We start from the raw sequence: 57,671 nt of genomic DNA, 5'->3' as shown, positions 1-57,671 counted from the left end.
CAGTGAATCCGGTGACGAAGATTGCTCAGCTCGCTCACGAAAAGGGAGCCATCATGGTGGTCGACGGGGCCCAGAGTACTCCGCATATGCCGGTTGATGTTCAGAAGATGGATACGGATTTCTTTGTTTTCTCCGGTCACAAAATGCTTGGTCCGACCGGGATCGGTGTCCTTTACGGCAAGCAGAATCTGCTGGAGGCCATGGAGCCGGTTCAGACCGGCGGTGAGATGATCGACGAAGTCGGGTTCCACAGTGCGACATGGGCTGAACTGCCCTGGAAGTTCGAGGCAGGTACACCGCATATCGCCGGAGCGATCGGACTCGGTGCGGCAATTGATTACCTCAATGGAATCGGCATGGATGAGATCCAGGCTTATGAAAAGAAGCTGACGGATGTCGCCTATGAAACCATTTCAGCGATAGACGGCGTCACGGTGTACGGACCCAAATCACGTTCCGGTCTCGTCACATTCAATATTAAGGGGATCCACCCGCACGATGTATCCACAGCGCTTGATGCAGAAGGGATCGCTGTCCGGGCCGGCCATCACTGCGCCCAGCCGCTGATGCAGGTTCTGAAATGCGAGTCCACCGTGCGCGCCAGCTTCTATTTTTACAACACAATGGATGAGATTGAAAAGCTGGCGAAAGGAATCAAGGATGCAAAGGAGTTCTTTGAACATGCCATCTAATCTGGATCAGCTCTATCGTTCCGTTATCATGGATCATTATAAACGTCCCCGCAATCACGGGACACTTGAAGGTCCGGACAGCATGACGATCAGCATGAATAATCCTTCCTGCGGGGATAAAATATTTGTCTCACTGAAACTGGACGGAGACAAGATTGTCGATATTAAGACAAGCGGCAGCGGCTGCGCGATCAGCCAGTCTTCTGCATCGATGATGACCGAAGCCGTGAAGGGGCTCAGGATCAAGGATGTCGATGAGCTTTCCTTTGACTTTTCAGAACTGGTTCAGGGCCGGGAGCATAATGACGACCTGGATCTGGGAGATGCTGAGGCACTGCAGGGCGTCTCCCAGTGGCCGGCAAGAATCAAATGTGCGACTTTGCCCTGGAAGGCTATGGAAAAATGCCTGCGCGAGGCGGTAAAATTGCAGGCTGAGCAGCAATAATTTCAACAATTCTGTGAATTCTGTTAAAATGATGAAGACAAGATCATCGGACCTAACAAGACGAAACCTTCAAGTGATCCGTTCTGACAGAAAATTTAAAGGAGGCGCAATGTCATGGCCACAGAACAGAAGATTCCGGAAATTGATGAATATAAATACGGATTCAGAGAAAAGGATGTCTCCGTGTTCCGTACCAAACGGGGATTGAGCGAGGATATCGTCCGTGAAATCTCAAAAAAGAAGAATGAACCGAAATGGATGCTGGAATACCGGCTTAAGGGTCTGCACCATTTCTTCAAGCGGCCGATGCCTCAGTGGGGCGCCGATCTCAGTGCTCTGAAATTTGACGACCTGACCTATTACGTAAAACCCGTTCAGAATCAGGGCCGTTCCTGGGATGAAGTTCCGGGAGAGATTAAGGACACGTTCGACAAGCTGGGGATTCCGGAAGCCGAACGCAAATATCTTGCCGGTGTCTCGGCACAATATGAATCAGAAGTTGTTTATCACAGCATGAAGAAGGATCTCGAGAAAGAGGGGATCATCTTTATGGATACCGACTCAGCACTGAAGAAACATGAAAACCTGTTTCGTGAATACTTTGGCAGAGTGATTTCTTATGCCGACAATAAATTTTCCGCATTAAATGCAGCTTGCTGGTCCGGCGGTTCGTTCGTCTACGTGCCGAAGGGTGTTAAGTGCAAGACCCCGCTGCAGGCTTACTTCCGGATCAATTCCGAAAGCATGGGCCAGTTTGAGCGGACGCTGATCGTTGTCGACGAAGGTGCTTCCGTCCACTACGTCGAAGGGTGCACGGCACCTGTGTACTCCAACAGCTCGCTGCACAGCGGCATTGTGGAAATTTATGTCCGTAAGAACGCCTACTGCCGGTATACGACCATTCAGAACTGGGCGAACAATGTTTACAATCTGGTTACCCAGCGTGCCATTTGTGAAGCACACGCCACGATGGAATGGGTTGACGGGAACATCGGCTCCTGTGTCACAATGAAATATCCGTCTGTCGTTCTTAAAGGTGAAGGCGCCCGGGGGAATACACTGACGATTGCCATCGGCGGCAAGGGGCAGAATCAGGATACCGGGTCAAAGATGATTCATCTGGCACCGAATACGTCATCCACGATCATTTCAAAATCGATTGCGAAAAACGGCGGCAATGTTACCTATCGCGGAAAAGTTCATTTCAGTCCGAAAGCGAAAAATTCGCGGGCACATGTTGAATGCGACACGTTAATTATGGATGCACAGTCGACTTCCGACACTGTGCCCTATAATGAGGTACTGAATAAAGATATCTCACTGGAACATGAAGCGAAAGTATCCAAAGTGTCCGAAGAGCAGCTGTTCTATCTGATGAGCCGCGGGCTTACTGAAGAAGAAGCTACAGAGATGATTGTGATGGGCTTCATTGAACCGTTTACCAAAGAACTCCCGATGGAATACGCTGTCGAAATGAACCGGCTGATTAAATACAATATGGCTGGATCCATCGGTTGATCCTACTGCAAATTTTCTTTCAACGGACGGGGGGCTTTCGATCTGGGTGTCAGATCGGAGGCCCTCCGGTTTATTCTGCCGAGGAAACAGAAAGCGTGCTTTTCTGACAGACAGGGCCGGAGAGTTGGATTAAAATGATAATCTGGGTCCGGATAAGGATCCTCGTTTGACTGAACGTGAAGCCTGGGAGGCCTATGTTTGATATCACTTCACTTTTTACACACAAATGATCTGCACAGTCACTTTGATCACTGGGGCAGTCTCGTCAGTTTTCTGAATAAGGAGCGCAGGACACTGCGCCGCCAGGGAGAACCATACCTGACACTCGATCTTGGTGATCATATGGACCGTTATCATCCGATGACGGAGGGCCTTTTGGGTCGGGGCAATGTCCGGCTGCTGAATGATGCCGGATATGATTATATTACGATCGGAAATAATGAAGGCATTACGTTTACAAAAGATATTCTGAAGGTCGCCTATGAGAAGCGGAAGTTCACGATTATTCTGGCCAATCTGTATGACGAGAACGGGAAACGGCCGGAGTGGTGCATCCCGTGGACGATTCATCAGATGGCCGGTGTTCGGGTCGGCCTGATTGGCCTGACTGCTGCATTTCCTAAGTTCTACAGTTTGCTGGGATGGGATATCCATGATCCGATGACTGAACTGAAGCCGATCGTAGCGGCCCTGAAGCCGAAGACAGATCTGATTGTTCTGCTCTCACATGTCGGTCTTCCTTTTGACGAACGGGTTGCTGAGGAACTCGATGGCATCGATGTGATCATCGGGGCCCATACCCATCATGCGCTGGAGCAGGGACTGACGGTCGGCACGACATTGATTGCCCAGGCCGGAAAATACGGGCGCTACGCGGGTCACGTCGTCGTTGAATACGATGAAAAAGCGCACAAGGTGGTTCATAAGGGAGCCGATCTCGTGACGCTGAGAGAGGCGCCTGATGCACAGACGGATCAGGAAGTACGCCGGCTGACTGCTGACGGGGTAAACAGGATGCAGGAACAAATCACGTGGCTGAAACGGCCGCTTCAAGTCAACTGGTATCAGGATACCGAGATCACGTCAATCATGGCTGACGCGCTCCGGAAGTGGTGCCACGCGCAGATCGGCATGGTCAATGCCGGCGTCATCCTTGAAGGCTTGCCGGCCGGTGCGGTTACCCGTTATGATATTCACCATATTTGTCCGCATCCGATTAATCCGTGCCGGGTGGTAGTTACTGGTCAAGAGATTGCCGAGATGATTGCGATCGGACTGAAAAAGGATTTTCAGACTTACGAACTCAAAGGCTTCGGATTTCGCGGCAAAGTCATCGGGAAACTGATTTTCAGCCATCTGACGTATGCGACCGATCCGGAGAGCGGAGAAGTCCGTGCCGCAACGATTCGTGTCGCGGGAGCGCCGCTTGATCTGAAGAAAAAATACAGTATCGGGACGATCGATGTCTTTACAATGGGGCACTTTCTGCCGCCGATTGTGCGGGCCCGGCAGGAGTTCTACCTTCCTGAGACGCTGCGGGATCTGCTGGCCTGGCGCCTGAGCGAACTGGATTAATCCCTGTTCGGACAGTCGGGTATCTGTCACCTTCTTTGCGGAGCGTTCATAGGCTGTAGCGAAGGAGGCGGCTGAAATTGATTCAGTTGAAACTGATTGAAATCGGCGGCAGGCCATTTACAGGAGTATCGGTAAAACTGCCGAAGACGACGCTGCTCAGCATATCGAATGATACGGGATATATTATGTGCGGAGCCCTTGATGTGAGGCTGCTGAATGATCAACTCTCCGACCGTCGGATCATCGCCGGAAAAGCCGTCGGCGTCAGGACGCTGGAGGAGCTTCTTGACGCGCCGCTGGCGGAGGTGACGCTCGAGGCGGAAAAACGAGGCATCGTTCCCGGAACGTCAGGGAGAGACGCTCTTCTGCTCATGTAGCTCTTCCCGAATTAATAAAAGACTTTTATCTGTCCCCTTTGCGGCATATAGATGTTGTGAAGGGGGTTTGTCATGTTTAAACCCAGCAGACGTTACCGAAGCAGGAGTATGCCGGCCAGAAGAGTGTTTTTTGTTTCGCTGATCCTTTTTGTCCTGTTCACGTCGATGGGTATCTGGCTGGTGAATGAACAGATGAAGCCGGCGCTAATGGGCATTGCCGTGACCCAGGCTGAGCAGTTGGGCAACTATGCCATCAATTATGGTACCGGAGAAAGTGTCCTGGCGAACCTGAAGTCCGGCGATGATCCGAACAAGCAGCCGGGCATTGATGCGAATAAATTGATCGTGACCCACCTGAATAACCAGAAAGAGATCAGCTATTACTACCTTGATTCGGGTGAGGCAAACCGGATAAAGACCGTGGTATCCAACCGGATCCTCTGGTTTCTCCGCGCTGCGGAAAAAGGACAAATTTCAATGACGAATGGTCCCGGATCGGATCTGGAATATTTCATAGGCGAAAGAAACAGAGGGATTATTGCCGACATCCCGCTCGGACAGATTATGAACAATGCTTTACTGAGCAATTACGGTCCGAGAGTACCGGTGAAGATGGATGTCGTCAGCAATGTTCAGACGGATCTGCGCTGGAACTATCAGAATATCGGGATTAACAATATTGTTTTTATGATTTATCTGGACGTCAAAGTAAAAGTAGACGTCATTGTTCCGTTTGCCATTCAGTCCAAAACCATTTCTCAGCATATTCCAGTTGCTTCCAGTGTCCTTCCCAAAGGTGTGCCTTATTATTACAGTTCAGGCGCGAGCGGGTTGTCACCGGCACTTCCGGTGAATCCACCGGGCAGCTCGAATAAGGGAACTTCAGCGAACAGTCAGTAGCCAGAATCCGTAGTCCTTATCTCCTTTTGAGACGTTCCTGATTCTCCCAGAGCCGCAGGGAGGGATAGGGATCAATGGAATATTCGCTGACGCCGTTATCATGATAGAGGCCGTAGTGTAAGTGCGGGGGAAACTTGCCCATCGTCCCCTTCGGACCATAACCCGAGCTGCCCACATAGCCGATAATCTGGCCCGGGCTGGTGACCGTGCCTTTCTTCAGATGCGGGGCATAACCATTCAGGTGGGCAAAATAGTGATAATTTCCCTGAAGGTCGCGAAGACCGATCCGCCATCCTCCGTATTTATTCCAGCCCTTCATTTCGATGACCCCGTAGGCCGTTGCCCGTACCGGTGTCCCATAGTCGGCGAACAGATCGGTTCCTTCATGAATGCGCAGGCCGCCCCAGCCGCGGCGCGCGCCCCATGTCGGCTCATAATCATAATTTGCGGTCAGCGGAAGTGGAAAAGCATAGCCGGTTAAATTGACTGTATTGAATTTTCGAAAAATAGCCGCATTCTCTTCAATCAGTTCGACCGCCTTTCCTCTGTGAAAATAATTCCAGATGGCAATACGGGTATTCTCTTCTCCCGGACCGAAAGCGGCAAGCTGCTCGGCAAAGGCCAGCAGCGCATCTTCCGGGTTTTTCGGGTCGGCTTTGCCGTCCCCGTTGCCATCCTTTCCTGTTCCACCGAAGAAATCAATCGAGACCGGATCCTGGTCGTGCAGACGGATATTAAAGAGCCCTGCCCAGTCCCGGTCCGTACTTGTCAGACTGATCAGCGGTCGGTGTTCCGGACGGTTTACCGAAGCGGTGATATTGCGGGCATACTGGTCGCAGGCGGCAAGCATCGCCCAGTCAACTCCGGTCAGGGCAGCTGTTTTAAGATACAGGCTCTTTCGCTGATCCGCCGGCGTCACCGGATCACTGTGCTCGGCATCAGCAAAACCGGAATAAGCAAAGAAAAAGGTCATCAGACAAAACATCATTTTCGAGACACGATTCATTATTGCGCTCATCCTTTCTGAATTCTTCATCACCGGGAGCTGCGGGAACCGCCACTTTTATCCGGGGCAGGACTTTTTTCGCTTACCGGTGCGATCTGTTATAATGGAAGCAGGATCATCTCGGCTGAATCACAGGAGCACCCGCTTCAGTCTTCACTGCCGGGCAGCGGAAAGAGGGAAAACCCACGTGTTTGAAACGACCGTATCTGTCGATCACCGCCGATACGAGGTGATCAAAGATGTACGAAATGGCTGGAATGAAGATGCATTTTTAAAAAGATACAGCGATATCCTTGAAAAGTTTGATTACATTGTCGGTGACTGGGGCTACGATCAGCTGCGTCTCCGCGGGTTTTACGAAGACAGCAATCACAAATCCACGTTTGACACGAAAATCAGCACGCTGGTGGATTATCTGGTGGAATACTGCGGCTTCGGCTGCGCCTATTTTGTTCTGAAAAAAGTTTCCAAAAAGTAAATCGGCAAGAGTAGCCCACTTCGTTTTCCGGATTATTTTGCTCAGAAAAAAGCATTTCATGAGTCTGCCGGCGGGATGGTAAAACAGAACGGCTGATTCCGCAGACAGACCGAAGGAGCGGTGTCATATTATGTACTTTGTGGACAGAGAAGCTATTTTGCATCAGCTCGACTACCTGGATCGCCTGCTTGCGCTTTTTCCGGAAGGCAGCTGGCAGACACCGATCGGAAAGCTGGCCCTTGAACGGATCGTTCAGAATACGATTGAATCGATCATTGATGTGGGCAACAAGATGATCGACGGCTTTATCATGCGGGATCCCGGCGGCTATGAAGACATTATCGATATTCTTGAAGATGAAACGGTGCTTCCCCATGAGGAGGCTGATTCGCTCAGAAAGGTGATTGACCTTCGCCGGATGCTGGTTCAGCACTATACCGAAGTTGATCATGCGCTGCTGGAAAAAGCGATGAGCGAAAATATCCGTGCGTTAAAAGCCTTCGCCGGACAGATTACGGATTACCTGGAAAAAGAGCTGGGTCCGGTATCTGCTTTCACACCGGACAAACATAAAATCTAATGAAGACCGCTGTAAAGAGCTGGAGGATGAAACTGGATGAGAAAGACGTATGATGCATTTCTGCTCGACCTGGATGGTACCGTTTATCGCGGTATGGAACAAATTCCGGAAGCAGTGGCATTTGTCAAGGAACTGAAACGCCGCGGTCTGCGGTACCTTTTTGTAACGAACAATTCGACACGGACGAAAGAAAAAGTGGCTGAGGAACTTAAGGGCTTCGGTATCCCCTGCACGGAAGATGACGTGCTGACGACGAGCATGGCCACGGCAAGCTACATAAAATCAGAAAAACCGGACGCGACGGTCTATTATATTGGCGAAGAGGGCCTGAAGCAGGCGATGAGACAGGAGGGGCTGACGTACGACGAAGAGCATCCGGATTATGTTGCTTTCGGGATGGACCGGCAGATTACCTATGAGAAATATGCAAAAGCCTGTCTGGCTGTCCGCGCCGGTGCAAAGTTTGTGTCCACTAATCCGGATGTTGCCCTCCCTAATGAGCACGGGCTCGTTCCGGGGAACGGTTCACTGACTTCAGTGATCAGTGTCTCGACGGGTGTAGCACCGCTGTTTATCGGCAAGCCGGAACCGATTATCGTCGAACTCGCATTGAAGAAGATCGGCGCGACCAAAGAACGGGCGCTGATGATCGGTGATAATTATGACACAGATATCCTTGCCGGAATTCATGCTGGTATGGATACATTGATTGTTCTGACCGGTGTGACTTCACCTCAGGCATTGAGACAGAAACCGGTTCAGCCCACTTATCAGGTGAATTCACTCAGTGAATGGCAATTCTGAAACTGAATCCATTAACCTCTCAGACCGCCCCTCTTTAAGGGACGGTTTTTTCAATTTAACAGCCGGTGTTACTGATCGCTGTTCCTGATGCATAGACTGGGCATAGCCCTGATCGCTAAGGAGGGAACGTGAATGGAAGATGGTGCAGCACGGCATGAACTGGTCAGCCGGAATTACCGGCTGGAGGCGTCCGGGAGCCAGCCGCTGCGGCTTTTCTTTCAGCCGGAACGATCCTTTTATCACCGGAATTTTGATGCCCTTTCGTCTGCTGCCGGCCATCTGGCACAGAATACGGAGATCCCCTGTTGCCGGATGGTCCGTACCATTTCCGGCAGCTTTACACTGGAGGCGAACGGCGAACGGGTGATTTTGATGATGGTTCCCGGTGAGAGACAGATACTGCCGCCGGCGGGACGGATGCTCGCCCGCTTTCATCAGGAGACGCGCATCGCCGATATCAGTTATTTTTCCGAATCACCGCTTTCCGGTAAGTCGGCCGGACTGGCCGGTCAACTGGACCGGCTGGGGGAAAAATTCAGGGAGCTCGAAGGGAAATCTGAATATACCCCTTTTGAACGGATATTCCTCGCAAATTTTGCCTATTTCGCCGGTTGCGCTGAAAATGCGCTTCAGTATCTGGTAAATCTGACGATTGATGAACCGGAACCGGATCCCCTGGTCCTCACGCACAGACGCCTGACTGGGATAAGGGCACTCTATCCCGAGAATCCCGCAAACTGGGTCGCGGAAGATCGGTCCCGTGATTTATCGGATTGGCTAAGAGCACTTGCCTGGCGGGCAAATGCCCAGGAAGCCGATGTGCTTACCAGACAGTTTCTTGACGATTACGAGGCGATCTGGCCGCTGACCCGCCGAACGGCGGCATCGGTGTTTGCCCGCCTGCTTTTTCCGCAAGCCTATATTGCATGCTGCGAGCAGTATTTTTTCAGTGAACGGGAGAGCGGTACGGCACACCTTCATGAGGCTCTGCAACGGTTTGAGGATCGGGCACCGGAAAAGGAACGGCTGCTCATGTTACTTGCGGCACGCTATCCCTGGATCCCGGTTCCGGAATGGGTCAGCAAAGCCGGGTCGTACGAACAGCAGAGATAAATCCCTGAACAGGTGCAAAAAAAGAATCGGACAGGAACCGTCCGATTCTTTGCGTCATCATTCTCCAAATTTCTCAGAAGACTTGTTCCAGTTCCCTGACGCCAGGGACATTCTCCATCAACGCCTGCTCGATGCCGGCTTTAAGCGTCAGCGTGGAACTCGGGCAGTTCTGGCAGGCGCCGAGCAGCCGGACGCGAACGATGCCGTCATGTACGCCGAGAAGCTCCACGTCTCCGCCGTCCCGGATCAGGAATGGGCGAAGTTTCTCAATGACTTCTTCAACCTGTTCATACATTAAAAACACTCCCTGATCAATAGTAAAGGTGATGCTTATTCGCGGATGCCACGACTGTAACCAATAGTGTCATTATATCGTGTTTCCCACTGAAAAGCTATTTTGACGGCCGTATTGAGCAATCAGCGGTGACTGATTCGCCAGATCGTGCTATATTTAGAACTAATCCGGAATAAGGTGAGGTGGCGAACATGGAACTGACCGTGTACGGGGCAGAAGTCATTTGTGCCAGCTGCGTACAGGCACCTTCATCAAGGGCAACCGCAGAATGGCTTGATGCGGCTCTGTCGCGTGAGTTCGGCGGTCAGGTGACGATTCGTTATGTATCGATCCTAAGTCCTGAAACCGAACAAGACCGTGTCTATTGTGAACGGATCCATGCCGATGAATTTTTCTTTCCTCTGGTGGTTTCCGGAGACACAGTTCTGGGTGAAGGCTTTATCTCACTCGGACCGATTGTAAAGTTCCTGCATGAACAGGGGATCGAATCGATAAGCGAATCATCACAAGGATGAACTGCCCAAGAACCCGACCGGGTGAAAGAAGGGACACGATTGCTGGATTTTCATCATACATGGCCCTATGAACGTGTAGCCAATGATATTTATTTTGAGGAATGCCCGTTTTGTCATGAATCGCCGGTATTGATTCCCATCAAAAAGGAAGCAGTGGAGAATGCGTTTGAAGGAATCCGGACGCATATTGTCATGCCGTGCTGTCACGAAAAAATAGTTGTCGCAAGTATGGATCAGGACTACGTCTGGGCAACCAGAGTTCTGAGATAATGAATCGGAGTGTGAATAAGGGATGGAAACTGCCTATCCATTCACCAAAATGCATGGACTGGGAAACTGTTATATTTATCTGGACGGCGTCAGCAGGAAACTGACCATACCGTCCTGCAGCAAACTGGCACAGAAGGTATCGGATCCTTATAAGGGCATCGGTTCCGACGGGCTGATTCTGATTCTGTCGTCAGACAGTGCCGATGTACGGATGCGGATCTTTAATAAAGACGGATCAGAGGCAAAAAACTGCGGGAACGGCCTGAGATGTGTGGCAAAGTATGCCTATGAACATCAGCTTGTCGGTTCAGAATCGTTCACAATCGAAACGCTGTCCGGAGTGAAAAAGGCCACGGTACATCCGGTTGGCCGGACTGTCGATCAGGTGACCATCGATATGGGCGAACCGATTCTCGAACGAGGAAGGATTCCGGTTGCCGGAGGGAAGCCGCGCAGCAGGGTCATTCATGAGCGGCTGAAAGTAGATGGAACTGAGTATCGGTTTACCGGTGTTTCTATGGGGAATCCCCACGCCCTGTTTTTTGTCGATGACGTGGCGGATGCACCGATTCACCGGCTCGGTTCTCTGCTGGCAGATACGTACCCGCTTTTTCCAGACGGCGTGAATGTCGGCTTTGTGCACATTTTAAACGATCATGAGCTGGACTACCGGGTCTGGGAACGCGGATCCGGGATTACCCAGGCCTGCGGCACAGGCGCCTGCGCATCGGTTGTTGCTTCAATCCTTGAGGACCGGGTGCGTCGGGATGTCCCGGTGACTGTTCATCTGGCCGGCGGTGATCTGACGATTGAATGGCTGGCGGCGACGAATCGTGTGCTGATGACCGGTGAAGCAAAAACGATCTGTCAGGGGACTTATTTTTTTGAAGCGGCCGGCAGCAAAGCGGCGACTCTTTAATTGTGATTAAAGTCACGGAAGGATATAATGACAGTAATAGTAAAAGGAGCTGATCCAGATGACGATTACACTGACTGAGGCGGCAAATTTCCGGGTGAAAGAAATGATCCGTGAAGAAAAAGGAGAAAATCTGTTCCTTCGCGTCGGCGTTGGTGGCGGAGGCTGCTCCGGACTGACCTACGGTATGGGGTTTGACGATCGCGTGGTTGACGGCGATCAGGTCTTTGAACAAGACGGACTGAAAGTGGTTGTCGATAAGAACAGCGCACCGCTGCTCAATGGGGTCACGATTGACTTCAAGCAGAATCTTGAAGGCGGCGGATTTACGATCGACAACCCGAATGCGATTTCCACCTGCGGCTGCGGCCATTCTTTTAAAACGGCGGCCAATGAGGGAGAACCGTCAAAACAATGCGACTGTTGAAGCACTCGCATTTCCGAAAAACGAATTGCTTCTTTCCGACGACCCGCTGAATTTCAGCGGGTTTTTTGCACATTGCGGGAAATACGTATAATAATATGTGCTTTGCACGTGCTTAATACGTGTTATAATAGAGGGTGAGGTGATCAGAATGAGTCAGGATCAGTATGTTTTTCCGGCAGTTTTCACCAGAAGTGATGAAGGTTTGATGATTTCTTTTCCCGATCTGCCAGACTGTGAAGCAACAGCTGCTTCAACTGAAGAGGGCTTTGAACATGCCAGGGAAGCACTTGCACTGCATTTGTACAAAATGGAAGAAAATAACGAGGACATTCCCCAACCGTCGGATGCCACTGAGATTCAGGCGGAGGCAAATGCATTTGTGACGGTGATTGATGCCTGGATGCCGCCGCTTCGGAAGAAGATGGAGAACCAGGCTGTGAAAAAGACACTGACGATTCCGAAGTGGCTGGATGATGCCGCAAAATCTGCCGGCCTGAACTATTCACGGATCTTGCAGGATGCTCTGAAAGAGGAACTGAATATTGATGAACAGGACAGCACTTTCTCTGTTCAGGATAAGCTGGGCAAACAGCTCAATAAGGTCAAAAGAAGCCTCAGGGATTTGTCACGGATTCGGGTTCATGTCAATATGGCGGACGCTGATGATGCGCCCAATTCGGTGATCGATGACCTGAATTCAGTCAAAACCGAAATCAAGAATGTTACCGAAAAGCTGAAGGACACCTATTCGTCTGCAGAACTGAACCGTCTGTCTGAGAAACTGGACCAGATTGCGGATAAAATAAACAGGAAATTCCACTGAACGATTTCTTCAGCGAAATGACCTTAGTTAGATTCAGGCACCCGTTACGACGGCCGTGCCGCTTTTTTTTTACAGTTTTCCTGATTCCATGGCATTATTCTTGAATTGTTAACAAAAAAGACATATTATTAAAAATGAAAGCGAAAAACTCTCCTTGAATTTTCATACGTTTTCTGTGTGAAAAAGAGAACATAAGATGAGTTTTCGGTAACAGAGCAATAATACAAATAAACAAATAATATTTTCAAGGGTGGCTGTGAAAAATGGGCAAGCCTCAGATTGTAATTCTTGGTGCCGGATACGGCGGTATGATCACAACAGTACGGCTGACAAAGGATCTAAGTGCAGAAGAAGCGGATATCACGCTCGTTAATAAGCACAATTATCACTATCAGACAACATGGCTTCATGAAGCTGCAGCAGGAACGATACATCATGACCGGACACGGATGCTGATTAAAAATGTAATCAATAACAAACGAATTAACTTCGTCCAGGATTCTGTCAGATCGGTGGACAGGGAAAATAAAAAGGTCATTTTGAAGAATGGCGAACTGGATTATGATTATCTGGTGCTGGCACTCGGTTTTGAGTCGAATACATTCGGCATTAAGGGACTTGAAGAGTATGCTTTTGCGATCCGCAGTGTGAATACGGCGCGGCGGATTCGTGAGCACATCGAGTACAAATTTGCCAGCTATAATAATGATCCGGATGCCAAAGAGAGTGATCTGACGATTGTTGTCGGCGGTGCCGGGCTGAGCGGGATTGAATTCATCGGTGAACTCGTCGATCGTGTCCCTGAACTCTGCAAGGAATATGATATTGATCCTGCAAAGGTTAAGATCATTGATGTTGAAGGACTGCCGATTGTATTGCCTCCGTTTGAACGGGATCTGGCGGAATATGCCCAGAAATATCTGGAAGACAAGGGTGTTGTGTTCAGACTGGGTACGTTTATAAAGGAAGCCACTCCGGACGGCGTTCTTGTCCAGAAGAAGGACGCCGAAGAAATGGAAGAGATCAAGGCGGGAACGGTCGTCTGGACAGGCGGTGTCAAGGCTAACCACATTGTCGCCGATTCCGGTTTCGCGACCAACCGCGGCAAGATTCAGGTGAATAAGGACCTCCGGGCACCGGATGACGACCATGTCTTTGCCGTGGGCGATGTTGCCGTGTTCTTCCCGAAAGAAGGCGAGCGCCCGTATCCGCCGACGGCTCAGATTGCGGTTCAGGAAGGGGAAACTGCAGCGAAAAACCTGACCCATCTGATCAAGGGAGAAGATACGGAACCGTTCGTCTATAAGCAGAGAGGAACGGTCGCTTCGCTTGGCGACAAAGAAGGAATCGGCGTTGTCTTTGATAAGAAACTGAAAGGGAAACCTGCAGCAACCATGAAGAAAATTATCGACGACCGCTACCTGCTTGAACTCGGCGGCGTCGGACTGATGCTGAAAAAAGGTAAGCTTAAACTGCTCTGATTGATCGTTAAAAGAACAGGAGCCTGCGGAAGAGAGACCCGGAACTGATTCGGATCTCTCTTTCTCTCTTTTAAGATAATATGTCCGTCTGTATCTGCTTCAAGGGATAAATAAATGTGTGAATCGCCTCGAAATGGGGAAAATGAAGGTTAAGGTATGTACTGACGATCAGTTCGCGTGAACCGCGCACTCTCGAACAGAGTGTGTCCATTTTCTTCAGAAGCAAAGAGGTGACCGATCATGCTGAAAGTGGATCTGAAAAAGCTGAAGCTGCTGAGAAAGAACCGCATGTCGCTGGAAGAGATGTCGACACGACTGGGCTATGATAGCCCGAACGGGTATTATTATCTTGAGTCCGGACGCAGTAAAATTCCGGCCGATGTCCTGGCCAAAGTGTCCGTCATTCTTGATGTGCCGATTCAGGAACTTTTTATTGATGATGAAAACCAGGATGAAAAATAATCTCCTTGTTTCCGGTACAGAATGCGTTTTCACAACTTTGAATTTATCCGGGTGCATGCTAAACTTAATTATTAGCATGTACCATGCAGACGGCAGATAGCGGCCGTTTTTCAGCAGCATCCGGAAGGAGACAAAATTATGTGTGGTTTTTGCGGCTACATATCCGATAAGAATGATCTAGAGCCGGGAAATAATGAACAGAATGAGATGACCGCGCGTGCGGCAATCATCAACCATCGGGGTCCAGATGATGCCGGTTATTACACAGACGATCAGGTGCAGCTCGCTTTTCGCCGGCTGAGTATTATTGATCTTGCCGGTGGCCATCAGCCGCTGCCGTTTGAAAATGAACGCTACTATATCATCTATAACGGTGAAGTTTATAACTATCTGGAAATCCGTGAAGAACTGGTGCAGAAAGGCTATGAGTTCAAGACCACTTCCGATACGGAAGTGATCGTCGCACTTTATGCGGACCAGGGCGAGGCCTGTGTCAATCGTTTCCGGGGAATGTTTGCTTTTATCATCTGGGACAAACAGGAAAAGACGCTGTTCGCAGCCCGGGACCATTTCGGCATCAAACCGTTTTATTTCATGCAGAAAGACGGCGGCATATTCTTTGCATCCGAAGAAAAAAGTCTTCTGCTGGGTGAGAAGAACGATCCGGTCTCCGAGAAAGCCCTGCAGTACTACCTGACTTTTCAATACGTACCGGATCCGCTCACGCTGAATGAGCATATCCAGAGCCTCGAGCCTGGACATTACCTGATTAAGAAAAACGAACAGCCTGCAGAAATCAAAGCTTACTGGGTACCGTCTTTTGCTCCGGTGGAACAGACGCTTGATGATGCTAAAAAGAAGATCAGAGACGTCCTGATCGATTCGGTTAAAATGCATATGCGAAGCGACGTGACCGTCGGCGCTTTTCTGTCAAGCGGGATTGATTCAACGAGCATCGTTGCGCTCGCTAAGCGTTTCAATAACGATATTGAGACGTTTACCGTCGGTTTTGCCAGCAAGGGCTACAATGAAATCGATATTGCCAGGGATTCTGCTGAAAAGCTTGGCGTCGAGAATTTCTCGGTGGAAATCTCTCCGGAAATGGTTATGGAGGAGATGCCGAAGATCGTCTGGTATATGGACGATCCTGTGGCCGATCCGGCAGCCATTCCTAATTATTTTGTTGCCCGGGAAGCCCGAAAACATGCGAAAGTCGTTCTTTCCGGTGAAGGCTCGGATGAATTATTCGGCGGCTACACCATCTATCATGAACCGATTTCCCTGAAGTGGTTCGATGCCGTACCGGATCCGGGGAAAAAGCTGCTGCACGCCCTTGCTTCAAGGCTGCCTGAAGGGGTGAAGGGACGGAGTTTTCTGCTGCGCGGGACCACGCCGCTGCCGGAACGCTATGTCGGCAATGCGTTTATCTTTGATGAAAAAGAAAAGAGTTATGTGCTGAAGACCTATTCCGAACAGTCGCGGTTTACCAACATTACGGATCCGATATATCGCGACGCTGCAGCAAACGGCAAGCTGGACCAGATGCAGCTCGTCGACATCGAGACCTGGCTGCGCGGCGACATCCTTGTCGTTGCCGACCGGATGACGATGGCCAATTCACTGGAGCTGCGTGTTCCGTTCCTGGATAAAGAGGTTTTCAATGTTGCCCGAACGCTTCCGGCAGAGCTGAAAACCGGCGGCGGCACGACGAAATATGCTTTCCGTGAAGCAATGCGCGGTATCGTTCCCGATTCGATACTTTTCAGAAGGAAACTTGGTTTTCCGGTACCGATCCGGCTCTGGCTCAAGGATGAGATGTACGACTGGGCACGCAGTATCATCCGCGACAGTGATACCGACCATTATATTAATAAGAATTACGTTGCTAAACTGCTCGACGACCATCGTGCCGGCAAAGCGGACAACAGCCGGAAAATCTGGACGGTGCTGATGTTCATGCTGTGGCATCAGATCTACATTGAGAAATCGATCGATGTCCGCCCGCAGCCGGTTTATCAGGCATGATTCGGTCCGCTTCTGACCAATAAGCGGAAAGAAAAAAGATCCCGCCCGGTTCAGTCTCCGTCCTCCCGTTTTTACGGGATTCAGCGCTGTTCCGGGATGGGATCTTTTTTACGCGTCTGCGGATCAGCGGGTCAGCGGGTCTCAGTTTCCCGTCTGCGTTCGAGTTCCTCACTCGGTTTGAACAGCAGTGTCAGCGAGTAAAGGGCACATAGGCCGACGATACCGTAAATAATCCGGGCAACTGCGGTATATGTACCGCCGAAGATGGTCGCGATAAGATCGAATTGAAAGAAACCGATCAAGCCCCAGTTGATGCCCCCGAGGATAATCAGGGTAAGGCATGTTCTCTGTAAACCGCTCATCGTTTTCCCTCCTTTTATCTGATTGTCGGCACTTCTATAGGTTGTCTCAAGGCCCGTTAATTATACATGATAAGAATAATTTTTCACCGGCACAGACGATTCATGGCATTCTGGTTACATCGGTTCGCTATGTGAAGAAATTAACGTACTTTCACTTGAATTTCACCTGCTTGTCCTGTAAAGTTATTAAGTGGAAACGGTGTCAGATACGATATCATTGGAGGCATAATCATGGGAAAGAAAGTTTCATTCGATTACAGTAATGCGCTTTCGTTTATTTCGGAACATGAGCTGGATTATTTAGCACCACAGGTTAAGGCGGCTCATCAGGCCATCCATGAAAAGACGATTCAGGGCAATGACTTTCTCGGCTGGCTGACTCTGCCGACGGATTATGATAAAGAAGAATTTGCCCGGATTCAAAAGGCAGCTGAAAAAATCAAAAGTGATTCCGATGTCCTGATTGTCATCGGCATCGGCGGGTCTTATCTCGGTGCGCGTGCCGTCATTCAGACACTGCATCATACGTTCTATAACGTGTTAAGCAAGGCAGAACGTAAAACACCGCAGGTTTTCTTCGCCGGAAACAGCATCAGTTCAACGTACCTGAGTGAACTGATTGATGTCGTCAAAGACAAGGACTTCTCTGTTGACGTGATTTCCAAGTCCGGAACGACGACGGAGCCGTCGATCGCATTCCGTATTTTCCGTGAATTGCTGGAAAAGAAATACGGCAAAGAAGAAGCAAAGTCACGTATCTTTGCGACGACGGATAAAGCAAAGGGCGCTTTGAAAACACTGGCGGATCAGGAAGGCTATGAAAGCTTCGTCATTCCCGACGACGTCGGCGGACGTTTCTCGGTACTGACGCCTGTCGGACTTTTGCCGATCGCGGCTTCAGGCATTGATATTGATGAGCTGATGTCCGGCGCACGGGCTGCCCAGAACGATTACAGTGAACCGGAACTGAGCAAGAACGAGGCTTATCAGTACGCCGCAGTCCGCAATATCCTTTATAACAAAGGAAAATCGGTTGAGATGCTGGTCAACTTCGAACCTCATCTGCACTATCTGGCAGAATGGTGGAAGCAGCTGTTCGGCGAAAGTGAAGGGAAGGATTTCAAAGGTCTGTATCCGTCTTCAGCCGATTTCAGTACGGATCTGCACTCACTTGGTCAGTTTGTTCAGGAAGGCAGTCGTGTGATGTTTGAAACCGCGGTGCTCGTTGAGAAACCGCGCAAGGATATCACGATCCAGTCGGAAGCTGCCAACCTTGATAATCTGAATTTTGTCGCCGGAAAAACAATGGATTACGTGAATAAACGGGCAGCCGAAGGGGTACGCCTTGCACATACCGACGGCGGTGTTCCGCAACTGGTCGTCACCGTACCTGAACTGACGGCCTATCATTTCGGTTATCTGCTGTACTTCTTTGAAAAAGCGGTTGCTGTCAGCGGATTCCTGCTCGGTATCAACCCGTTCAATCAGCCGGGTGTGGAAGCATACAAAAAGAATATGTTTGCGCTGCTTGGCAAACCGGGCTATGAATCAGAGAAAGCCGATCTTGAGGAACGCTTGAAACACTGATAAGCCCCCTCACCATTACAAGATCATTGTCAAAAAAGACTCTGTGCACCATGCAGAGCCTTTTTAATTTCTGTGAACGTGCTGGCAGGCTTCCCGGCAGCGGCACATTTGACGGCGTCCTGCCAATCCCTTAACATGAAAGCAGAGAATGGATGCGGTAGGTGCATCCTCATGAATTTCCGACAGACAAAAGGAGAGAGAAGATAGATGCGCGGAAAAAAGTCAGGCGTGCTGCCAAAACTGGTCAGCATTCTTGTGACGTTGATTCAGATTATTATTGTGCTGTATCTGGCACTGAAATTTTTCGGCGCAAACAGCACTCCGTTTGTCCGGTTCCTGAATAGCTTGAGCGAACCGATCCTGCAGCCGTTTAACGGCATCTTTCATCCGGTATTAATCGGCAACAATACACTTGATCTTTCAGCGGTGTTCGCTCTGATTGTCTACAGCGCAATTGGCTTCGGTCTGCAGAAGATTTTCACGCTTCTTAAACTGTAGACTCCGGTTATGTCTCGCTATTGTATGCTGCAGGAGCACTCGCACTTCCCGCTCCAAATGGCGGGCGGAAAAGGTACTTTATTTTTGAATAACCTAAACTTGAATACGAAAGATACAGAAACCGCCTCAGCTGAGACGGTTTTTTTCGAGAAATGATCATGTAACGATCCGTGGGAACTGTCCGGAAAATTGCAAGTGAACACCTGGACTGTTTACCATAAATTGTTATTTGGCCGGATTTTGCTTTGTGACGGCTGGATTTTGCACTGTATCAGTCAGATTTCTCTCTTGTCATGCACTTCACTCAGTTGCCCATGCCGGGCGCACCTAAAACAAAAAGACCAGTTTCTTTATGGAAACTGGTCTTTCACGTGAATATGAATGATGGAGCACAGGGGGATCGAACCCCTGACCTCTGCCATGCGAAGGCAACGCTCTCCCAGCTGAGCTAGTGCCCCATGAGAAAGCTCAACAGGAAATATATTAGCAGAATCGACGGGCTTCGTCAATATTTTTCACCGATAAAAATGAAATCTATAGTTTATAGGAAATGAGTCCCTTTTTCACTATTTTTGTTAGAAAATATAACATAAAATATTGAAAATCTTTATTAATTATATATAATTAACATTGTTACAAATTTTCACGCATTTTTCATTTACCAATTCCTTTTGGGAGGCGTTTGTATGAGTGGCATTTTTTCCACAAAACCGATCGACACATTAATCGGGGAGACAAAAGGGAAGCAAGGGTTGAAGAAGGCCCTCAATGCCGTCGACCTGACGATGCTTGGTATCGGTGCAGTCATCGGCACCGGCATCTTTGTCCTGACCGGCGTTGCGGCTGCACAATATTCAGGTCCGGCGTTGGTGATTTCCTTTATTTTCTCCGGCCTTGCCTGCTTCTTTGCGGCCTTGTGCTATGCCGAATTTTCATCAATGGTGCCGGTTGCCGGCAGTGCGTATACATATAGCTATGCGGCACTCGGTGAGCTGTGGGCCTGGATTATCGGCTGGGATTTGATCCTGGAATATGCCGTCGCGATCAGCGCTGTGGCCATCGGCTGGTCAGGCTATGCGGTAACGCTTCTGAAAAGTATTGGTATTTCGCTGCCGGCAGCGGTCACCCTGGCTCCCGGCGCCGGCGGTATCGTCAATCTGCCGGCGATGATCATTATCGGACTGATCTCCTGGTTGCTGATTTCAGGTGTCCGCGGTACATCCAACCTGAACAACGCAATTGTGGTCATCAAGCTTGCTGTCATTGCTTTATTCATTATTCTTGCTGTCTGGCACGTTCAGCCGGCCAACTGGCACCCATTCATGCCGTTCGGCTTCAATGGGGTTGTTTCCGGCGCAGCGGTGATTTTCTTCGCTTATCTCGGATTTGATGCTGTATCCACTGCTGCTGAGGAAACCGTTAACCCGCAGAAGAACCTGCCTAAAGGGATCATCTATTCCCTGGTTATTTGTACCTTGCTCTACATAGTAGTCGCGGCGATCCTGACCGGTGTCGTCAGATATACTGAACTGAACAATGCTGCGCCGGTTGCATACGCTTTGCAGCGGATCGGTATCAACTGGGGATCTGCGCTTGTTTCTGTCGGCGCGATTTGCGGGATCACATCGGTCCTTCTGGTCATCACATACGGCCAGACCCGCATTTTTTTCGCAATGTCACGTGATGGTCTGATTCCTTCATTGTTCGGTAAAGTCAGTGCACAGCATAAGACCCCGGTCACTTCAACAATCCTTGTCGCGATCGTGACCATGATCGCATCCGGTTTCCTGCCGATTGGCATCGTTGCCGAACTGGCAAATATCGGTACGCTGTTTGCGTTCATCATCGTGTCGATTGGTGTGTGGGTTTTGCGCCACAGACAGCCGGACAGAAAAAGAGCATTCAGAACGCCCTGGGTTCCGGTCGTTGTTCCGCTGTCTGTACTCTCATGCGGTTATCTGATCATCCACCTTCAGGAAGCAACATTGCTTCGTTTCGTTGTCTGGTTTGCGATCGGCATGGTCGTCTATTTTGCTTACAGCCGCAATCACAGTGAGCTTCAGAAGGAGCTGGCTGCTGAAGCGAATAAGCCGGCATCCTGAGCGTCCTGCAGTTATTCATAATTGGAAAAACAAGCATAAAAAACTGCTTCCTCACGTTGATGGGAAAGCAGTTTTTTATGCTGCCTGTTATTTTACCAATAATCAGAAATATCTTTAAATAAAGAAACTTTAATTATATATTATTCATACAGAAGACACAACAAGGATGTAATAAAATATAACATTAGATCTTGAAATCATTTCGCATAAAGCTATAATGGTTAATATATTAATTGTTTCACAATTCATTTACTTCAAATTTATTTGATAAAACGGAGGGGCTTTGTTCATGAGTATCTTTACAAAGAAGCCGATCAACATGCTGATCGACGAGACCAGGGGGAAGCAGGGACTGAAAAAAGCTTTGAGCGCTTTTGATCTGACCTTGCTCGGCATTGGCTGTATTATCGGCACCGGCATATTCGTACTGACCGGTGTTGCAGCAGCCAAATATTCCGGTCCTGCGCTGATTCTTTCGTTTGTATTAGCGGGTCTTGCCTGTATTTTTGCAGCCTTATGTTACGCGGAATTCTCTTCAATGATTCCGGTTGCCGGCAGTGCTTATACATATGGGTATGCGGGCCTTGGAGAAATCTGGGGCTGGATTATCGGCTGGGATCTGATCCTCGAATATGCCGTCGGTATTGCAACCGTGGCAATCGGCTGGTCAGGTTATGTCGTCAATCTGTTAAATAACATGGGCATTGTTCTGCCGAAAGCAGTTACGCTGTCGCCGTTTGACGGCGGGGTGATCAATATACCGGCAATCGTGATTATCGGCCTGATTGCCTGGCTGCTGATCAGCGGCGTCCGAAATACATCTCGTCTGAATGGGATTATCGTAATTATTAAAGTGGCGGTTGTTCTGCTCTTTATAGTTCTGGCAGTATGGTCCGTGAAACCGGGCAACTGGAGTCCGTTTATGCCGTTTGGTTTTAACGGAGTCGTTTCCGGAGCTGCTGTTGTCTTCTTCTCTTACATTGGGTTTGATGCCGTATCAACTGCCTCTGAAGAGACAAGAAATCCGCAGAGAGATATGCCGAGAGGGATCATCGCTTCTCTGCTCATCTGTACCGCTCTTTATATCATTGTTTCCGCGATCCTCACCGGAGTCGTAAAATACACTGCATTCGGTACTCCGGCCGGCATGGCTGCTCCTGTTGCCTACGCTCTGGATCAGATCGGTATTCACTGGGGATCGGCGCTCGTTTCTGTCGGTGCCATCTGCGGAATCACTTCCGTATGTCTGGTACTGATGTACGGCCAGTCCCGAATTTTCTTCGCAATGGCTCGTGACGGACTGATCCCTAAAGCACTGGGCAGTGTTGATCCGAAACGTAAGACACCTGCACTTTCAACGATTATTGTTGCGGCGGCCTGCGCACTGACTGCCGGCTTCTTCCCGATTGGTATCGTCTCTGAACTGGTCAGCATCGGCACACTGGTTGCCTTCATCATTGTCTGCGCAGGTGTCATTGTTCTGCGCTATACTCAGCCGGAAATGAAACGTCCGTTCAAAGCGCCGCTTTTCCCGGCTGTGCCGATTCTTGGCATTCTCGCCTGTGCTTATCTGATCACCGGACTTCAGCCGGCGACCTGGATTCGCTTTGTTGTCTGGTTCGCTATCGGCATGGTCGTCTATTTTTCCTACAGCATGAATCACAGCCAGCTGCATCTCAGCAGTCAGCACACTGCTCAGCCGACTGGTAAATAAGTTAATCTTTCGCCACCTCTTTCATGATTAATCAGAAAAGCTTTGTCCGACGTCTCATCCGGACAAAGCTTTTTTTTGGTCGATTGCCGCAACCTGTTGTCAAAAATTTTTGTAAAAAGTTGCGGCATTGATTTTTTTTGGTAAGGTGAAGTAAGAAAAAGCAAAGACTATAATAACTATACATCACGATGATGATTAGAGGTTGGAACGGATGAACTGGGGAAGCTGGAAGGCCTGGTTTGGTGGCACAGGCCGCGAAAAGAAGAACAGACGGAACAGATTATTATTCGGCACCGCCTATTTTATCCTTGGCGCAGCCATCGTCGGTCTGTTATTTTATTTCGTCATTTTACTGATCGGCAATCACTATACTGATGACGAAAAGCTGGTCATGAGCCGTACATCTGTGGTTGTCGACACACAGGGCCATGAAATTTCCAGGCTTTACGCGGAGAACCGTGATCCTGTTTCTTTGAAAAAGGTACCGAAAAGGGTACAGGATGCCTTTGTTGCAACGGAAGACAGCCGTTTTTATAAACACTCGGGGATTGATTTGCGCGGCATTATGCGTGCTGTCCTGACCGACATTTTTGCCGGATCAAAAGTGGAAGGCGCCAGCACGATTACTCAGCAGTTGGCGAGAAATGCGTATCTGTCCAATCAGAAGACCTGGTTCCGGAAGGGGCAGGAAGCGGCAATTGCCATCAGTCTCGAGCGCAAGTACAGCAAGAAACAGATCCTTGAGATGTATCTGAATCAGCTGTATTTCGGTCATGGTATTTACGGGGTTCAGATGGCCTCCCGGTTCTTTTTCGACAAAGACGTGAATCAGCTGACGGAAGATCAGGCGGCCTTGCTCGCTGCGCTGCCGAAGGGTCCGAACGGCTATTCACCGATTCTGCATCCGAGCCGGGCTCTTGAGCGGCGGAATCTGGTGCTCGACCTGCTCCGGAAAAACGGCTATATTTCAGCTGAGGAAGCGGTCCGCAATAAGGGAAAGACACTGCAGCTAAATGTGCATAAGATTCAGACGCATCCGGAATATGATACTTACATTGATATGGTTGTTACCGAAGCGGAGCAAAAATATCATATCAGTGAAGATGACCTGATCCGCGGCGGCTATAAAATTATCGTGCCGATGAACCGCAATGCCCAGAGCGCATCGTACAATGCTTTCAAAGATAATCGGTATTTCCGGGGCACCAATCCGAACGTGTCGCCGCAGGGGGCGTTTACCCTGATGAACAAGAATGGGGCGGTACTGGCGGTTCAGGGCGGCAGAGACTATGTGCGCGGCAGTTATAACCACGTGACGGACCTGCGCCAGCCGGGTTCCGCATTTAAACCGCTTGCCGTGTACGGTCCGGCGCTTCAGTCCGGGGATTATCAACCCTATTCAATGCTCCAGGACAAAAAGGTCAGCTACGGAAAATATAAACCGACCAATTATAACGGGGTCTACAAAGGTGAAATGACGATGTATGACGCCATTACCTACTCTGTAAATGCGCCGGCGGTCTGGCTGCTCAATCAGATCGGTATCGGCAAGAGCAAAAGTTACTTGTCCCGAATGGGCATCCAGATTCCGGATAACGGCCTGGCGATTGCTCTGGGCGGACTGAAAAAAGGGGTGACGCCGCTGCAGATGGCGTCTGCTTACACAGCGTTCGATAATCAGGGGGTTCAGTCGCAGCCATACTTTATTCAGGCGATCTATGATCACCAGGGGAAAAAGATCGGCAGCGTATCACCGAAAAAAACTAAGATATTCTCACCGCAAACAGCCTGGTACATGACGCGAATGCTCCAGTCGGTCATGCGCAACGGGACGGGTGCGTCCGGTTACAGTGACGCCTCAATTGCCGGAAAGACAGGATCCACAGCCTATACAAAAGCCGGTTTGCGCGACGCCTGGTTCGTCGGGTACACACCGGATACGGTGGGCTCCGTCTGGATCGGGTATGATACGACGACGCCGAAACAATATCTGTCCGGATCAAGTGAGGACGCTGTACGGCTATTTAAGATAGTGATCAATCAAACACCGGGCCAGGCGAAACTCGCTTTCCAGAAGCCGGATGGCGTGAACGACCTGGATCAGCCGGTGCGTCTCGTGAAAATCAGCTCACTGACCGCCAACGGAACTTTGGGTAAATATGCGCTTCCTGCACTAGAACTGAAATGGTCGGGACCGACCGACCGGCGGATTATTTACCGCATTTATGCAGAGGATCAGGGAAAAACCCTTTACAAAGGAGAAATCACCGGAAAAACCCAGTACCGGATCGACTTTGTCAATCCGCTTTCCAAAGCGATTTACTACGTCATTCCGTACAATCCTCAGACTGATCGCAGCGGCCCCGCATCGCCTAAAGTGGAAGTACGGTGGCTGTCGCACTTATAAGCAGGCATTTTTCGGCTATGATCGGCTGAAAAAATAATTTTCTTGCACGAATTCAACAGGTGTGGTATTATTTTTTACGAAACAAAATGACCAAAATGTTCATTTGGTCAGAAACCGGTGATCACATGATGACTGCAGATCGAAAACAGAGTATTACCCGGGCTGCGGAAAAGACATTTGCGGCGTTCGGGTACAAAGCAACAACGATGGATTTGGTTGCCCGGGTGGCCGGCGTCGGAAAAGGTACGATCTACACTTTTTATAAGAACAAGGAGGAACTGTTCTATGAGATCATGAATCAGTTCATCCGGAAGATTAAAACAGTGGCGACGAACGCAATCCATCCGGATGACGTCTTTTTTAATAATCTCCATCGCGCGCTGTTCCAGGTACTGGAATTCCGCAAAGAACACCAGCTGTCGATCAAACTGACTCAGGAAATTAAAGAAATCGGTACGGCTCAGGCAAAGCGGGCACTGGGTAATGTGGAGGACGCGATTCTCGATTTTCTGGTGGACATTATCAAGGATGCTGAGAAGAAGGGTGACATCAAACCGTGCGATCCGACGGTCACTGCGTTTGTCATCCTGAAGCTCTACATCGCACTGGTGTTTGACTGGGAACAGCGCCATAAACCCCTGACCAGTAAGGAAATCGCTGATCTATTTGAGCTCTATCTGGTTAGAGGATTAAAGAAATGATTTTTCCAGTGAGTATTTTTATTGTCAAAAATGACCAAATGACTATTATGGTCATTTAGATCTATCTGTCAGCAAGTAACTTTCAGCGAGTGAGAAAGGGTGTACCAGCTTATGAATGTTTTTCATCTGATTGCAGCAGAACTTAAGGAGATTTTCAGCAAACCGCGGCATATTGAATTTATGCTGGCTGTGATGTGTATCCCGCTCCTTTATGCAGGTATCTTCCTGTACGGATTCTGGAATGCCTACGGGAACTCAGGAAACTTACCCGTTGCTGTGGTCAATCAGGATCAGGGGGCGAAAATTTCCGGAAAACAAATTAATGCAGGAAATGATCTGGTGAAGCAGCTGAAAAAAAACCATGATCTGAAATGGACATTTGTCAGCAATCGACAGGCGGAAAGCGGATTTAAAAATAATCACTATTTTATGACCGTGAACATTCCTGAAAATTTTTCAAAGAATGCAACGACCCTGGTGGATCAGCAGCTGAAACCAGCAACGATTCATTATCAGGTGAATAAGGATTATAACTTTGTTTCCAGCAAGATGGTCACATCCGGCCTGCAGCAGATGAAATCTCAGGTGTCAAGTGCGATCACGAAGACCTATGCGAAGACAATGTACCGTCAGCTCGATCAGCTGACGAAAGGGCTTGGTGCGGCTGCGAAGGGGTCGAACGACCTTACCAAGGGCAGCAAGTCGGAAGTCAAAGGATTAAATCAGTTAAAAAACGGCTATAAGAGCCTCATGTCAGGAACAACAAAATTGCAGAGCGGAGCCGGAAGTCTTGCGGACGGCGCATCATCGCTGAACGATGGCTTAAAACAGGCAGCAAGTGGAACGAATCAACTTTACAGTCAGACCAGTGCAAACAGCAGCAATATTGCCAAACTGGCGAATGGCGCCAATACCCTGGCTGACAAACTGGATCAGTTGAATAAAGGGGCATCACAGCTTTCTAATGGTTCCGGACAGCTGACCGGCGGCTCTCAGACACTTGTAAGTGGTGTGAACCAATATCTTGCCGGACTGAACCAATTTCAGCAGGGCGTGCAAAAGGAAAAGAATGGCCTGGACCAGTTAAATACGCAGCTATCCGCATCAAAGCCGAAGATTAACAGTCTTGGTACGCAACTGAATCAGTTCACCGTTAACTTTGACAAACTTGTCGGGGGTATCAATTCGGTAAACAGCGGAGCACAATCGCTTAATGGCAATTATCAGGCCTTTAATTCGGGCGTCAAGTCGCTTAACAGTGGGATCGGACAATTTACCGGTGGGGTAAACAATTTAAATCAGGGTCTCACTAGTTATAATTCTAAAATAAAAACATTCAATAGCAGTGTCGGCGCTTTGTCTTCCGAAGCTAACAACCTGAATTCAGGAATGACTGATTTTAATAATCAATTCTCCCAATTTAATAGCACCATTCAAAAGGCTGATGTGAACAATCTTTCCCAGCTTGGCGATGTTATTGAATCTTTAAATGGTAATATGCAAAGTTTTAATAAAAGCTTGCATCAAGCCGTTACTTCAGGAAGTGGAACTCTTTCGGACAGTCTTAAAGCTTTTATTAACTCAGATCCCACTGTGGAGAAAAATCCGCAGTTTCAGAATCTGGAGAAAACAGTAAGTGGTCTCTCTGATCAACTTAACTCACTTGCGAGTGCAAGTGACAGTTTAGCCAAAGGGTCACAGAAGTTGTATGACGCGAGTAAGAATCCGATTGCCGGAGCTTCATCACAAATGGATCAGATGAAATCAGCTTCAAAACAATTAGCCAGCGTAGCAGATTCTTTGGCTGCGAATACCGGAAATCTGGTCGATGGCATGTCCAAATTAAACACGGCATCCGGCCAACTGGCTGATGCAGCCGATCAATTAAGTTCGGGCTCAGAGACTTTAAATAAAAATGGAACTGCTCTGACTTCCGGATCAGCTGAACTTGAGAAAAATTCTGGAAAAATCGCATCAGGTACCAGCCAGCTGGCCAGCGGTTCTAAGTCTTTAACGGAAAATGCTAGCCAATTCCAGTCGATTGTCGACACCCAATTCGGGAGTGCCTCTAACGGCTTGACGGGTATGATCAACCAACTTTCTGATGGCGTTTCTAAACTTGATAACGGCATGGCTCAGCTGAATGGCGGTTCCCAGGAACTTAATTCGAATTTTGTTAAATTGAGTAACGGGGCTAAGCGGCTTAATTCCGGGATGAAAACACTACAAACGAATCTCTCGAAAGTTCCTGGAGCAACTAAAGCGTTGGGTAATGGAGCAAATCAGCTGGCTGCAGGTAATGCTCAACTGAGTCAAACCTGGCCGCAACTTGTGAATGGCATTCAATCTTTGCAGAGCGGTACAAATCAGCTCGTAACCGGAAGCAATAAATTGGCTACCAATATGAATTCCTTGAGCAGCGGCATCTCAGGCCTCGCATCTGGCCAGCAAAAGTTGGCTTCGGGGACGAATCAGGCGGCTACCGGAGCAAAGCAGATTTATTCAGGTAACACGAAGCTGGCAAACAATCTTTCCAGCGCGCATGATCAGTTGGCGAAGACGCCGACCAGTAATGCGCATGCGCAGAAGTTTTCCAGCCCGGTGAAAACAATTGACGGAACACATCAGGCGGTCGATACGTTTGGATCCGGGTTTACCCCTTATTTTATGTGCATCGGCTTATTTCTTGGCGCACTGCTGCTGACGATCGTTTATGATCTTTACAGACCGGCAGGACTGGCAACGGCGGGATGGAATATCGCCTTAAGCAAATTCTTCATCACCATATTAATGTCCGTGGCGCAATCCTTCTTAGTTGATCTGGCAATGATTAAAGGCCTCGGTCTTCATATCAGCAATCCATGGGCGTTCTTCGGGTTTACGATTTTGCTCAGTATGAGTTTTATGGCGATCATTCAGTGGCTCGCCGGTTCTTTCAATAACGAAGGGCGATTTGCGGCAATTGTACTCCTGCTCTTCCAGCTGGTTACGTGTGGCGGAGCCTATTCCATTCAGCTGATTCCGCACTGGCTTCAGGCGCTCTCCCCGCTTCTCCCTTTCACTTATGGAGTCAACGGCCTGAGAAATCTGATCGACGGCCATCAGCAGCAGATGCTGGCACAGAATTCAATGGCGCTTGTCGTTTTCATACTGATCGGAGTCGGATTATCGGTGATTACGTATACCATCAAATACAATACCGAACGGGCACACCGGAAAGCCAACCGTGATTATGGTGAAACAGTTTCTGAATAAGCAGGAATCAAAAAAGTTCTGAAGCAGTGAATCTGTGCAGGGCGGCTATCCTGATAAAACGGGCCGCTCCTCTTGAGCGATAAAGAGGAGCGGCCCGTTTTCAGCTGTTGATCAATTAAAGATCAACCGTTTTCCCGACGTAGGCAATATCAAACCGGCTGTTCTCATAAACCAGCTTTGTGACCGTTGTATTCGGAATCGCCGGCAGTTGACTGCGCTGTTTCATGAATGTGTAAACTACACAATTGATGAACATCCCGTGGCTGACGGCGAGGATGCTCGAGTTGTCCGAGGCGGCGATCCGGCTGAAGAACCGGTCGATGCGTGTGCGGACGTCTTCGTAACTCTCGCCGTATCCAGTCGTGTCAAGTTTCTTTAGTGTGGCCAGACCCTCAATCCGGATATCGTCGGAACAGTGACCGTTGAGTTCCGGGTTACCGGAGGCTTTACCGGCTGCCGACCAGACCTTGTCATCCGTATCGCCTTCGAACATGCCAAATGAGATTTCTCGGAGGTTTCTTGTCCTCATGACCGTCTGGTCCGGACTGGCAGAGTGAGCAAGCAGAAGATTAGTCGTCCGGACAGCGCGGGCCAGATCGCTGGTGTAGACGGCGTCGAAATGAATATCTTGTTGTTTGAACCGTTTGCCGAGAGCGGCGGCCCGCTGCTCTCCTTCAGGCAGAAGCGGTGTATCTGAGATGCCCTGTACCTTATTGAGCAGGTTGAACAAAGTCCTACCATGACGGACCAGATAGATTGCTTTTTTCATTAATGTATCCCTCCGATGCTTCCTGTGAATCACCGAAAGAAGGGTTCAACTGTGTCTTCCGGCAGTCACAGAACCAGCTTATCGTAAAATGTCATTTCTTGCAAAATTTTATTCCGCTGGGATCAGTTGCGGCTCGCGCGCAGACTTTTCTGGACGAAGTGATGCCAGTCGTTTTACTATTAATAAGGAGTAGTGATGACCGACAGGAGGAAAATACAATGAAATATATCAACAACCATGATATTCTTGATCAGACGCTCAACTTTGCACTTGAAGAGTACGCTTTACGGCATCTGGATATTAATGAGACCTATCTGCTGTTCTACCGCATGGCCCCGACGGTTATTGTCGGACGAAATCAGAATACGGTCGAAGAGGTCAATATGGATTATATCGATCGGCATAAGGTGACTGTCACGCGGCGGCTGTCCGGAGGCGGTGCCGTTTACAACGATCCCGGGAATCTGAGTTTCAGTTTTATCGCGAAGGACGACGGGGACAGCTTCAATAATAATCGCAAGTTCACCGAACCGGTCATCCGGGCACTGCATCAGCTCGGAGTCAATGCGAAACTGGAAGGGCGCAACGATCTGACCGTCGACGGGCGGAAAATTTCGGGAAACGCGCAGTTTGTCACACAGGGACGCATCTTCAGCCACGGCACACTGCTGTTTGATGTCAATCTGGACAACGTCTCGAAGGCACTGCATCCGGATGCGGAGAAATTTGAATCGAAAGGGATTAAGTCGGTGCGCAGCCGTGTGACCAATATTCGCGAACATTTGAATCAGGATATGACGATTCATCAGTTCAAAGCGACGCTGCTTCAGTACATTTTTAATGGTGCTGAACCGGTTCCTGAATATGACGTAACCGATGAAGACTGGACCAATATCATTGACATCGCCCGCCAGCGCTATCGCAACTGGGACTGGGTCTTTGGAAAATCGCCGGAATTTAACGTTCGTAAAGCGCACCGGTTCCCCGGCGGACAGATTGATATCCGGCTCGATGTGAAGAAAGGCGTCATTGAGCAGGCATCGATTTTTGGCGATTTCTTCGGCGTTGACGATGTTTCCGATATTGAAAAATTACTGACCGGAACAAAATATGACCGGGAGGCTGTAGCAGGGCAGCTGGAAACTGTCGATGCGCACAGATACTTTGGGAAAATAGGTACGGATGAAGTGCTTTCTGTCTTGTTCTGAATGCCCGGCCGGCATGATCGCAGGTTTCTTTCCACGGCTTGTTCTAAATAACATTGGAAAAGCTTAAATTAGGAACAATGGCATCACTTTTGAACTGGCATGCCGTGAGACGTGAAGGGGGACTGACTGTGAAGAAACTCGGCAGGCGTCTGATCATTGGCTATATCATTTATCTGGCAGCGATTGCTGCCTACTTTTTTATCGGAGCGAAGTCCGGAGTCCCGCCGGCAGCGAAGGGAACGCCGGCGGATCCGTCACTTTTTATGAATGCCCGGCAGCTGGCGGAAAGCGCGCAATATAATGCTTTGCGTCATTTTATTTCGTTTGCGTCAATCCCGCTTGAGTGGGGACTCTATCTGTTTCTGCTCGTCTCCGGTTTCTCACGGTGGCTGCGGGACCGTTCGGAGCGCCTGTCACGGTTCTTTCCGGTGCAGATGATTGTCTGTTTTGCCTTGCTGTCACTGCTGTCGGCGCTCGTTTTTCTCCCTGTCGATTTTATCTCTTACCAGCTGTCGCTGCACTACCGGATCTCTGTCCAGCCGATCGGCAGCTGGCTGAAAGATCAGGGGATCAGTCTGGCCGTGGACAGTCTGATCGGCTTCGCAGCGATGCTTGTCGTGTTCTTCTTTATCCGCCGGAATCCGCGTAACTGGTGGCTGCCGGTCTGGCTGCTGTCGATTCCGTTCATTGTCTTTATGATGTACCTTCAGCCGGTGGTGATCGATCCGCTGTACAATCACTTCCAGAGCCTGCCGAACGGGTCGCTCAAGCAGGAAATTCTGAGTCTGGCAGCCCGCTCGGGAATCCCGGCAAATAATGTATATGAAGTCGATATGTCGACGCAAACCCACGCCATGAACGCCTATGTGACCGGCATCGGCTCCCATCTGCGTATCGTGCTCTGGGACACGACCGTCAGCCAGCTGAGTAAGCCGGAGGTCCTGTTCATCATGGCGCATGAGATGGGGCATTACGTGATGCACCACATTGTCTGGGGAATTGCTGCAGCACTTGCCGGCCTGCTCATCGGGCTTTTTCTTACGGCAAAGCTGCTGCTGCGGATCGCCCGGCGCTGGGGTCCGCGCCTGAATCTGAACCATCCCGGAGACCTGGCGGCACTCCCGCTCGTGCTGCTGCTGTTCGCCATGCTCTCATTTGCCGGCGAGCCGCTGCAGAATGCCATTTCACGCCAGTTTGAGCATGCCGCCGACAGTTATGCCATTCACCTGACACAGAACCGACAGGCAGCCATCTCATCGTTTCAGAAATTATCACGGGCCAGTCTCGGGGAAATCAATCCGCCGGCTTTGGTCAAGTGGGTGCAGTATGATCATCCGACAATGCTGGAACGGATTGACTACTTTGAACATGTTCACCTGAACGGAAAAAAGTGATTCCGGTCATGACAAAATAGGCGGAAGAAACCTTTTTTCTAAAAGGGATTGTGCTAAACTAAGTAGTGGCATACGGACGAATCACTGGAATCAGCGATATCTGATGCGGATTTGGGTCTGTACGTCCTGAAATCAGGAAAGAATAGAGGAACTCACCATGTCGAATCAGAAAAAAACGGTTGCGGTCCTGTATGGCGGGAAGTCAACCGAATATGAAATTTCCCTGCTGACCGCTTTTTCCGTCATCAATGCGATGGATCTGGAGCGCTATCGCGTGTATCCCGTGCACATTCAGCAGGATGGCCGATGGATTGCCGGATCCGAAATTACGAAAAAGCTGGCAAGCAGGGATGAGCTGCTGCTGAGTGAAAATAAGCAGCTTGAAGTCAGTGCGGAACACTGGCTGGCTCCATCGACACCAGTAACGAATACTTCGCGGCCGGACATTGTCTTCCCGCTGCTGCATGGTCCGAACGGTGAAGACGGAACCGTTCAGGGTCTGTTTGAACTGCTGAATATTGCTTACGTCGGATCCGGTGTTGCCGGTTCTGCTGCGGGTATGGATAAAGTGCTGATGAAGGACATCTTTGCAGCGCATCACATTGCCGGACCAAATTATCTCTCCATCACCAGCTTCGACTGGCAGAAAGATGCGCCATCAGTCATTATTAATGTAAAAAATACGATCGGTTATCCCTGTTTTGTGAAACCGGCCAATTGCGGTTCCAGTGTCGGCATCTCCCAATGCCTGAGTGAAACGGAACTGTCGGCCAGCATTACGGAGGCTTTTCGCTTTGATACAAAAGTCATCATCGAAGAACAGGTGACCGGCCGGGAAGTTGAAATCGGCGTGATTGGCAATCACGAACTCTCCGTCTCCGTGCCTGGAGAAATTATTACCAAAGACGCCGCCTTCTATGATTATCAGTCGAAATACAAAGAAGGCAAGAGTACGCTGGTTATTCCGGCCGATCTGCCGGACAAAGTCAAGGCCGAACTGGAGGATACAGCGAAACGGGCATTCCGGGCATTGAGTCTGTCGGGGCTGGCCAGGGTGGATACATTTATCCGGGAGAAGGATCAGCATGTGATCGTTAATGAAGTCAATACAATGCCCGGATTCACCCAGTTCAGCATGTTCCCGCTGCTCTGGAAACATACCGGTCTGCCTTACCGGAAACTGATCGAGAAGCTGATTGATCTCGGACTGGAACGGCATGCTGAAAAGCAGAAGATCCAGTACCATATAGATGCATGAAGACGCAGTCATTAAAAATTAAAGCAGAAAAAGAGCAGCCCGTGAACCATTCACGGGCTGCTCTTTTTCTGCTTTTGCGACCGGTCAGGGAAGAACCTGAACGGTGAGGGTCTGTCTTCCGAAATTTAATGCTGCGGCTTTGGTCGGTAAGTGGATGTCAATCCGGTTTCCCTTAATGCTCCCACCGGTATCAGCGGCAATATAGACGCCATAGCCCGGGATATTGACACGTGAGCCTAACGGGATCACACCGGGATCGACGGCAATGACCTTGGCGCCGGGGTTGCTGCTGAAGTCGACGCCTGTTGCCGAACGGCCGCCTAACGCGTAGCTCGTTGCCACGACGGTCAGTGCCCGACCATTTGTTGACGGCGCCGCCTGCTTCGGCTTATAATCCATTTTCTTTATTACCGGGCGGACTTTTGCAGCCGGTGCCTGTTTCTTCCGGGTCACCTTTTTCGCGGTGGCCTGTGCCTTCCGGGCTGTTTTTCTCGCTTTCTCAGCCTTTGCTTTTTTTGCTTTTTTCACTTTCTCCGCTTTTGCCCTGGCCGCTTTTTGTTCAGCCGCTTTTTTCTCCTGCTGCTGAATTTCAGCGATCCGGCCCGGAAAACTTTTTGCCTCATCGGTATTTCGATAGACATCGTAGAGCGCTGTTTTTGTTGCCGCTCCGACAATTCCATCAGAGGTAATGTTCCGGTCCGTCTGGAAAGCCTGAACCGCGCCTGTTGTCAGAGCATCAAAGGTGCCTGTTGCATTGCCGTTGTAATAGCCAAGCGAACGGAGTGCATCCTGAAGCTCCGTGACAGAAGGTCCTTGGTCCCCCTGTTCCAGCAAGCTGTTGCCGAAAATTATATGATTCTTGTTGTTGTCTGCCTGCTCCGACGGATCCACTATGCTGAATCCGACAGCCTGTTTGTAAGTTCCAGGATTCTGTTGTCTCATCTGACTATCATTTGTACTGCTCGTCTTCGCCCAGGCGATGGTTGCCGGAGCGAGTGCACCGACAAACACGGTCAGACTGGTTACCGCCGTCAGCCTTTTAATGATATTCATATAGGGAAAAACCTCCTTAAGATGGCCAAAATACCAAAAACAGTTATTTTGGATCCAACGATCATTGTAAGTGTTAAATATCTCAGCCATGTTGAAGGGGCATTACAGTTATGTAACAATGAGATCTGATAAAATGAATTTGTCAAGATAAATTTGGACATTTTTTGTGTAATTTTTTCATAAATCGGCACATTTTCAGCTTTTACGAAAAAAGGTTAACTGATTATTTCGTTAGCTCCTAATCCATTATTCTCTATTGTCGTGAATGACGATATACTCTGCTGAACGGCGATATATTTTAACGAAGGTCGATATATTCCGCTGAAGGGCGATATTTTTTCACGAGCGGCGATATATTCCGCTGAACGGCGATATATTCTGTTCGGAATGGGTTAAAGGGATACTAAAAAAGTTAAATTCGGAGTGATTCTTGTTTGGCTGTATCTTCGATTTTGATTTATGATGTTAAAGGAATAGCGTCATGGATGACGTCAAATAACTGGAGTGAGAAAAGTGGAAGCGAAAAAAATCAGTGAATCCCGTTCAGTAACTTCGATACATGTTTTACCTAATGATACGAATAATCACGGAACCTTTTTCGGCGGGAAACTCATGATGTATGTCGATAATATCGGAGCGATTGCGGCCATGCGGCATGCACGCCAGAATGTGGTCACTGCATCGATCGATTCCGTTGATTTTCTGGTGCCGATCAAGGCAGGTTCCTCAGTTTGTCTGGAAGCCATGGTGACCTGGACACACCGGACTTCTATGGAAGTGTTCGTAAAGATTGTGACGGAGGATCTGCTGACGGGTGAAAGGCAGCTGTGTACCACATCTTTTCTGACATTTGTCGCGATCGGAGAAGATGGTAAAGCGCAGCCGGTACCGAAAGTGATCCCCGAAAGTGAAGAGGAGAAGGCACTGTATGAGTCGGCAGAAAAGCGCTATCTTCACAGAAAAGAACGAAAAAATAACACAAAGGATTTTGCGTCGAAGCTGACACTGGACAAGCCCTGGGAGCGTTAAATTACAGTTTTGTCATTTCGCAAGTCCGCAAATCGCCCACACCGATCTGCCTGATTTGCATAGGATGCAGTGTTGGGCGGAATAGACCGTTCAAACTACTGGTGAAGGGGCGGGTGACGATATGGGTGCAGCTTATAACCACAGCAGCAGCTTTGCGTTAATCGTTGTTCTGTTCATTTTACTGATTATTGTAGGCACTGCTTTCGTCTATTAATTCAGGCAGGCCGGACGTAATCTGGTGAAAAAGAAATCCCGCCGGAAGTTTATTGAGGCTCCGGCGGGATTTTTGATTTTTTAGAGCTTGTCAGTTCAGACAATCATGAACCGACAAGCTGTATTGATTAAGACTTTTCACTTATTCAGATGAGCTGGCGTCTGCTTTCGATGAAATTACGCAGGCGAGCAAATACCGGGATCATAAGGATCGTCAGCGCGATGCCTTTAAGAATATTAAACGGCATCACACCGTAGACGATCAGGGTCAGCAGACTGCGGATCCCGTGATTGGCGTATTGAGAAGCAGCCACCGCCTGATCGATGCTGAAACCGAGAAACATGGCGTAGCCAGGGAAGATCAGATAGTAGTTGGCAACAGACATGATTGCCGTCATGGCCACCGTTGCTACAGACATACCGACGGCCAGGGATACAAGTGTCCGTTTCCGGTGATAGAAGAGCCAGGAAACAAGGATCAGGATCGAACCGGCGACAAAGTTAGCCATTTCGCCGACCGGTACTACGGTCAATGATCCGGAAATAAGGACGTGCAATATATTTTTAATCGCTTCGATAATGATGCCGGCAGCCGGTCCGAGAATCAGTGCGCCGATCAGTGCCGGCAGATCACTGAAGTCCAGCGTGAGGAACCCCGGCAGCATCGGAACCGGGAAAGCAATCAGCATGATCAGATAGCCAAGCGCCGACAACAGTGAAATTAAAATCATTTTCTTCAATGAAGAACGAGACATGACAACCACCCCAATGATATAGTTTTGGGGATAATGCCGGGTGATTTGCGTTGTGACATGTAATGAAAGAAATGCTCCGTGTTTTCCCGAAAAGAAAAGCCCAAAAGGAATTTTTCCTTTTGGGCTGATTTGCTAAACGGAATGCTGCACACGGAAATACCATCAGTTTCCTGACGCCACACAAAAACGCTCACGTAAAAAACGCCGCAGCATTATCCTTCTTTCATCCAGACTTTACTGTCGGTTCCGGCTTCGATACCGGATCAACCTTTCGGCTCGCGGACTCTGGCTTGCGCCAATACCGCCGGTCGGGAATTACACCCTGCCCTGAAGGAAATAAGTTATTTAATTCACAGCTTTATTATAGACGGTCGAATTCATTTGTTCAATAGAAATTCACTGGAAACAGAAAAAATACACTCTCTAACGAAGAGAGTGTACCTGCCTGATGCGACTGACGATTAAATGAAATAATCAAGTACAAAACCGATCGACAGGAGCAGCCCGAACAGCGTCTGCATCTGGGCAGTGGCCTTCATCGCCGGCATGAGCTGGACAGACAGTGTTTTTCCACGAAACAGCCGCGTTGCCTGCAAGGCTTTAGGCATACTGGCAAAAACGATCAGAAGCCAGACGGAATCCACATGGAAAAGCATCAGTCCGAGAATCCAGAGATAGGAGAAGAAGAAAAGGAAAGCAAGCAGATTAATGGCTCCTTGTCTGCCGAGCAGGATCGGCAGTGTTTTCCGGCCCTTTGCCTTATCGCCGTCCAGATCACGGATGTTGTTTGCCAGGTTGATGCCGCCGACGAGGATGCCGATCGGCACGGATATCAGAACGGCATTGACCGTCAGTGTATCCGTCTGAATAAAGAAGGAGATCCAGATGATGAATACGCCCATAAAAAGACCGGACATCAATTCACCGAACGGAGTGTATGAAATCGGATAAGGTCCGCCCGAGTACAGGTAGCCTGCAGCGATACATATCGATCCTGCCAGTGCGATCCACCAGTTGCTCATCGAACAGATATAAACACCGATCAATGCAGCGATGATGCACAGTGTCCAGGCGAGATTCAGGATTGTTTTCGGGTGGAATCCGTCCCGGACGATGCTGCCGCCGATGCCTACCGATTCCCTGGTGTCAAGCCCTCTCTTAAAATCATAATATTCGTTGAACAGATTCGTGGCGATCTGAATCAGCATGGACGCGACCAGCATTGCAGCAAACAGGAGAAAATTCAATTGCTTGATTGGCAGAACCAGCGCCGTCCCGAGTGCCACGGGAACAAAAGAAGCGGTCAGTGTATGCGGACGAAGCATGGTCCACCATTTTTTGAAACCTGTATTTTTTTTAATTACCAAATCAGCCATTTTGATGCCTCTTTCCGAATTGACAGATATCTAGATTAGAAGACTACGGTCGAAGAAATCAGTACGCTGTGTCACGAATTCGACAAAAAGTCATTCTTAGTGTAAGAAAATCAAGGGATACTGTCAATACGGGAAGTTCTGGGTTGATGTTGATGAAGTAGAAAGACGCAGATGGTGAAGTACTGAGTCATGCGAACGGAGCGCTGCGGGATACCTTAAATGAACATTTAAATCCAGAAATAAGTGATGGAGAATCAGTTTCCGGATGGTGAAACGGAAGAAGCTGCGGATGGCGTCGACTGGGGAAAACGGGTGTTCAGGAGTGTTCGCAGCGATTCACATTCCACGCCGGAAAGGGTGATGCCGCGTCTCATTTTCTTCTTGTCCGGAGCCCAGCTGCGAATATCGTATTTCGCATCGCGTCCGTTCCAGCTGACCAGATTCAATTCCTTTGTCCAGCCCCCCTGATCCCGGGCGATGACGCCAAAATGCCGGACGATGCTGAAACGCAATTCAGTTTTTTCCTGTGCCATGAAAAATCACCTCGTTGAGTTATTGAACATATGTTCCTGAATCAATATTATCAGGCAAACAAACGTTCCGTCAACAGATTTTTTTCAGTCTTCGGAAAATTGTTTCTTCAATCTCAGTTATCCGTCACAATTTTGTTATAATGGAACTGTGTTTTCGTGAAGAGGACGTATAAGAAAGACCGGAACAGGAGGAGTCTGCTGATGCTTCGCTATACGCTGGCGCTGATTCGCAAGAACGACAAATTTCTGATGATTAACCGCGAGAAAAGTCCATGGCAGGGGGCATGGAACGGCATCGGCGGAAAGCTTGAACCCGGCGAGACGGCCACAGCCTGCGTCATCAGAGAAATTCGTGAAGAAACGGGACTGCAGGCAGTGAATCCTGTCTTCCGGGGAATTGTGACCTGGCATGCGGATGGTGAAGCACGGCAAGGGATGTACCTGTTTATCGTCAATGCAGGAGATATCCGGGCGCTTGCAACACCGAAAAGAACCCGGGAAGGCGTTCTCGAGTGGAAGACTGAAGCGTGGCTGCTGTCAGAAAAAAATTTCGGAACAGTGCCCACACTTCGCTGCTTTATGAGAGAAGTGCTTCAAAGGGACAATGCTCCGAAAGAGTATCATTGCTATTTCGATGGAGATACGGTTATTAAACGACAAATCAGTCCGCTGACCGTCAAAATCGAGTAAATCGTCAGCCTTCTTCTTCAGACATCAGTGGACCGGGCTTGAGATGCTCCATCCTGATCCGGGAGTTCTGAAGTGCAATGCGGACATCGTTTGGCTTTCAGCGGTATTGCGGTGAAACAAAAAGGGCACTCTTTTGTCGCCGGCGCCGGTGCGGGCTGCTGGTGCAGGGTGGTTTTATTTAACAGTTTTACCGCGAAGAAGATCACCAGTGAAATAACCAGAAAATTGATGACGGTATTAATAAACATTCCGTAATTGATCGTCGCGGCCCCGGCCTTCTGAGCGGCAGAAAGGCTGCTATATGATTTTCCGGAGAGATTGATATAGAGACTGCTGAAATCTACTTTTCCAAGAAGCAGTCCGATCGGCGGCATCACAATATCTTTGACAAGCGAATTGACGATCTGGCCGAAAGCAGCACCGATAATGACGGCAATCGCCAGGTCCATGACATTTCCGCGGGCAATAAACTTTTTAAATTCCTGCAATGTTTTCATCAATGAAGTGTCTTCCTTCCTTAACCTCACGGTGGAGTGTTTTTTCATTTCTCCGGATCCCGCAAAAATGATTAAAAATGAGTAAAAATCCGTTCAGCGTGCAAGCTAGTAGGCAGGAGAGTGATTCCTGTGCATCTGAGAAAATTGATTTACCCTTTGTGCCTCTTGCTGGCGCTGACGGTGGTTTTCTATGAGCATCACACGGTAACGGCGGTAAATGCCAAAGAAAGCAGTCAGTCACCGAGGCTTATTGTTCCGCTGATCAACGCGAATAATGAAGAGATGGGCGAAGCAGTACTGACCGAAACCCCGCGCGGCGTCCGGATTGCGCTCCGGGCGGAAGGCCTGAAACCAGGGATTCATGCGATCCATTTTCATGAAAGCGGCGTATGTACTCCGCCTGATTTTATGACATCGGGCGCACACTTCAATCCGGAACAGAAAAAGCATGGATTGAACAGTCCATATGGCCCGCATGCCGGGGATATGGCCAATATCTTTGTCGACCGGCATGGGAACGTCGATACTGTGCTCTTTAACCCGCGCGTGACGTTGGTTAAGGGGCAGGTCAATTCCCTCAGGGATGCGGACGGATCAGCGCTGATCATTCATGAATACGGAGATGATCAGCACACGGATCCGGCAGGAAATTCCGGGAAAAGAATATTGTGCGGCGTGATCCGCTGAAAAAAGAGCTGTTTTGATGCCTGGTTTAACAAGCTGCAGGAACAGCTTTTTTTACAGACTGACCCGTGGCCTATTCAGCCAGAAGGGAGAGTCCTCCGTCGACAGTGATCGTCTGGCCGCGGATCATGAATGCCGCCGGTGTACAGAGAAAATAGACCGCTTCGGCGATATCTTCCGGACGGACGATCCGGCCTGCCGGATTGTGCCTGGCGGCCTGCTCAAGTAATTCCTCCCGGTTCGGGAAGTGCTTCAGCGCGTCCGTATCGACGGCACCGCCGGAAACGGTATTGACCGTAACATGCATCGGTGCAAGCGCGACAGCCAGGTAACGGGTGATCGCCTCAACCGCGGCTTTGGAAACACCGACAACGACGTAATTTGGAAGTGCCCGGACGGCGCCGAGACTGGATAGGGCGACGATATGGCCTCCGCCGTTTTTCTCCATTCGCCGGGCCGCTTCCTGAGCGGCAAACAAATAAGCACGGGCATTAATATCCATTGTCCAGTCCCAGTGTTTCTGCTGAATCTCCATTAATGGACGTTGCACACCGGATGCGGCATTATTGACCAGCACATCCAGCCGTCCGTATGTTTCATCAACCGTCTGGAAAAGCCGGCTGATCTGTTCCGGTTCGCCGACGTTTGCCTTGACGGTGGTCACCGCAACGTGATATTTTTCTTCGATAGCCTGTTTAGCCGCTTCGGCGTTGGTCGCTTTGCGTGCATAATTTAAAATAAGATCATAACCGTTTGCGGCGAATTTATCGGCGATCGCCCGGCCGATGCCGCGGGTGCCCCCTGTAATCAGGGCTACTTTATGATCCATGGTCACATCTCCCTCTTAAGTAAACAGCAAAAGCCGGCCGGATCGCACGACCTCAGACCAGATCGATCTGCTTATCCTTTTTCAAACCGATTGTTGCTTTTGCCTGCTTTCATTTTTATCGTGTACAGCTAGTATAGCAAATAATGGCTCCGGCTCCTACTCAGTGGGACATGGCCCGTCCCTTTCACGGTGCGCCAATTTAAAGCAGCGGAGATAGGAACTTTTTTTGATTTGGGGTATGATAAATGAAGTATTGACTTTGGCATGATCACGAAGGGAAGGTCAAGCGAATGATTCTTGTCTACCTGAGCCTGGCGCTTATCGTTGCTGCCCTGATCGGCTTTTCGGTGTCGTTTCTGCGTACTGCGAAACGAATGAGCGGAACACTTGAGCGAATCTCAGTCACGGGTGAAAAAATCCGCCGGCAGTCTGAAAGAATTAATGATGAAAAAAATTTACTGACACAGAATTTTTCATCGCTGCAGATGGATTTTTTTCATAAAAAGGAAAAAGTTCAGAATGCCGCAAAATCGGCTCAGCAAGTGGTCCATACGGTACAGGGCAACATCCATAAATCGATCACCGTCATCAGGGCAGAGAAATCGTGAGGGAACTTCAATCCCTCACGATTTCTCCGGTTAGGGGCGGCTTTCCTTAAAGACTGGGGTTACCTGGATGGCCACATTACCATAAACAGCCTTGGCGATCATGCAGTCTTTTTCCGCCTGTCTGACGGCATCGTTCAACTGCTGACGGAGCTGTTGTGTCAGCGGTCCGGACACGGTGATTACCGGATAATGGTTCACCTGATTGAAATGAAGGCCGTTCCGATTGGTGACTGTCCCTTCGGAATGGATGGACATCGTGCTGTAAGCGATCTTTTCCTTGTCCAGCCGAATGCCGAGGGTCATCATAAAGCAGGAGGACAGCGCACTGAGCAGGAGTTCATCAGGATTTGCCCCGGTTCCCGAACCGTTCATCGCCCGGTCGACGGAAATCACTGAGTCGACATGTTCCGTCCGGATCCAGCCTTCCCCACCCCACGATCCGTGCCATTGCCCGTCCGCTTTGAATAAATAGTCTGTCATTCACGGCACCTCCGCCTTGCTTCTTTTGATTCAATTATACGGAAGGCGTCGCCGGACAACAATCGTGACGTCCTGCACCCGCTGATTCACCGATGGCCGGCCATGTACTCCTCTCCCGGCCTGAATCTTTTAATCGTCTGATTACCGGTGAACGGGCATACACTCTATAGGGACAGACTTTTCGTAATGACTTCCTTCCTGTCTGATCAGGTACTGTGTAAAATAATGTCAGCTTATCGGAGCCGTTGAGATGATCGAGAGGGTGGACAGATCATGAACGAGAACAAAAGACGTTTTCTATCCATATGGCTATGGGTCGCACTTACCGGTCTGCTGCTTTTTATCATTCTCGTGCTGGCGATCAGGCTGCCGCAGGTGTTATCACTGGACCGCGGGCTGATTCGTCTGCTTGATCCGCTGCGATCCGCGCCGCTCACTGCCTGGTTCGTGTGGCTGACCGATTTTGGGGCAACAAAGGCACTAACATGGCTCCTTACCGCGTCGGTGCTGTTCCTGCTGATTCGGAAGCGGCTGATTGCCCCGATCGTGCTTCTTGCGGCATTTTTTTCTGAACGACAGCTTAACGAACTGCTCAAAATGTGGGTGCAGCGGGACCGGCCGGACTTTCCCCATCTGGTGTATGCCGGCGGGTACAGTTTTCCAAGCGGGCATGCCATGAATGCCATGACGGTTTACGGACTTCTGATTGTGCTGATTGCCCCGCTGATTCCGGTTAAATGGCTGAAAATCATCTGGATTGCTGCCTGTCTGATGATGATCGCACTCATCGGATTCAGCCGTCCTTTTCTCCGGGTCCATTATTTTACAGACATTCTCGCCGGGTACAGTATGGGCGGTGTTGTTGTCGCACTGTCCGCGATGATGATCATACTTATTGATCAACGGCACCGGAGCCGCTAAGATAAAGACAGAGAAGTTATCCGTCATGCCTGTGAACGCTCGGTACGGATGATGCTCAGATCCGGAGGTGGCGCATATGCCAAAATGCAATGTCGGTTTGCAAATCCTGCCTTTTTCCAGGGACAAGGATACTTATGGCCTGGTGGACAAGGCAATTGAGGAGATTCAGAAATCCGGTGTGACCTATGAGGTCGATGCCCTGGAAACAGTCCTTGAAGGAGAACTTGACGAACTGCTTGACGTCGTGAAGAAGACGGTCTATGCGACGGTCAGTGCCGGTGCGGATGAAGTTGCCGCGGAAGTGAAGATTCATTTTCGTCCTCAGGGGACATCGATTCAGGAAAAAGTCGGAAAATACCGTCAATCGTAAACAAAGTCGCTACATAATGCTGATGATGAAGGAGAAATGGACGCTTCTTACCATTCCTTCTTTTTTAGCTTGCAAAAGAACATATGTTCCTGTACTTTATTAGTTCGGGACACAGACAAGATGATTTTTCAACCGCAAATTTACGGTATAATTAAGAAAAGATTTTGAAAGATGTCATTTCAGGGGGCTTCGTGAGATGTCGGTACGATTTATTCTTGGACGACCGGGTACGGGTAAGACCACCCTGTGTATGAAAGAAATCAGAAAACAATTGTCTGATAATCCGTCCGGGACACCCTTGGTTTATCTTGTTCCGGAGCATATGACGTTCAGCATGGAATATGCTTTTGCGGCTGCGCCGGGGTTCAGCGGCATGACGCGGCTGAACGTGTACAGCATTCCGCGTCTGGCCCTGCGCGTGCTGCAGCGCACAGGCGGAGCCACGCGGATTCATCTGAACAATGTCGGGCTGTCGATGATGCTTCAGAGAATCATTTCCGGAAACAGTGAAAAGCTGCATTTGTTTCGCAAAGCCTCGGCGCAGACCGGATTTTATGACTTGCTTGGGCAGACGCTTGCCGAAATGAAAAGTTACTGTCTCACGCCCGGGCAGCTTGCTGATCAGTCGGAGGCTCTGGAGAAGGAACAGTCACCGGAAAGGATGCTCTTAAGGGATAAGCTTCATGATCTGGCGATCGTTTATGAAGCTCTGGAGAAGGAATTGGAAGGAAAGTATGTCGACAATACGGATTATCTGATCCTGATGGCCCGGAAGATACCGGAAACAAATTTTCTGAAGCAGGCGGAACTGTGGATTGACGGCTTTCAGACCATGACCCCTGAAGAGCAGGTCGTCGTGGGTCAGCTGATGGCCGTGTGCCGGCGTACAACCATCGTGCTGGGAACGGATCAGGCGTACGACCGGCCGCCGGATGAATTCTCCGTATTCCGTCACCCCGCTTTGCTCTATATGAAATTTCGTGAAATGGCTGCCGCACAGCAGCTGGCTATGGAACCGCCGGTGATTCTGCGAGACGTCGTCCGGGCGAAAACGCCGGCTCTGAAAAGACTGAATCTGCTCTCCGGGAATTTTACCAGGCCAGTCGCTGAAAAAGCCGACGGGCTGATTCTGACTGAAGCCGTCAACCGGCGTGAAGAAGTCGAGCAGGCGGCACGGAATCTGATCGCACTCGTCAGAGACCGGCATCTCCGTTTTCGGGAGATCACCGTGCTGGTTCGTGATCTTGACGATTATCATGACCTGATTGAAACGGTTTTCGCGGATTATGGGATTCCGATATTTATCGACCGGAAGCGGCCGATGAAGCAGCATCCTTTGATTGAGCTGATCCGTTCAGCTCTGGAGACGGTACAGAAAAACTGGCAGTATGACTCGGTTTTCCGCTGCATCAAAACGGATCTTCTGATTCCGGAAGGCGCGGTTCTGCAAGACGCGCGCGAATCGCTGAGCCAGCTGGAGAACTATGTGATGGCCTATGGCATCTTCGGCGAGAAGAAATGGACCGATCCGGAACCGTGGACGTACCGCGTCTATCGAGGACTTCAGGAATCAGAAAAAGAAGTGACCCACGAAGAGCTGAAGGCGCAGCAGGAGATTAATCACTGGCGCGCGATCGTAGCGCGTCCGATCAGCCGAATGGAAAAACAGATCCGTGCAGCAGCGGATGTCCAAGGCAAATGTAAAGCGGTCTATGACTTTCTGGTTGCCTGCGCCGTGCCGGAAAAACTTGAGCAGATGGCGGCAATGTCGGCCCGCGCCGACCGGCTTTCGGAAGCGAAAGAGCACAGTCAGGTCTGGAAAGCAGTGCTTGATCTGCTCGACCAGTGTGTCGAAGGTGCGGGAGATGAACCGATCAGCGACCGTCTGTTTACCGAGATTATGGATACAGGGCTTGATCAGCTGGAATTTGCCCTTGTACCTCCGGCGCTGGACCAGGTTCTGATCGGCAGTATGGACCGTATGCGTTCAACCAATCCGAAGGCCGTCTTTCTTCTTGGGGTGAACGAAGGCGTCATCCCGGCCAAACCATCGGATCACGGGCTGCTGACCGGTGAGGATCGTGAACAGCTCGAACGTCAGGGCCTGCAGTCGGGTGATGATGAGCACAGCCAGATGGCTCTGGAAAAAGAACTGGCCTACCGGGCACTGACACTGCCTGAAGAATGGCTGTATCTTTCCTATCCGCTTGCTTCCGAAGGCGGAGAAAATCTGAAGCCGTCCCCGCTGATCGGGAGAATGCGGCGGACATTCTCCGATCTTCATGTCCGGCTCGCTCTGACTGAACCCCGCTCATTAGCAGAACCGGAGCAGCTTGGTTTTGTCAATGCCCCCCGGAAGACACTCGGTTATCTGACGTCCCAGATCCGTGACTGGCGCAGGGGCTATAAGATTGCCGATCTCTGGTGGGATATATACAACTGGTTTACCGCACATGCGGAATGGAAGCCATTTGCCCGGCGTACGCTTTCCGGACTGTTTGCAACAAATGAGGAATATCTGAGTACAGAGACGGCGCATCAGCTCTACGGGGATACCCTGCTTGCCAGTGTTTCCCGTATGGAACTGTACAGTGCCTGTCCGTTCTCACAGTTTGCCTCGTATGGACTGAAGCTGCAGGAGCGGGACATCTTCCAGCTGGCCGCCCCGGATATCGGACAGCTCTTTCATCTGGCGATAAAGAAGATGACCGAATCGCTGATGAAGCATCACCGGCGCTGGCGGGATCTGTCACCGGAAGCCTGCGACGAACTGGCTGAGAAAACCGTGGATACGCTGGCGCCGCACCTTCAGCGCCGGATCCTGTCCAGTTCAGGCCGGTACCGATATCTGCAGCACAAACTGGAGCAGGTCGTTGCCCGCGTGGCACGGGTCATGCAGCGCCAGGACGAGACGAGCGGTTTTACACCGGTCAGTCTGGAATTGCCCTTTGGACCGGGACAGCCGCTCCCTCCGCTGAACTTTACGCTTAAGAACGGCTGCAAAATGGAAATTGTCGGACGGATTGACCGGGTCGACCGGGCTGAGGATCCGGACCGGAGGGTTTTCCTGCGGGTTATCGACTACAAATCCGGACTTAAGGACTTAAATCTGAACGATGTCTATTACGGACTTGCCCTGCAGATGCTGACCTATCTGGATGTCGTGCTGACGCACTCGAATCGCTGGCTTGGCGTGCAGGCACATCCGGCAGGCGTCCTGTATTTTCATGTTCATAATCCTTCGCTTGCCTTAAACGGCAAAGTCCCCACGGATGAAGCTGAAAATGACCTTTACAAAAGTTTTAAAATGAAGGGCCTTCTTCTGGAGGATCAGCAGGCACTGGCGCTGACCGACGAGCTGGCGCCGGGGACGCGTTCACAGGTTGCGCCTTTCGGCATTAAGAAAGACGGCAGCTTTACGAAGAGTTCCTCACTGGCTACCCCTGAGCAGTTTCAGGCGCTTCAGGTGCATACGAAAAAGGTTATTGCCGACATCGGTGAGAAAATCACCGAGGGCGACGTACGCATTGCTCCCTTTAAGTTCAGAGACCGCATTCCCTGCGCGTTCTGCCCATACCGGTCGTTCTGCCAGTTTGACCGGTCTCAGCCCGGTAATGATTTCCGGGAGCTGAAGAAAATTTCCGACGATCAAATATTGCAGAAACTGACTGAAAAGGAGGAGGACAAGCATGGCCATGAAGAAACCTGAGGGCAGTCAATGGACGGATGAACAGTGGCAGGCGATCACCGAAGAAGGGCATGATCTGCTTGTTGCCGCCGCCGCCGGATCCGGGAAAACAGCCGTGCTGGTTGAACGGATTATCCGGAAGATCCTCAGTCCGGACCACCGTACCGGTATTGACGATCTGCTTGTGGTGACTTTTACGAACGCTGCCGCAGCCGAGATGAGAGAGCGGATCGGCCGCGCGCTCGATCAGCAGATAATCGCTCACCCGGACGACCCGTACCTGCGAACGCAGCAGACGCTGCTCAGTAAAGCAGCGATCATGACGCTGCATGCATTCTGCCTGTCGGTAATCAAGAAAAATTATTACACGCTTGACATCGATCCGGGTTTCCGTCTTTTGGATGAAACTGAAGCAGGGCTTTTGCGTGAAGAAGTTCTGGACGACGTGCTCGAAAACCATTATTCTGCAGGCGATGCCGATTTTTATAAGCTGGTTGATCAATATTCCGGGGATCGCAGTGATGAACTGATCCGGAGTCTGGTACTCAGAATCTATACTTTTTCAATGAGCGATCCCTGGCCGAATCAATGGCTCGGCAGTCTTCCCGCGGCCTATCAGCAGGATGAAGGGAAGTCGATCGACGACTTTTCATGGACCCGCGAATTGAAAAAAGCCTTCTTTATAAATCTTACCGGGACTGCTGAAGCGCTGCGGGGTGCGCTTGCCTTATGCAAGGCACCCGGGGGTCCGGAAGTTTACGCAGAGACGCTGAGCGGGGATCTTGACCGGATCACTCATCTGCTCACTCTGAAGAAAGCCGGCTGGGAGAATCTTCGCGCGGCAGTTTCGGCGGTTACTTTTCCAAAACTCCGCGCGGCCTCAGGGAAAAATATCGATAGAACCATTCGGGATCAAGTCAGAAAGACGAGAGATCAGGTGAAGAAGGTCATTTCCGGGTATCAGCAGGACTGGTTTGCCCGGAATTCAGACGAACTTCTTCAGGATGTGCGTGATATGGCGCCTTCGGTCAGCCTGCTGGTTCAGCTGGTCAGGGAATTTACCCGGCAATTCAGTACAGAAAAACGGAGCAGAGGGGTACTCGACTTCTCCGATCTGGAACACGAATGCCTGAGCGTCCTTCGCGCTGAAGATGCCGCGCCGGATCATGAAAAGCCGTCAGCTGTTGCCCTGCAGTACCAGAAACGCTTTGCGGAAGTGCTGGTTGACGAATATCAGGATACAAACCGGGTTCAGGAGGCCATTCTGAAACTGGTCAAAAAAGGCGGTACAGAAGGCAACCTGTTCATGGTCGGCGATGTCAAACAGAGCATCTACGGTTTCCGGCTCGCCGAACCGGGGCTGTTCCGGGTAAAATACAAAGCTTTTTCTGCGACAGGGAGCAGCGGTGCGAAGATTGACCTGTCCAGCAATTTCCGAAGCCGCCGGGAGATCATTGACGGAACCAATTTTCTCTTCCGCCAGACGATGGATGAATCGTCAGGCGGCGTGAACTACGATCAGGCGGCCGAGCTTAAGTTCGGCGCGTCTTATCCTGACGGCGACCGGCCTGTTGATCTCGAACTGATCGACCGGTCTCAGGAAGGCCGGGATCAGGACGCCGGGGAAGACAGCGACAGTGGCGACAATAATGCGACGGAACTTGAGGCGGCCGCGGTCAGTGACCGAATCAAGGCGATGATCGGCGACGGCAAGCACCCTGCCTTTCAGGTTTGTGATCGCAAGAGCCACCAGATGCGGCCGCTGCAATACCGGGATATTGCGATCCTGATGCGCTCGGCGACGACCTCCGCTGCAGTGATGAAGGACGTTCTGAGCAGCCATGGGATCCCTGCCTATGCAGAGCTGACGAAAGGCTATTTTGACACGGTGGAAGTGTCGGTCATGCTGTCCGTTCTGCAGATCATCGACAATTCGTTTCAGGATATTCCGCTGGCCTCGGTACTGCGTTCGCCAATTGTCGGATTGAACGGGGACGAGCTTGCCCGGATCCGGATTTCCCGTGAACAGGTCCCCTATTTTGCGGCATTGAAAGCTTACGCAGCAACAAATAAGGATGAGCTTAGCGGAAAACTTTCAAGGTTTCTGACCCGGCTGGAGGCATGGCAGGACTTTTCCAAAACACATTCCGTATCCGCACTGGTCTGGCAGATCTACCGGGACACCGGTTATTACGATTACGCCGGCGGACTTTTCGGCGGCACGCAGCGGCAGGCGAATCTGAAGGCTTTCTATGACCGGGCCCGGTTATATGAAAAGACTTCGTTCCGCGGACTTTTCCGATTTCTCAGGTTTATCAGCAGAATGCGGGAAACAGGCGGCGATCTGGGTGAAGCCCGGGCACTGAGTGAACAGGAAGACGTCGTGCGCATCATGACGATTCATAAAAGTAAAGGTCTTGAATTTCCGGTTGTCTTCCTGACCGGTATCGACCGAAAGTTCAACCGGAAAGACCTTTCCGGACCGGTACTGCTGCATAAGACACTCGGATTCGGAACGCGCTGGATCGATCCGGATGAGCGCATCAGTGTGCCGACACTCCCGTATTTGGCGATCCAGGAGCAGCTTTCAGCGGATGCTGTTGCGGAGGAAATGCGTATTCTCTATGTCGCTGTGACGCGGGCACGCGAGAAGCTGATTCTTGTCGGCGCAGTCAAAGACCCTGAGAAGAAGGCAAGGCGATGGGCATCTGCGCTTGATGACCGTGCCTGGCTGCTTCCCGATGATCTGCGGCGTACGGCAGCCACTTTTCTGGACTGGATCGGTCCGTGTCTTGTGCGTCATCGCCAGTCGGCGGTGCTTCAGGACTTATGCGGCCGATCGCCGGACCGGACAGCGATTTCCCGCGACCCGTCTGAATGGAATGTGACGCTGATCCCGGCAACAGATCTGGAGATCCGCCCGGCCGTACATCTGGAAGCAGAGAACGACCGGCTGAACCGGATGAAGCAATGGCGGGCGGTAGTCTCCCATTCAGGCATGCAGGACGAGATCCGCAGAAGGCTGGAATGGAAGGATCCGCACCGAAGAGCTGCTCAATATATGGCAAAACAGACGGTCACGGAGATTAAATCCCAGCAGGACTATTTCAGCGAAGGGCTGGACGACCGGCTGATGACCGATCGGCTGCCGGCAATCGGCGGAGACCGGCCGCGCTTTTTACAGGAAGGCACGTTGTCGCCGACGGAGCGCGGGACAGCTCTGCATATCCTGATGCAGCATCTTGATCTGATTCACGCGCAGACCGCGGAGAATGTGCGCAGGCAAGGCAAGGACCTGGTCGCTAAAGAAATTCTGACGGCGGAACAGGAAGCCAGTCTGGACTATCAGGCGGTTCTTGACTTTTTATCCACGGATGTCGGCAGGAAAATGAAAGAAGCGGCACGCGTCCTTCGCGAATGTCCGTTCAGCCTCACACTTCCTGCTGGAGAAGTGTACCCGGACTGGGGGAAGAACAGTCCGGATGCCGAGGAAAAAGTTTTGATTCAAGGGGTCATCGACTGCATTATTGAAGATGGGGACGGACTGATACTGCTTGATTATAAAACAGACAGGGTCACCGGAAGATTTCCGGAACCGGGAGCTGCCGAGTCAGAATTAAAAAAACGCTATCAGCTGCAGCTGGGCCTTTACCGGCTGGCTGTGGAAAAGATCTGGAAGCGGCCGGTTACCCTGCTTGGACTTTACGCTTTCGACGGCGGCTTTTTTGTCGATCTTACCGCCTATAAAGGCGTGTTCAGCTGATCCGGACCGTGACGGTACCATGATGCACCGCAGTGAGTGAGCATCTGCAGCGGAAACAGCCCTCAGGAAAAATAACCTGATTGTTCATTTTCTGTTCATTTAAACTGGTTATGATCAATTAAGAAGCTGAAAATAAGACCTGCGACTTAGCGAGATTAATTCTGAGGCTTGATCAACCAGGGTCATCGGTGAGGTACTATAGATTGTGCCCGCAGAGTGCGGCCGGTCTTTTCACATAGGACGAAAAAAATAACTTGGAGTGGATCCATTGCGAAAAATCATCTCTTTTTCCATGAAGAATAAGCTTGCCGTCTGGCTACTCACCCTTGTCGTCATTGTCGGCGGTATTTACGCGGGCACACACATGAAAATGGAGACCATGCCGAATTTCTCCATCCCGGTTGTCAGCGTCTCGACGCTGTATCCCGGGGCAACCCCGGATGAGGTCGACAGCAGTATTACACAACCGGTTGAGCAAAAGCTGCGGACGATGCCGGGTGTGCAGAATGTCAGTTCCACATCGTCCAGCGGCACTTCTTCAGTTGTTGTTGAGTACGGATACAATCAGGATATGAATCAGGCAGTTAATGACATCAAACAGGCTGTTGACCAGCTGACTCTGCCTGATCAGGCCGAAAAGCCGAATGTGATGCGCATCAGTATGGACGCCATGCCGGTTTATGCGGTCAGTGTGACTGCCGGGAATGAATCTCCGGAAACGCTCAGTGACCGTGTGAAGAATAACCTGCTTCCGGCGATTCAGGGCGTCGGCGGTGTGTCTTCTGTCACCCTCTCGGGTCAGCAGGTGCAAAGCATTCAGATTGCCTTCAAGGACGCATCGTTAAAGAAATATGGCCTTGATTCGAACACCGTCGTAAATCTGATAAAAGGGTATAATGTTTCGACACCACTGGGACTTTATACGATTGATAAAAGCCAGAAATCGGTGGTTGTCAACGGCAATATCCGGTCGGTGAATGATTTGAAGAATCTGCGAATCCCGTATACACCGACTTCCGGTGCCGCCCTGCAGAACGGCACCGGACAAACGGCGGCATCCGGAAGCTCCAGTGCGGCCCAGTCTTCGGGGATGTCCGGCCTGCAGCAGTCGGCAGCCGGTCAGGGAATGAGTCAGAGTTCAGGCACAACGGCACAGACTGCCGGACAGAGCCGGAACCAGGCATCTCAGGCTCAGTCGCAGCAGTTGCCGACCGTGAAACTGTCTGAACTTGCCAGGGTAACATTGCAGAAGCAGGCTGAGTCGATCTCACGCACCAATGGCAAGCCGTCGATCGGCCTGTCGGTGGTCAAGGGACAGGACGCAAATACGGTCGATGTCGTTAACGGCGTGAAACAGAAAGTCAGTCAGTTTAAAAAAGACTATCCGGGAATTGAAGCCGTATCGATGTACGATCAGGGTCAGCCAATCACTCAGTCTGTCGCCACAATGGTTGAAAAAGCGATCTTCGGTGCCCTGTTTGCGATGCTCGTGATCCTGCTGTTCCTGAGAAACATCCGGACGACGCTGATTTCGGTCATCTCGATTCCTCTCTCACTGCTCATCGCGCTTCTCGTACTGAAACAGCTGAACGTCACACTCAACATCATGACGCTCGGCGCCATGACCATTGCAATCGGCCGTGTTGTCGATGATTCAATCGTTGTTATTGAAAACATTTACCGGCGCATGTCCCTGTCTGATGAAAAACTGAAGGGGATGGAACTGATTCGTGAGGCGACTCATGAGATGTTTATCCCGATTATGTCTTCAACGATCGTCACGATTGCTGTATTCCTGCCGATGGCGATGGTCACCGGTGTTGTCGGACAGATCTTCCTGCCGTTCGCACTGACGATTGTCTTTTCTCTGCTTGCTTCGCTCCTGGTGGCCATCACGCTCGTTCCGATGCTGGCCGACAGTCTGTTCAAAAGGGGCCTGAAGAAGAAGACACGCAGCGAAGCCAATCCGGGCGGTCTGGCTGTCTTTTACAGAAAAGTACTGAACGGCGCACTGAATCATAAATTGATCGTCTTCAGCTCGGCAGTCATCATTCTGATTGCCAGTCTGTTTCTGGTTCCTCAGATTGGGGCCAGTTTCCTCCCGGAGGATCAGCAGAAGGAACTGATTCTCACCTATAATCCGGATCCGGGACAGACTGTCGGCGATACGAAAAAAGTTGCACTGAAGGCGGAAAAGTATCTTGAATCCGATAAAAATATGGCGAAGATGGAATACTCGATCGGGGGTGCGGATACTTCGGCAATGTTCCAGTCGGCAGACAATCAGGCCTTGTTCTTTGTTTCCTATAAGGACGATACGCCGAATTTCAGCCAGGTGCAGCAGGACAAATTAAAAGGTCTTAATAAGCTGACCAGTCAGGGAAAATGGAAAATTCAGGATTTTGGTTCCGGGAGCGGCAGCACGAACACACTCACTTTGTATGTTTACGGCGATTCAATGAAACAGCTTCATAAAGCTGCCGGCAATGTCCTGAATCTGGTGCAGCAGGACAAGAACTATTCCGAAGCGGATTCGAGCCTGTCGAAAGCCTACGATCAATACACCATTACTGCCGACCAGAAGAAACTGGGCCAGAATGGGATCACTGCCGGTCAGATTGCCCAGACGCTGATGGCGTCCAGCAATATGTCAAATACCCGGGCGCTGACGACGATCAGGCGAAGCGGCGGCGACCTGAATGTCTATCTGAAAGCGCCCAGTGATTCAAGTATTTCGAAAATCGGTGACCTAACCGGCAAGACGATCACTTCGCCGACTGGAAGACAGGTAAGGATCAGCGACCTGGCGACAGTGAACAAGGGACAGTCCCCGCAGTCGGTGACAAAGCGCAACGGCAAACTTTATGCCCAGATTACGGCAAAAGTCATGGCCAAGAATGTTTCCGGAGCTACCGCGGATCTGCAGAAACGGATCGATAAGCTGAATTTACCTGCCGGGACGAGTGTCTCCTTCTCCGGGGTCACGCAGCAGATGAATGATTCCTTCAGTCAGCTCGGATTTGCCATGCTGGCGGCCGTGATTATCGTGTACTTCGTGCTTGTGGTCACCTTCGGAGGCGGTCTGGCACCGTTTGCGATTTTCTTCTCACTCCCGTTTGCGATCATCGGCAGCCTGATTGCCCTTCTGATCAGCGGGGATACGATCAGTGTATCATCGATGATCGGTGCCCTGATGCTGATTGGTATCGTGATCACGAATGCGGTCGTTCTGATTGACCGAGTCATTCATAAGGAAAAAGCGGGGCTGGACACACGTGAGGCACTGCTCGAAGCCGCAGGTACCCGAATCCGGCCGATACTGATGACCGCCATCGCTACCATCTGCGCGCTGATTCCGCTGGCAATTGGTATGGAAGGAAGCGGCGGTCTGATTTCAAAGGGCCTTGCAGTGACGGTTATTGGCGGGATCACCAGTTCAACACTACTGACGCTGGTCATCGTACCGATCGTTTATGAGACTTTGATGAAACTGAAGCGAAAACTAACCCGCCGAAAAGCGAATACGGAAGTATAAATAGCAATAGACGGGTTTCAGAGACATACCGTTTTCAGAGATAAACCGTTCCCGGAGGAAGTGCTTCCGGGAGCGGTTTATCTGTATTTGGATAAAAAGGGCAGAGTTATTTGCAAAAGTGCCCCTGACCCGCCATAATAAAGTAACCTAATGGTAATTAATGCTCAGAAAAAATGAGGGAGCTCCGTATGTCTTTTTACAGGGACGTCAAAGTACTCATTATTGTTGTTCTCGGGGCAGTGCTCAATGCTTTGTCGCTGAACTTGTTTTTAATACCTGCGAATGTTCTCTCCGGAGGGGTTACCGGTATCGCTCAGCTGATTTCGTTGCTTCTTGGTCCGACGTCGGTGCATATCAGTACAGGCATTCTGCTTCTGCTCCTGAATATACCGGTGGCCTATGCCGGATGGATTAAGGTCGGCCATCGCTTTACTCTGTACAGTCTGATCAGCGTGCTGGTAACTACTTTTTTCATGTCACTGATTCCTGTCCATCCGATCACAGAGGACATACTGCTGAACGCGGTCTTCGGCGGGGTTGTTCAGGCTACCGGCGTCGGTCTGACACTGAAATTCGGCGCGTCGACCGGCGGCATGGACATTATTGCCATGATCCTGTCACAGGCCAAAGACCGGCCGATCGGCGGGTATATGTTTGCACTTAACGCAGTGATCATTATTTCCGCAGGTTTTCTGTTCGGATGGCGCCGGGCTTTGTATACTTTGCTTCAGCTTTATGTCAGCATCCGTGTCATTGACGCCATTCATACACGTTACGTTAAACTGACGGCATGGATCGTCACGAATAAAGCTGAAGAAGTGCAGCAGGCAATTTATTCGCGGCTTAATCGCGGGATCACAAAACTGCCGGCAAAAGGCGGCTATACCAACAAAGACAAAGAAGTTCTGATGATCGTGATTACCCGCTATGAACTTTATGATTTGAAGCAGGTCATCACCGAGACGGATCCTGCAGCTTTTACCAACGTCGTTGCCACAAATGCTGTTTTCGGCCTGTTCAGGAAGGAAAAAGCAATCTGAACGCACGAACAACAGCAACGAACAAAACAGACCGTCCCTCTCACTCAGTCGGGAGAGAGGCGGTCTGTTGTCACATTCAGCGCGTCCGGAGGTTAATTACCGTTTTTGGCCAGTTTCTGTTTTGCCTGTTCATTATGATAATAACGGAGCACACGGCTGGCATACTCCGGATCACCGTAACTGTGCCAGCCAAGTTCTGCTGCTTTTTGCCGGGAAAAAGACCGGATCAGTTTCGGCGTCATTTTTCCGCCATGGCGTTCGACAAAGTCGGAAAATCCGAGACCAAAATTATAGCTTTGCAGGGCAAGCGGAACGTTCCCATGAGCCCGTCTCAATGCCTTTTTAAAATAGAGTGCCCCCTGTCTGATACTTTCTTCAGGGGTGCGGATCGTATCTTTAGTCAGGCCGCGGCTTTCTGAAGCCTGCATAATATCTGCTGATTTTCCCTTCGACTCCTGCATCGCAATGGCCATCAGCAGATCGGTGTCGCTTTTGATTCCGTTTGCTTCCGCGTATTTTTCAAATACCGGCCGGTATTGCTCGACTTCCTGACTGATGATTCGATGATCATTCAGCAGCGGAATACGGGCAGCCTGCGGACTGAACAGACTTGAAATGACAAATAATATCAAGTAGGAAAATCCGACAACGAGGAGCAGGGAAAGCGTTATCCGTACTAACTTTTTCATCCGATCGCATCCACTGCTCCTTCCCGTGCAGATCTTTTTAATGCCGGGAAAGCTGGCTTCACCCAATCCATTACTCCGGCATCTCTATATATGGTTCACCTTTGCGGATCCTTTTTTGTCCGTCCCGTAACAATCGTCCGGTCATTTGATCGGGAGTAAGGTGGGAATGCCTCTGCTGCTCACACGCCCAGAACGGATGCATAAGATAACAGGAGTATACAGAAATTGAGGGAATGGTTCTGTTCCAATAGAATGTCGGTCGTTCGGTTTTCAATCGATCGCGCGAAACGAAAGACAACAGAAATACTTAAATAAGCTAGGAATAAGAAAGGATGACTGGAATGTGCGGCGTTACAGGCTGGATTGACTGGCACCGTGATCTGCGCGGTGAAGCGAAGACAATAGGCGATATGGCGCGTACGATGAAACATCGGGGACCGGATGACTTGAACATCTGGCTGTCTGCCCATGCGGCTCTGGGCCATGCACGGCTAGTAGTTGTCGATCCTGCGGGCGGGAGACAGCCGATGAAGAAAACCGTCCGGAAGAATGACTTTGTTCTCGTCTATAATGGCGAGCTGTATAATACGGAGGAAATCAGAAAGGATCTGATCCAGGCAGGGCATACGTTCAAAGGCCACTCCGACACGGAAGTGCTGCTGACCGCCTATATAGAATGGCAGGAGGCATGTCTGGATCATTTTAACGGTATTTTTGCTTTTGCTGTCTGGGATGTGACCGGGAATAAACTGTTTGCGGCCAGAGACCGCCTCGGCGTCAAACCGCTATTTTACCATGAAAACGGCGGAAGGCTGCTGTTCGGATCGGAAATCAAGGCGATTCTGGCGCATCCGGGTATGAAGGCGGCGATTGATCGGGAAGGTCTATCTGAAATTTTCGGACTCGGACCTTCCAGGACCCCGGGTCACGGCGTTTATCAGGGAATCAAGGAACTTCGTCC

Annotated in this window: 52 protein-coding genes, 1 tRNA gene and 1 riboswitch (2 of these 54 only partly in view); of the genes, 40 read left to right on the top strand and 13 right to left on the bottom strand. The window is 50.2% G+C overall.

Features of this window, described 5'->3' with window-relative positions:
- From D889_RS0101740 to yunB, 6 genes are all read left to right on the top strand, one after another.
- Positions 1–692, top strand: the 3' portion of a protein-coding gene (locus tag D889_RS0101740; RefSeq protein ID WP_010631383.1) for a cysteine desulfurase. 532 nt of this gene lie to the left of the window's left edge; only the last 692 of its 1,224 coding nucleotides appear in the window; the start codon falls outside the window, past its left edge; it ends in the stop codon at positions 690–692.
- Positions 682–1,137 (top strand): Fe-S cluster assembly sulfur transfer protein SufU, encoded by a 456-nt coding sequence (gene sufU, locus D889_RS0101735; RefSeq protein WP_010631382.1) that lies wholly within the window; start codon positions 682–684, stop codon positions 1,135–1,137. Before D889_RS0101740 ends, sufU begins: the two co-directional genes overlap by 11 nt.
- 114 nt (positions 1,138–1,251) lie before the next feature.
- Complete coding sequence (sufB, locus tag D889_RS0101730; protein WP_010631381.1) at positions 1,252–2,655, top strand: Fe-S cluster assembly protein SufB; 1,404 nt, start codon at positions 1,252–1,254, stop codon at positions 2,653–2,655.
- A gap of 198 nt (positions 2,656–2,853) precedes the next feature.
- Complete coding sequence (locus D889_RS0101725; RefSeq protein ID WP_010631380.1) at positions 2,854–4,230, top strand: bifunctional metallophosphatase/5'-nucleotidase; 1,377 nt, start codon at positions 2,854–2,856, stop codon at positions 4,228–4,230.
- 77 nt (positions 4,231–4,307) lie between these two features.
- Positions 4,308–4,607 carry a YunC family protein gene (locus D889_RS0101720; RefSeq protein ID WP_010631379.1) on the top strand — a complete coding sequence of 100 codons (300 nt, stop codon included), beginning with the start codon at positions 4,308–4,310 and terminating at the stop codon, positions 4,605–4,607.
- 72 nt (positions 4,608–4,679) lie between these two features.
- Positions 4,680–5,507 carry a sporulation protein YunB gene (gene yunB / locus D889_RS0101715; protein ID WP_010631378.1) on the top strand — a complete coding sequence of 276 codons (828 nt, stop codon included), beginning with the start codon at positions 4,680–4,682 and terminating at the stop codon, positions 5,505–5,507.
- A 16-nt stretch (positions 5,508–5,523) separates the two neighbouring features.
- Here yunB and D889_RS0101710 read toward each other — a convergent pair whose 3' ends face one another.
- Complete coding sequence (locus tag D889_RS0101710) at positions 5,524–6,513, bottom strand: M23 family metallopeptidase (RefSeq protein ID WP_010631377.1); 990 nt, start codon at positions 6,511–6,513, stop codon at positions 5,524–5,526.
- A gap of 187 nt (positions 6,514–6,700) precedes the next feature.
- Between D889_RS0101710 and D889_RS0101705 the strand changes: the two genes are divergently transcribed.
- The 4 genes from D889_RS0101705 to D889_RS0101690 all read left to right on the top strand — a co-directional run bounded on the left by D889_RS0101705 (position 6,701) and on the right by D889_RS0101690 (position 9,488).
- Positions 6,701–6,991 (top strand): YutD family protein, encoded by a 291-nt coding sequence (locus tag D889_RS0101705; protein ID WP_010631376.1) that lies wholly within the window; start codon positions 6,701–6,703, stop codon positions 6,989–6,991.
- A 130-nt stretch (positions 6,992–7,121) separates the two neighbouring features.
- On the top strand, positions 7,122–7,571 hold the full coding sequence (locus D889_RS0101700; protein ID WP_010631375.1) for a DUF86 domain-containing protein: 450 nt from the start codon (positions 7,122–7,124) through the stop codon (positions 7,569–7,571).
- Positions 7,572–7,607: 36 nt separating this feature from the next.
- Positions 7,608–8,375 (top strand): TIGR01457 family HAD-type hydrolase, encoded by a 768-nt coding sequence (locus tag D889_RS0101695; RefSeq protein ID WP_010631374.1) that lies wholly within the window; start codon positions 7,608–7,610, stop codon positions 8,373–8,375.
- A gap of 132 nt (positions 8,376–8,507) precedes the next feature.
- Complete coding sequence (locus tag D889_RS0101690) at positions 8,508–9,488, top strand: protein kinase family protein (RefSeq protein WP_010631373.1); 981 nt, start codon at positions 8,508–8,510, stop codon at positions 9,486–9,488.
- 73 nt (positions 9,489–9,561) lie between these two features.
- Here D889_RS0101690 and D889_RS0101685 read toward each other — a convergent pair whose 3' ends face one another.
- On the bottom strand, positions 9,562–9,783 hold the full coding sequence (locus D889_RS0101685; RefSeq protein ID WP_010631372.1) for a NifU family protein: 222 nt from the start codon (positions 9,781–9,783) through the stop codon (positions 9,562–9,564).
- Between the two features lie 191 nt (positions 9,784–9,974).
- On the opposite strand from D889_RS0101685, the gene D889_RS0101680 reads away from it, so the two are divergent.
- The 8 genes from D889_RS0101680 to asnB (D889_RS0101645) all read left to right on the top strand — a co-directional run bounded on the left by D889_RS0101680 (position 9,975) and on the right by asnB (D889_RS0101645) (position 16,702).
- On the top strand, positions 9,975–10,298 hold the full coding sequence (locus D889_RS0101680; protein WP_010631371.1) for a DUF1462 family protein: 324 nt from the start codon (positions 9,975–9,977) through the stop codon (positions 10,296–10,298).
- A 39-nt stretch (positions 10,299–10,337) separates the two neighbouring features.
- Complete coding sequence (locus D889_RS0101675) at positions 10,338–10,568, top strand: hypothetical protein (protein ID WP_010631370.1); 231 nt, start codon at positions 10,338–10,340, stop codon at positions 10,566–10,568.
- Between the two features lie 22 nt (positions 10,569–10,590).
- Positions 10,591–11,487, top strand: coding sequence for a diaminopimelate epimerase (dapF, locus tag D889_RS0101670; RefSeq protein ID WP_010631369.1), 897 nt, complete (start codon positions 10,591–10,593; stop codon positions 11,485–11,487).
- A gap of 58 nt (positions 11,488–11,545) precedes the next feature.
- The gene (gene erpA, locus D889_RS0101665) at positions 11,546–11,911 is read left to right on the top strand and encodes an iron-sulfur cluster insertion protein ErpA (RefSeq protein ID WP_010631368.1); all 366 of its coding nucleotides are present in this window, start codon (positions 11,546–11,548) and stop codon (positions 11,909–11,911) included.
- A 148-nt stretch (positions 11,912–12,059) separates the two neighbouring features.
- On the top strand, positions 12,060–12,734 hold the full coding sequence (locus D889_RS0101660) for a type II toxin-antitoxin system HicB family antitoxin (protein ID WP_010631367.1): 675 nt from the start codon (positions 12,060–12,062) through the stop codon (positions 12,732–12,734).
- 263 nt (positions 12,735–12,997) lie between these two features.
- Positions 12,998–14,215, top strand: coding sequence for an NAD(P)/FAD-dependent oxidoreductase (locus tag D889_RS0101655; protein WP_010631366.1), 1,218 nt, complete (start codon positions 12,998–13,000; stop codon positions 14,213–14,215).
- Positions 14,216–14,455: 240 nt separating this feature from the next.
- Positions 14,456–14,677 carry a helix-turn-helix domain-containing protein gene (locus tag D889_RS0101650; RefSeq protein WP_010631365.1) on the top strand — a complete coding sequence of 74 codons (222 nt, stop codon included), beginning with the start codon at positions 14,456–14,458 and terminating at the stop codon, positions 14,675–14,677.
- Positions 14,678–14,815: 138 nt separating this feature from the next.
- On the top strand, positions 14,816–16,702 hold the full coding sequence (asnB, locus tag D889_RS0101645; RefSeq protein ID WP_010631364.1) for an asparagine synthase (glutamine-hydrolyzing): 1,887 nt from the start codon (positions 14,816–14,818) through the stop codon (positions 16,700–16,702).
- Between the two features lie 131 nt (positions 16,703–16,833).
- On the opposite strand, the gene D889_RS0101640 is transcribed toward asnB (D889_RS0101645), so the two are convergent.
- Entirely contained in the window at positions 16,834–17,064 is a 231-nt protein-coding gene (locus tag D889_RS0101640; RefSeq protein ID WP_010631363.1) for a DUF378 domain-containing protein, read from the bottom strand.
- Positions 17,065–17,295: 231 nt separating this feature from the next.
- Here D889_RS0101640 and D889_RS0101635 point away from each other — a divergent pair, with 231 nt between their 5' ends.
- Positions 17,296–18,651, top strand: coding sequence for a glucose-6-phosphate isomerase (locus D889_RS0101635; RefSeq protein ID WP_010631362.1), 1,356 nt, complete (start codon positions 17,296–17,298; stop codon positions 18,649–18,651).
- A 207-nt stretch (positions 18,652–18,858) separates the two neighbouring features.
- Positions 18,859–19,149, top strand: a complete 291-nt coding sequence (locus D889_RS0101630; protein WP_010631361.1) for a YggT family protein — start codon at positions 18,859–18,861, stop codon at positions 19,147–19,149.
- A 385-nt stretch (positions 19,150–19,534) separates the two neighbouring features.
- On the opposite strand, the gene D889_RS0101625 is transcribed toward D889_RS0101630, so the two are convergent.
- A tRNA-Ala gene (locus D889_RS0101625) sits at positions 19,535–19,607 on the bottom strand.
- A gap of 228 nt (positions 19,608–19,835) precedes the next feature.
- Between D889_RS0101625 and D889_RS0101620 the strand changes: the two genes are divergently transcribed.
- From D889_RS0101620 to D889_RS0101600, 5 genes are all read left to right on the top strand, one after another.
- Positions 19,836–21,251: an amino acid permease gene (locus tag D889_RS0101620; RefSeq protein WP_010631360.1), complete on the top strand. Its 1,416-nt coding sequence runs from the start codon at positions 19,836–19,838 to the stop codon at positions 21,249–21,251.
- Between the two features lie 289 nt (positions 21,252–21,540).
- Complete coding sequence (locus D889_RS0101615) at positions 21,541–22,965, top strand: amino acid permease (protein ID WP_010631359.1); 1,425 nt, start codon at positions 21,541–21,543, stop codon at positions 22,963–22,965.
- 211 nt (positions 22,966–23,176) lie between these two features.
- Positions 23,177–25,372 (top strand): PBP1A family penicillin-binding protein, encoded by a 2,196-nt coding sequence (locus D889_RS0101610; RefSeq protein WP_010631358.1) that lies wholly within the window; start codon positions 23,177–23,179, stop codon positions 25,370–25,372.
- Between the two features lie 128 nt (positions 25,373–25,500).
- Positions 25,501–26,073: a TetR/AcrR family transcriptional regulator gene (locus D889_RS0101605; protein WP_010631357.1), complete on the top strand. Its 573-nt coding sequence runs from the start codon at positions 25,501–25,503 to the stop codon at positions 26,071–26,073.
- A gap of 111 nt (positions 26,074–26,184) precedes the next feature.
- Positions 26,185–29,328, top strand: coding sequence for a YhgE/Pip domain-containing protein (locus tag D889_RS0101600; RefSeq protein ID WP_010631356.1), 3,144 nt, complete (start codon positions 26,185–26,187; stop codon positions 29,326–29,328).
- A gap of 115 nt (positions 29,329–29,443) precedes the next feature.
- Here D889_RS0101600 and D889_RS0101595 read toward each other — a convergent pair whose 3' ends face one another.
- Entirely contained in the window at positions 29,444–30,097 is a 654-nt protein-coding gene (locus tag D889_RS0101595; RefSeq protein ID WP_010631355.1) for a histidine phosphatase family protein, read from the bottom strand.
- A gap of 218 nt (positions 30,098–30,315) precedes the next feature.
- Here D889_RS0101595 and lplA point away from each other — a divergent pair, with 218 nt between their 5' ends.
- The 3 genes from lplA to D889_RS0101580 all read left to right on the top strand — a co-directional run bounded on the left by lplA (position 30,316) and on the right by D889_RS0101580 (position 33,957).
- Entirely contained in the window at positions 30,316–31,305 is a 990-nt protein-coding gene (lplA, locus tag D889_RS0101590; RefSeq protein ID WP_010631354.1) for a lipoate--protein ligase, read from the top strand.
- A 128-nt stretch (positions 31,306–31,433) separates the two neighbouring features.
- On the top strand, positions 31,434–32,699 hold the full coding sequence (locus D889_RS0101585; RefSeq protein ID WP_010631353.1) for a M48 family metallopeptidase: 1,266 nt from the start codon (positions 31,434–31,436) through the stop codon (positions 32,697–32,699).
- A 157-nt stretch (positions 32,700–32,856) separates the two neighbouring features.
- Positions 32,857–33,957 (top strand): D-alanine--D-alanine ligase, encoded by a 1,101-nt coding sequence (locus tag D889_RS0101580; RefSeq protein ID WP_010631352.1) that lies wholly within the window; start codon positions 32,857–32,859, stop codon positions 33,955–33,957.
- Between the two features lie 84 nt (positions 33,958–34,041).
- Here D889_RS0101580 and D889_RS0101575 read toward each other — a convergent pair whose 3' ends face one another.
- Complete coding sequence (locus D889_RS0101575; protein ID WP_010631351.1) at positions 34,042–35,010, bottom strand: 3D domain-containing protein; 969 nt, start codon at positions 35,008–35,010, stop codon at positions 34,042–34,044.
- 513 nt (positions 35,011–35,523) lie between these two features.
- On the opposite strand from D889_RS0101575, the gene D889_RS0101570 reads away from it, so the two are divergent.
- The gene (locus D889_RS0101570; protein ID WP_010631350.1) at positions 35,524–36,039 is read left to right on the top strand and encodes an acyl-CoA thioesterase; all 516 of its coding nucleotides are present in this window, start codon (positions 35,524–35,526) and stop codon (positions 36,037–36,039) included.
- A gap of 121 nt (positions 36,040–36,160) precedes the next feature.
- A complete protein-coding gene (locus tag D889_RS15320) occupies positions 36,161–36,253 on the top strand; it encodes a YjcZ family sporulation protein (protein WP_018962092.1) in 93 nt (30 codons plus the stop codon).
- Between the two features lie 145 nt (positions 36,254–36,398).
- Here the strand turns inward: D889_RS15320 and D889_RS0101560 are convergent, their stop codons facing one another.
- The 3 genes from D889_RS0101560 to D889_RS0101550 form a co-directional block, all read right to left on the bottom strand.
- Positions 36,399–37,007 carry an ECF transporter S component gene (locus D889_RS0101560; protein WP_018962091.1) on the bottom strand — a complete coding sequence of 203 codons (609 nt, stop codon included), beginning with the start codon at positions 37,005–37,007 and terminating at the stop codon, positions 36,399–36,401.
- Positions 37,008–37,218: 211 nt separating this feature from the next.
- Positions 37,219–37,346: riboswitch (FMN riboswitch) on the bottom strand.
- A 122-nt stretch (positions 37,347–37,468) separates the two neighbouring features.
- Positions 37,469–38,383: a 1,4-dihydroxy-2-naphthoate polyprenyltransferase gene (locus D889_RS0101555; protein ID WP_010631348.1), complete on the bottom strand. Its 915-nt coding sequence runs from the start codon at positions 38,381–38,383 to the stop codon at positions 37,469–37,471.
- Between the two features lie 254 nt (positions 38,384–38,637).
- Positions 38,638–38,916, bottom strand: a complete 279-nt coding sequence (locus D889_RS0101550) for a YdbC family protein (protein WP_010631347.1) — start codon at positions 38,914–38,916, stop codon at positions 38,638–38,640.
- 201 nt (positions 38,917–39,117) lie between these two features.
- Here D889_RS0101550 and D889_RS0101545 point away from each other — a divergent pair, with 201 nt between their 5' ends.
- Complete coding sequence (locus D889_RS0101545) at positions 39,118–39,606, top strand: NUDIX hydrolase (RefSeq protein ID WP_010631346.1); 489 nt, start codon at positions 39,118–39,120, stop codon at positions 39,604–39,606.
- Positions 39,607–39,623: 17 nt separating this feature from the next.
- Here D889_RS0101545 and mscL read toward each other — a convergent pair whose 3' ends face one another.
- Complete coding sequence (gene mscL / locus D889_RS0101540; protein ID WP_010631345.1) at positions 39,624–40,103, bottom strand: large conductance mechanosensitive channel protein MscL; 480 nt, start codon at positions 40,101–40,103, stop codon at positions 39,624–39,626.
- A 129-nt stretch (positions 40,104–40,232) separates the two neighbouring features.
- Here mscL and D889_RS0101535 point away from each other — a divergent pair, with 129 nt between their 5' ends.
- A complete protein-coding gene (locus D889_RS0101535) occupies positions 40,233–40,790 on the top strand; it encodes a superoxide dismutase family protein (protein ID WP_010631344.1) in 558 nt (185 codons plus the stop codon).
- Between the two features lie 70 nt (positions 40,791–40,860).
- Here D889_RS0101535 and fabL read toward each other — a convergent pair whose 3' ends face one another.
- Positions 40,861–41,616: an enoyl-[acyl-carrier-protein] reductase FabL gene (gene fabL / locus D889_RS0101530; protein WP_010631343.1), complete on the bottom strand. Its 756-nt coding sequence runs from the start codon at positions 41,614–41,616 to the stop codon at positions 40,861–40,863.
- A gap of 290 nt (positions 41,617–41,906) precedes the next feature.
- Between fabL and D889_RS0101525 the strand changes: the two genes are divergently transcribed.
- Positions 41,907–42,224, top strand: a complete 318-nt coding sequence (locus D889_RS0101525) for a hypothetical protein (protein WP_010631342.1) — start codon at positions 41,907–41,909, stop codon at positions 42,222–42,224.
- 30 nt (positions 42,225–42,254) lie between these two features.
- Here D889_RS0101525 and D889_RS0101520 read toward each other — a convergent pair whose 3' ends face one another.
- On the bottom strand, positions 42,255–42,704 hold the full coding sequence (locus D889_RS0101520; protein ID WP_010631341.1) for an OsmC family protein: 450 nt from the start codon (positions 42,702–42,704) through the stop codon (positions 42,255–42,257).
- Positions 42,705–42,977: 273 nt separating this feature from the next.
- On the opposite strand from D889_RS0101520, the gene D889_RS0101515 reads away from it, so the two are divergent.
- From D889_RS0101515 to D889_RS0101490, 6 genes are all read left to right on the top strand, one after another.
- Positions 42,978–43,625 carry a phosphatase PAP2 family protein gene (locus D889_RS0101515; RefSeq protein ID WP_010631340.1) on the top strand — a complete coding sequence of 216 codons (648 nt, stop codon included), beginning with the start codon at positions 42,978–42,980 and terminating at the stop codon, positions 43,623–43,625.
- 76 nt (positions 43,626–43,701) lie between these two features.
- Positions 43,702–43,995: a thiamine-binding protein gene (locus tag D889_RS0101510; protein ID WP_010631339.1), complete on the top strand. Its 294-nt coding sequence runs from the start codon at positions 43,702–43,704 to the stop codon at positions 43,993–43,995.
- Positions 43,996–44,191: 196 nt separating this feature from the next.
- Positions 44,192–47,704, top strand: a complete 3,513-nt coding sequence (gene addB / locus D889_RS0101505; protein ID WP_010631338.1) for a helicase-exonuclease AddAB subunit AddB — start codon at positions 44,192–44,194, stop codon at positions 47,702–47,704.
- Positions 47,685–51,446: a helicase-exonuclease AddAB subunit AddA gene (gene addA, locus D889_RS0101500; protein ID WP_010631337.1), complete on the top strand. Its 3,762-nt coding sequence runs from the start codon at positions 47,685–47,687 to the stop codon at positions 51,444–51,446. The genes addB and addA overlap by 20 nt, the downstream gene beginning before the upstream one ends.
- A 268-nt stretch (positions 51,447–51,714) precedes the next feature.
- A complete protein-coding gene (locus D889_RS0101495; RefSeq protein ID WP_010631336.1) occupies positions 51,715–54,981 on the top strand; it encodes an efflux RND transporter permease subunit in 3,267 nt (1,088 codons plus the stop codon).
- 188 nt (positions 54,982–55,169) lie between these two features.
- Positions 55,170–56,021, top strand: coding sequence for a YitT family protein (locus D889_RS0101490; protein ID WP_010631335.1), 852 nt, complete (start codon positions 55,170–55,172; stop codon positions 56,019–56,021).
- A 92-nt stretch (positions 56,022–56,113) separates the two neighbouring features.
- Here the strand turns inward: D889_RS0101490 and D889_RS0101485 are convergent, their stop codons facing one another.
- Complete coding sequence (locus D889_RS0101485) at positions 56,114–56,710, bottom strand: lysozyme family protein (protein ID WP_238537595.1); 597 nt, start codon at positions 56,708–56,710, stop codon at positions 56,114–56,116.
- A gap of 341 nt (positions 56,711–57,051) precedes the next feature.
- On the opposite strand from D889_RS0101485, the gene asnB (D889_RS0101480) reads away from it, so the two are divergent.
- Positions 57,052–57,671, top strand: the 5' end (the start) of a protein-coding gene (gene asnB / locus D889_RS0101480; RefSeq protein WP_010631333.1) for an asparagine synthase (glutamine-hydrolyzing). The gene runs 1,231 nt beyond the window's last position; only the first 620 of its 1,851 coding nucleotides appear in the window; it begins with the start codon at positions 57,052–57,054; the stop codon falls past the right edge of the window.

Origin of the sequence: Sporolactobacillus vineae DSM 21990 = SL153, from assembly GCF_000377985.1 — a bacterium.
Lineage (GTDB): Bacteria > Bacillota > Bacilli > Bacillales > Sporolactobacillaceae > Sporolactobacillus > Sporolactobacillus vineae.
Note: the sequence above shows the minus strand (reverse complement) of the source record. Positions and strands in the feature narration are given on the sequence as shown.

Bases quoted from the DNA above. Each gene is read 5' to 3' on its own strand.
- sufU (WP_010631382.1), top strand. From the start codon at position 682: ATGCCATCTAATCTGGATCAGCTCTATCGTTCCGTTATCATGGATCAT.
- sufB (WP_010631381.1), top strand. From the start codon at position 1,252: ATGGCCACAGAACAGAAGATTCCGGAAATTGATGAATATAAATACGGA.
- yunB (WP_010631378.1), top strand. From the start codon at position 4,680: ATGTTTAAACCCAGCAGACGTTACCGAAGCAGGAGTATGCCGGCCAGA.
- D889_RS0101710 (WP_010631377.1), bottom strand. From the start codon at position 6,513: ATGAATCGTGTCTCGAAAATGATGTTTTGTCTGATGACCTTTTTCTTT.
- D889_RS0101700 (WP_010631375.1), top strand. From the start codon at position 7,122: ATGTACTTTGTGGACAGAGAAGCTATTTTGCATCAGCTCGACTACCTG.
- D889_RS0101695 (WP_010631374.1), top strand. From the start codon at position 7,608: ATGAGAAAGACGTATGATGCATTTCTGCTCGACCTGGATGGTACCGTT.
- D889_RS0101690 (WP_010631373.1), top strand. From the start codon at position 8,508: ATGGAAGATGGTGCAGCACGGCATGAACTGGTCAGCCGGAATTACCGG.
- D889_RS0101685 (WP_010631372.1), bottom strand. From the start codon at position 9,783: ATGTATGAACAGGTTGAAGAAGTCATTGAGAAACTTCGCCCATTCCTG.
- D889_RS0101680 (WP_010631371.1), top strand. From the start codon at position 9,975: ATGGAACTGACCGTGTACGGGGCAGAAGTCATTTGTGCCAGCTGCGTA.
- dapF (WP_010631369.1), top strand. From the start codon at position 10,591: ATGGAAACTGCCTATCCATTCACCAAAATGCATGGACTGGGAAACTGT.
- erpA (WP_010631368.1), top strand. From the start codon at position 11,546: ATGACGATTACACTGACTGAGGCGGCAAATTTCCGGGTGAAAGAAATG.
- D889_RS0101660 (WP_010631367.1), top strand. From the start codon at position 12,060: ATGAGTCAGGATCAGTATGTTTTTCCGGCAGTTTTCACCAGAAGTGAT.
- D889_RS0101655 (WP_010631366.1), top strand. From the start codon at position 12,998: ATGGGCAAGCCTCAGATTGTAATTCTTGGTGCCGGATACGGCGGTATG.
- D889_RS0101650 (WP_010631365.1), top strand. From the start codon at position 14,456: ATGCTGAAAGTGGATCTGAAAAAGCTGAAGCTGCTGAGAAAGAACCGC.
- asnB (WP_010631364.1), top strand. From the start codon at position 14,816: ATGTGTGGTTTTTGCGGCTACATATCCGATAAGAATGATCTAGAGCCG.
- D889_RS0101640 (WP_010631363.1), bottom strand. From the start codon at position 17,064: ATGAGCGGTTTACAGAGAACATGCCTTACCCTGATTATCCTCGGGGGC.
- D889_RS0101635 (WP_010631362.1), top strand. From the start codon at position 17,296: ATGGGAAAGAAAGTTTCATTCGATTACAGTAATGCGCTTTCGTTTATT.
- D889_RS0101630 (WP_010631361.1), top strand. From the start codon at position 18,859: ATGCGCGGAAAAAAGTCAGGCGTGCTGCCAAAACTGGTCAGCATTCTT.
- D889_RS0101620 (WP_010631360.1), top strand. From the start codon at position 19,836: ATGAGTGGCATTTTTTCCACAAAACCGATCGACACATTAATCGGGGAG.
- D889_RS0101615 (WP_010631359.1), top strand. From the start codon at position 21,541: ATGAGTATCTTTACAAAGAAGCCGATCAACATGCTGATCGACGAGACC.
- D889_RS0101610 (WP_010631358.1), top strand. From the start codon at position 23,177: ATGAACTGGGGAAGCTGGAAGGCCTGGTTTGGTGGCACAGGCCGCGAA.
- D889_RS0101605 (WP_010631357.1), top strand. From the start codon at position 25,501: ATGACTGCAGATCGAAAACAGAGTATTACCCGGGCTGCGGAAAAGACA.
- D889_RS0101600 (WP_010631356.1), top strand. From the start codon at position 26,185: ATGAATGTTTTTCATCTGATTGCAGCAGAACTTAAGGAGATTTTCAGC.
- D889_RS0101595 (WP_010631355.1), bottom strand. From the start codon at position 30,097: ATGAAAAAAGCAATCTATCTGGTCCGTCATGGTAGGACTTTGTTCAAC.
- lplA (WP_010631354.1), top strand. From the start codon at position 30,316: ATGAAATATATCAACAACCATGATATTCTTGATCAGACGCTCAACTTT.
- D889_RS0101580 (WP_010631352.1), top strand. From the start codon at position 32,857: ATGTCGAATCAGAAAAAAACGGTTGCGGTCCTGTATGGCGGGAAGTCA.
- D889_RS0101575 (WP_010631351.1), bottom strand. From the start codon at position 35,010: ATGAATATCATTAAAAGGCTGACGGCGGTAACCAGTCTGACCGTGTTT.
- D889_RS15320 (WP_018962092.1), top strand. From the start codon at position 36,161: ATGGGTGCAGCTTATAACCACAGCAGCAGCTTTGCGTTAATCGTTGTT.
- D889_RS0101560 (WP_018962091.1), bottom strand. From the start codon at position 37,007: ATGTCTCGTTCTTCATTGAAGAAAATGATTTTAATTTCACTGTTGTCG.
- D889_RS0101555 (WP_010631348.1), bottom strand. From the start codon at position 38,383: ATGGCTGATTTGGTAATTAAAAAAAATACAGGTTTCAAAAAATGGTGG.
- D889_RS0101550 (WP_010631347.1), bottom strand. From the start codon at position 38,916: ATGGCACAGGAAAAAACTGAATTGCGTTTCAGCATCGTCCGGCATTTT.
- D889_RS0101545 (WP_010631346.1), top strand. From the start codon at position 39,118: ATGCTTCGCTATACGCTGGCGCTGATTCGCAAGAACGACAAATTTCTG.
- mscL (WP_010631345.1), bottom strand. From the start codon at position 40,103: ATGAAAACATTGCAGGAATTTAAAAAGTTTATTGCCCGCGGAAATGTC.
- fabL (WP_010631343.1), bottom strand. From the start codon at position 41,616: ATGGATCATAAAGTAGCCCTGATTACAGGGGGCACCCGCGGCATCGGC.
- D889_RS0101525 (WP_010631342.1), top strand. From the start codon at position 41,907: ATGATTCTTGTCTACCTGAGCCTGGCGCTTATCGTTGCTGCCCTGATC.
- D889_RS0101520 (WP_010631341.1), bottom strand. From the start codon at position 42,704: ATGACAGACTATTTATTCAAAGCGGACGGGCAATGGCACGGATCGTGG.
- D889_RS0101515 (WP_010631340.1), top strand. From the start codon at position 42,978: ATGAACGAGAACAAAAGACGTTTTCTATCCATATGGCTATGGGTCGCA.
- D889_RS0101510 (WP_010631339.1), top strand. From the start codon at position 43,702: ATGCCAAAATGCAATGTCGGTTTGCAAATCCTGCCTTTTTCCAGGGAC.
- addB (WP_010631338.1), top strand. From the start codon at position 44,192: ATGTCGGTACGATTTATTCTTGGACGACCGGGTACGGGTAAGACCACC.
- addA (WP_010631337.1), top strand. From the start codon at position 47,685: ATGGCCATGAAGAAACCTGAGGGCAGTCAATGGACGGATGAACAGTGG.
- D889_RS0101490 (WP_010631335.1), top strand. From the start codon at position 55,170: ATGTCTTTTTACAGGGACGTCAAAGTACTCATTATTGTTGTTCTCGGG.
- D889_RS0101485 (WP_238537595.1), bottom strand. From the start codon at position 56,710: ATGAAAAAGTTAGTACGGATAACGCTTTCCCTGCTCCTCGTTGTCGGA.